Genomic DNA, 57,671 nt, shown 5'->3' with positions numbered 1-57,671 from the left:
CGGTTTCAAAGCCAAGGTCCAGAAGTTCGGTACATTCCTAAGTGGAATGGTCATGCCGAACATTGGAGCATTCATCGCATGGGGACTTATTACTGCATTATTCATCGCTACCGGTTGGCTTCCGAACGAGGAATTTTCAAAGATGGTCGGGCCGATGCTTGTATATCTTCTGCCGATACTTATAGCTTATACAGGTGGTAAGATCGTATATGGTGAGAGAGGCGGAGTTGTCGGTGCAGCTTCAGCGATAGGTGTCATCGTAGGATCGTCGATACCGATGCTTCTTGGAGCGATGATGATGGGTCCTTTCGGCGGATTCCTTATCAAGAAGATCGACCAGATGTTTGAAGGCAAGGTAAAAGCCGGATTCGAAATGCTCATCAACAACTTCTCTGCAGGCATACTTGCAACGCTTCTGGCACTACTCGGATACGTAGTCGTAGGACCAGCTGTTGAGGCGCTCAGCAATTTCCTCGCATCAGGCGTTGACCTTATAATGAGCATGGGAGTGCTTCCTCTTGTCAACATATTTATCGAACCAGCGAAGGTGCTGTTCCTTAACAATGCCATCAACCATGGAATACTCGGGCCTCTTGGTGTAGAGCAGGTAGCGCAGAATGGAAAGTCCATACTGTTCATGCTTGAGTCGAATCCAGGACCGGGACTTGGAGTACTGCTTGCTTACATGCTTTTTGGAAGAGGCGTAGCAAAAGCTTCTGCATCAAGTGCAGCAATCATCCACTTCCTTGGCGGAATACACGAGATATACTTCCCGTACATACTCATGAAACCAATACTTCTGCTTGCGGTAATCGCCGGCGGAATGTCAGGAACACTCATATTCACCATATTTGGAGCTGGACTTGTCGCTACACCATCACCAGGATCGATCTTCGCATATGCGGCTATGACTCCTAAGGGCAACTTCGTTGGAGTATTCCTTGGAGTAGCGGTAGCAGCGGCTGTATCCTTCGTAGTGGCTTCAATCCTTCTTAAGGGATCAAAGCAGAAGGAAGAAGACCTTGAAACTGCAGTTTCAAAGATGGAAGACATGAAGGGAAAGAAGAGCAGCGTTTCAGGACTTATAGGGGGAGCTGCAAAATCATACAAGGATGTCAAGAAGATAGTATTTGCCTGCGACGCAGGAATGGGATCATCAGCCATGGGAGCTTCCATACTCAAGAAGAAGGTAAAGGAAGCAGGATTTGATATTATCGTAACCAATACATCAATAACAAACCTTCCTGATGATGTTGACCTTGTAGTGACACACAAGGACCTCACAGAAAGGGCGGCACAGAAGTCTCCGAAGGCGATACACGTATCGGTGGACAACTTCCTCGGAAGCCCAAGATATGATGAAATCGTTGAAGAGCTGAAGAAATCAAAGTAATATTATAAGTAACGTACATAAATGAATAGGGGAGGTGCTGTGATTGTATATAACAAGCCGTGAAAGGTCCATGTCAGGGATCCTTCTGGAATCACAGCACCTCTTTGTTTCAATACAGAGTCTGGCAAAAAAGCTTGATGTTTCAACGAGGACCATCCAGCGAGAAGTGAAGATGCTGGAAGATACTCTGGCAAAATTCGGGCTTGCTCTCGAGAAGAAGGCAAGTGAGGGCATAAGGCTCACAGGAAGCGAAGAAGGTTTGAAGAGACTTAAGGATGAGATAAGGGCCTATTCCGATTATGAGTTGGGGAGAAGCGAAAGAAGCCTTTTCATATTCCATGAGCTGCTTGAATCCGGAGACCCGCTGAAGACAATGACTCTGTCAAAGGGATTTTCAGTGTCAAGCAAGACACTTCAGCATGACCTCGAACGTTTCGAGGAGGAGATCAGGAACACAAGACTGTCACTTATCAGGAAAAGGGGCTATGGGGTAGAACTGGAAGGCCGCGAAAAGGACAAGAGGATGGCCTTCATAAATATGGCAATGAGTCGAATGGAGCATATGCAGGTCTTTTCTTCCAAGGAAGGGGAATTCCTTTCGCTAGACCCGAAGGAAAAGCTTCTCGGGATATTCGATCCGGGACTTCTCAGGCGAATCGAGGTCATAGTGCTTGAAAAGACAGGGGATCTGCCTTACAGGCTTACTGACCTCTCACTTCTTGAAGTCATGCTTCATACCTACATGTCTGTTGAAAGGGTTAAGGGTGGGAACCCTGTGGACAGGAAGAAGCATGGCGATGGACCTGAAGAGACTGCAGCTTCATTGGTATTCAAGAGCCTTCAGAAAGAGCTTGGCATGAACTTTCCTGAAGATGAGGCATATCTTCTGGCTTCGGTCTTAAGAAGCGCAAAGAGGATCAGTGAAACCGACATAGAGAATGTAATTGGGCTCACGAGCCTTGCAAGCGTGCTGATCGAAGATGTCACAAGGACAACCGGTTATTTCTTCAGCAAGGACAAGAAGTTCCTTGACGCACTCGTATCTCATCTTGAACCTCTTTTCAACAGGATAGCGGAAGGTGTCTTCGTTCCTAATCCTATCAAGAGGGAGATCAAGGAGGACTACTCGGTCCTGTTCGGCACCATTGGTACCGTACTCAAGGAGAAGTTCCCGGAGCTTGAATTCAGCGAGGATGAGATAGGATTCCTGACACTTCACTTCGCATCAGCCATAACGGAATTCAAGGAAGTCCCAAAGGTCGCTACTCTTGTTGTCTGTACCAGCGGACTTGCCACATCAAGGATGCTTACGAAGAAGCTCCTCATGAAATTCCCGCAGCTTACCATAATTGAGCAGGGTTCCATAAGGGAGCTGCACAAGATGGATCCGAAGGATTTCGACCTGATAATCTCAACAGTTGGGATCCATGATGCAGGGTTTGAGTACATTCTTGTTAATCCCATGCTTTCATCGGAGGATGAGCTTAAGCTGGAAAAGGTGATCAACCGTAAGCTCCTGTCATCCACGAGGAAACGGGATGAAGGAGTGAAGGAATCAAAGCTGTCTGAACAGGGGCTCCTTAAGACAATAGAGATAGTAGGAGATGCAGGGCAGGCTGTCAAGGAGATACTCGAAGGATTCGCGATAAGTGAGACAGACGGAAGTGACATCAGTTCCGTTCTGCGTGGTATAGAAGGCGACCTCATGATTCTGCTTGGCACAGATACTGCAAATGAGTCCATATCAATGCTGCTGGAAAAGGAAAATGCAACTGGAAGCGGTATTCCGGAATCAGACATCACGCTCCTTCATGGCAGGAACAGCCGTCTTGACAGGATGATATTCAGGATTTACAGGAACAAGGCTAAGGTAAAGGTCAAGGGGATGGATTCGAAAATGATGGAGTCCGGAACCTTCCTGCTGCTCCTTACACCTGAGTTGCTTACAGGACCAAGACTTGAAATGGTAAGTGCGTTAAGTGTTTCACTGCTTGAGAAGGACATCAGGAAAACATACGAAGAAGCTGACCGAAGCAGGATGCTCGCCATGGTTGAAAAGACACTTGAAGCGGCGTATTCTGATATCATAAAGAGAATATGGAGGTAGAATATGAGCGGTATATTAAGAGAAGAAGGGATCCTGTTGAATCAGGAAATCGCAACCAAGGACCAGGCCATAAGGATGGCCGGTGAACTTCTGGTAAAGAACGGCTACGTAAAGGAAGAATACATCGAAGAGATGCTCAAGAGGGAAGAAATCAGCACAACCTACATCGGCAACGACATAGCGATCCCTCATGGAACGGAGAATGCCAAGAATGAAGTTCTGGAATCCGGCATCAGCATAATCCAGGTACCAAACGGCGTGGATTTCAATGGAGAAAAAGCGAGGGTGATATTTGGAATCGCTGGCAAGGACAACACTCATCTAGAGATACTGTCAAATATCGCCATACTCTGCTCAGATATGGAGAATGTGGAGAAGATAGTTGCAGCAAAGTCAAAGGATGAGATACTGGCACTCCTGGGAGGGATAGAATGATGAAAGCGCTTCATTTTGGTGCAGGAAACATTGGAAGGGGATTCATCGGCCTTATCCTGAGGCAGAACGGATATGAGCTTACATTCGCTGATATCAGCGACACCCTGATTGATGAGATCAAGGCAAAGAAGGAATATGATGTCATCATCGCTGACCCTACAGGAAGGGTGATCCATGTGGATGGAGTCGATGCGGTGCACAATGTCAAGGAAGCTGACAGGCTCAAGTCACTCGTGGAGGAAGCGGACCTCATAACCACAGCCGTAGGCCCGTCAATTGTCCCGATAGTTGCGAAAACCATAGCTGAAGGAATAAAGGAAAGGCTTTCGAGACAGGATGTAAAACCTCTGAACATAATCGCCTGTGAAAATGCGATCGGTGCTACAGATACGCTGAAGGAAGCCCTTTATGGCTACCTGAGTGAGCTAGAGACGGGTATTGCAGAGGTTGCGATTGGATTCCCCAACTCGGCGGTTGACAGGATAGTACCTGCACAGAACAACGCAAACCTTCTTGATGTCAAGGTTGAACCGTTCTTTGAATGGGTCATAGAAGAGAAGAAGCTGAGAGGAGCTCATCCTAAGATAGAGGGAGTCCATTATGTGGATGACCTGATTCCCTACATTGAGAGGAAGCTGTTCACTGTCAACACCGGCCATGCTGCAACAGCATACCTTGGTGCGCAGAAGGGATTCACGACGGTGTTTGATGCCATAGGAGACCCTGAAATAGAGGCTTCAGTAAGAGCGGTGCTCGATGAGACGTCTCAGTACATAACAGGCTATTACGGATTTGACAAGGAAGAGCATGCAAAATATGTAGATACAATAATTGGAAGGTTTAAGAATCCTGACATCTCTGACGACCTGGAGAGGGTCGGGAGGTCTCCTTTAAGGAAGATATCCAAGTATGACAGGTTCGTGAATCCTGCACTTAGACTGCTCGACATGGGAATCGAACCAAAGAGCATAGCGAAGGCCATAGCGGCCGCGCTTAGATTCAGGGCTGAGAGCGACAGGGAAAGCCTGGAGCTGAATAACTTCGTGAAGGAAAACGGAGTAAGGGAAGCGCTCATCAAATACAGCTCGCTTGCGCCGGATTCTAAACTCATAGACCTTGTAGAAGAAGCATACAACGCATAATGAGGATGCCGCAGCTATAAGCTGCGGCATTAATTTTCAGAACAGGTCCTTTCCGACAGCTTCAAGCAGCAGCTCATAAATATCCCTGTGTGTCTTCTTGATTGCAATTGGCTTCAGGTTACTGTTGAGGAATGCGTGGCTTGTGGAGCCTATGGTCCGTATATCTCCAGTAATCTTGTCTGTAACAGTATATTCCATGGTCATCCTCACCGGTGTCAGGCTTATAAGCTTCGGGGTAATGTATACGGTGTCCCCATACCTTACCATGGACTTGTACTCAGCTGAAGCTGACAGGACTGGAATGATCAGCCCCTGGTCCTCCATATCCCTGTAAGGCATTCCAAGTTTACCAAGAAGGTCCACCCTTGCTTCCTCGAACCACCTTATGTAGTTCGAGTGGTGTATGACTCCCATCATGTCTGTCTCGTAGTACTGGGCTGCATGTTCGTATCTTATAAGCTTATCCATAGTTCCATCCTCCGGGGCTTTATTCATATTGCACATGAATACATTGTAGCTGATAAGGGATAATAATAAAACAGTCAGCTTATCAGGTCAAATCATGATGAAATGGGAAGGGATATGGTGATATAATGTTCATAATTGAGAAGAATGCCCTCTAAGGGCTTGAAAAGGCGGGAATTGACATGATCAGATTCAACAATGACTACAGCGAAGGTGCGCATCCATCTGTACTTGATAGACTGGTTGACACCAATATGGTCCAGACGCCAGGGTATGGTGAGGATGAGTATTGCCTAATGGCTGCAGATATCATAAAGGTGCTGTGCGGGACAGAGGATATAGATGTCCATTTCCTTGTCGGCGGCACACAGACCAACCTGACTCTTATCTCAGCTGCGCTAAGACCACACCAGTGCGCGGTATCAGCCGCTTCAGGGCATATCAGCACCCACGAGTCAGGCGCAATAGAATCAACGGGACATAAGGTAATGGAGCTTCCGTCTACTGATGGCAAGATTACGGCAGAGGCAGTCAGGAAGGTTCATCTTGCCCATGTCAACGACGTTACCCATGAGCATATCGCTCAGCCAAAGCTTGTCTACATCTCAAACCCTACTGAGCTTGGTACTGTTTACAGTAAAAAGGAGCTTCAGGAGCTGAGCGAGGTCTGCAGAGAATGTGGACTATATCTCTATTTGGATGGTGCAAGGCTGGGCTATGGACTCACCTGTGAAGGGAACGACCTTGACCTTAAGACAATAACGGAATGCTGCGATGCTTTCTATATCGGTGGGACCAAGGTTGGCGCTTTGTTTGGCGAAGCCCTTGTAATTAAGGATAAACGTATCAGGGAAGATTTCAGGTACATCATCAAGCAGAAGGGCGGACTCCTTGCAAAGGGAAGGCTCCTTGGTGTACAGTTCCTTGCCCTGTTCGAGGATGGACTCTATTTCGGGATATCTGCCCATGCCAACAGGATGGCGGCGATAATAAAGGAAGCACTTAAGGAAGCCGGCTGCGGTTTCCTCATAGATACTCCGACAAACCAGCAGTTTCCGATACTACCTGATGAGGTTCTTGAGAAGCTTGGTGAGAAATATGCCTACTCATTCTGGCAGAAGGCAGATGAAGGCCATAGCGCAGTAAGGTTCTGCACCAGCTGGGCTACAAGGGAAGAGGATGCAAGAAGCCTGTCAGATGACATTAGTGACATGATGAGAATATGGAATGCAAAGAACGCCTGAAATTTCAGGCGTTCTCTCACTCTAGATCATGAAACTGATCAATAAGCGATTTTCCGATGTTAAGTCTTTATTTAGTCCGGTTAATCAAACATGGAGGGTCAACCACACTACAACGATCATGTTCAAGTTGAAATGAGACCAATATGGCATATTCAAATGATATCTATTGAAGCTTAGAGAACATTACCCTGAGAACTGACGGGATGATTTTCTGTTGTGATATATTAATGATAGAAGCGAGAGATATCATAAATGACTTTCTCTCGCTTCATGGAATGTATGGCAGTGCAGTTTTTCAGACTGCTTATCTTGGCTTAAGCGTTCTCTTTCTTGACCTCTTGTCTTATCCTTTCAATCTCTTCAGCGAGGAGTGGAAGGATTTCCAGTGCATCTCCAAGTATGCCGATGTTGGCGGTCTTGAAGATGGGAGCTCCGGGATCCTTGTTTATGGCTATTATGAAGTCAGATTTCTCCATACCTGCCACGTGCTGTACTGCTCCTGATATTCCGCAGGCGATGTATACCTTAGGCCTTACTGTCTTTCCTGTCTGTCCTACCTGGACATCCTTCTCCATGATTCCTGCATCGACAACGGCCCTTGATGCTCCGACTTCAGCGCCGATCTTGTCAGCAACCTCCCTGAGTATCTTGAAGTTGTCTCCGATTCCTCTTCCTCCGGATATTATGAGGTCTGCCTTTGCTATATCAACGCCTTTGTGGGGCTTTGGTATTACTTCGAGCACCTTCACAAGTTCCTTTATACCGGAGATCTCAACGTCCTTCTTTTCAACAGTGAATTCTCTTGCAGCATCGGACTTGAGTGGCTCCATGACTCCAGGTCTTATTGTAGTCATCTGTGGCCTGGTGTTCTCGCATACGATTGTGCCGAACAGGTTTCCACCGAATGCCGGTCTTGTGACATAAAGGAGGGAACTGTTCTCGTTCTCCGGGTCGAATTCAAGCTTCGTGGCATCTGCTGTAAGTCCTGTGTCGCATCTTGCTGCAAGCCTCGGGGCAAGGTCCCTTCCGAGAACCGTTGCTGGGATGAGGAGGATGTCAGGCTTTGATTCGTCAATCATCCTTGACAGGAGAGTCGTGTATATTTCAGTGCTGTAGTGGGTTATACCTTCATTCCTGAAGTTCATTACCTTCCATGCGCCGTGGTGTCCTGCCTGTTCAAGAGCTTCATCAGAAACGTTGCCTATAACTGCTCCGACGACCTTGTAGTCAAGGTTCGGCCTGCCCGATACCAGCTTGTTTGCCTCTCCGAGGAGTTCAAGGGAAGCGTCATGGATCTTGCCGTCCCTTATCTCGCAAAAGACGTATATGTCCTTGTATTCCTTAATATTCATCATATCGTCTCCTTACTTCAGTATGTACTGCTTCTCAAAGAGGAGCTCAGCAATCTTCTTCGCTGAATCTTCAGCGTTCAGTGTGAACATCTGTGATGTGGTCCCGACTTCCTTCGTGAAGGTCTTCCTGACCTTTGTAGGTGAACCCTTCAGTCCTATTATCGCAGGGTCTATTTCAATATCATTGAACGTGATCCTTTTGATCTCCTTCTTGAAGCAGTCAGAGATTCCTCTTACCCTCATGTACCTTGGCTTCGCTATGGTGCTCAACGTGGTTATAAGGACTGGAAGCTTCGCTTCGAGGACCTCATAGGTGTCCTCAAGTGATTTCTTGACAGTGATGTATCCGTCATTCACTCCGATGATATCTTCAACATAGGTTATCTGAGGGATCCCCAGCTTTTCAGCGGTCTGCGGTCCCACCTGTGCGGTGTCTCCGTCGATTGCCTGTCGTCCTGCGATGATCAGGTCATAGCTCATGTTCTTGAGAACGGCAGTAAGTGTGTTGGATGTTGCCCATGTATCAGCACCGCCGAACTTCGCGTCGGTTATGAGTACAGCATCATCAGCTCCCATCGCATATAGCTCCCTGAGCATGGATTCAGCCTGCGGAGGCCCCATGGTGACCGCTGTCACCTTTGCACCCATCTTGTCCTTGAGCCTTAATGCGGCCTCGAAGCCTGCAAGGTCGTCCGGGTTGGTTATTGTCGGCACGCCTGCCCTTATGAGTGTTCCTGTCTCCTTGTCGACCTTCATCTCTGTGGTATCTGGTACCTGCTTAAGCAAAACAATTATATTCATATTATTCACCCGTCCTATTTCAGAATGAAGGCAGAGATGACCATTCTCTGGACTTCAGAAGTGCCTTCGTATATTTCGGTAATCTTAGCATCCCTGTACATTCTCTCTATAGGATACTCTCTTGTGTAGCCATATCCGCCAAGGAGCTGGATAGCCTTGTTTGTTACCCTTGAAGCTGTCTCTGAAGCATAGAGCTTTGCCATTGCAGCTTCCTTTGAATAGGGGAGTCCCGCATCCTTGAGGAATGCCGCCCTATAGGTAAGGAGCCTTGCCGCATCAGTTTCGGTCTGAAGGTCAGCAAGTGCGAACTGTGTGTTCTGGAATGCGGATATTGGCTTTCCGAACTGCTTCCTCTGCTTGACGTACTCTACCGCCTCGTCAATCGCTCCCTGGGCAATGCCTAGAGCCTGTGCAGCTATTCCTATCCTTCCTCCGTCAAGTGTCTGCATGGCTATCTTGAAGCCCATGCCTTCCTTTCCGAGGAGATTCTCAGCAGGAACCCTGACATCCTTGAATATGAGCTCTGTTGTCGAGCTTCCCCTTATTCCAAGCTTAAGCTCCTTCTTTCCGATGCTGAAGCCTGGCATGTCCTTTTCAACTATGAAGGCTGAAATTCCCTTGGTTCCCTTTGCCTTGTCAGTCATTGCGAAGACTATGTATATGTCAGCGTAGCCACCGTTCGTTATGAATATCTTCGATCCATTCAGGATGTAGTGGTCGCCGTCAAGCACAGCCTTTGATTCCTGCATTGCTGAATCAGATCCTGCATTTGGCTCGGTAAGTCCGAAGGCTCCAAGCTTTTCTCCCGACAGGAGGGGTCTCAGGTATTTCTCCTTCTGGGCAGGTGTTCCGAAGGCGGAGATCGGGCTCGCGCCAAGGGATGTGTGTGCTGAGAGTATTACTCCTGTGGTTCCGCACACCCTGGACATCTCTTCTACGGCTATTGCGTACGAAAGGTTGTCCCCGTCGCATCCGCCGTACTCCGATGAGAATGGGATTCCAAGCATGCCTATCTCAGCCATCTTCTCGACGGTTTCAACCGGGAACCTCTCTTCCTCGTCAATGTCGTGGGCCAGAGGCTTCACTTCATTGATCGCGAAGTCCCTGAACAGTTTCTGCATCATCTTTTGCTTTTCATTAAGTAAAAAATCCATCTTATCTCTCCTATCTTGGCGGCATGAGAGTTGCACAGCCCTTTACCACGACATCGCCGTTCTGATTGTATGCGACTGTCTCGAAAGTGACCTTGTTCTTCTCTGCGTTGATTTCAGTAGCTGTGACGACGGCTTTGATCGTGTCGTGGAATCTTACCGGCTTAAGGAACTTCAGGTCCTGGGCAAGGTATATGGTTCCCGGTCCTGGAAGGTAGGTTCCGAACACTGTCGAGAAATAGGATGCGGTAAGCATGCCATGCACTATCCTGCCTTTGAATATGGTCTCCTTGGCGTATTCTTCGTTGAAATGTGCCGGGTTGAGGTCTCCGGATATTCCTCCGAACATAGCCACGTCAGCTTCTGTTACTGTCCTCTGATATGAGGCGGTGTCACCGACCTTGATTTCGTTCACTGTCAAACCTTTCATTTCTTCCCTCCATAATTTGATAAGACGCTCCACTAAACATGAATGATCTTTCATATTGAGTTCATTATATCCAGAGTTATTCAGTTTTGCAATAGAAAATTGTTAAATATTTATTTATTCAAAAAAGAGTGATTTGATGCTGGAAAATTTATGGAATTATAGTTGATTCATAAGCGGACTCACTGCAAGGTCCGCCAGCTTAAGAATATGAAAATAGCGCAAAAGACATAAATGCAAAATTATCGTTAAAATATTAGTGGATAGGCAATGAATAGAGGTGTATTCCAATGAAAATTCAAGGAATCATAAAAACATGAAGGTAATATCATGTTTTGACGGGTTTGCTTGATTTCATGTTCCTCGCATCCAGTTCTTGCGGAATAAGATCCTTGAAGGTTTAGGTTTCTGTCATAAAAGCTTTACATTGTTAAAATATTGACTGAATTGTAATGGGGCTGCATTTTCCATTCGATTGGCCGCCAATAAAATGGTAGACTATAACAAAGAAGCAAAAAGTAAGCTGGCTGAAGTTCTGGAGGTGACTTGATGAAGGAAAATGTGGGAATCGTGGGTACCGGGATCTATGTTCCTGAGGGAATCGTGACAGCTAAGGGAATAGCTGAGGCTACCAAGGGTGGATGGACCGAGGCTGCTGTCATTGAGAAGCTTGGAATCAGGAGGAAATACGTGCCCGGCGACGGACCTGAGGATGGCACACAGGAAATGGGGGCCCTTGCAGCCCTGGATTGCCTTAAGAATACGGGGACTGACCCCATGGGCATAGATATCATCATTTCAATCGGTGAAGAATGGAAGGAGTATCCGCTGACAACGACTGCACTTTACATACAGGAAAGGATAGGGGCATGGAATGCCTGGGGAGTGGATATCCAGAACAGGTGCTGCACCGCGGTGACTGCAATGAAGATCGCTCATGACATGCTGATTGCAGATGATGAAGCTAAGACGGTGCTCATTGCTGGAGGTTACAGGAACGGTGATTTCATTGATTACACGGACAACGATGTTTCGATGATGTTCGACCTTTCAGCGGGGGGAGGAGCAATCCTTCTCAAAAAGGGTCTTGGCAGGAACCTGTTGCTCGGATCCCACATCATATCTGACGGCAGCCTTTCAAGGAGTGTGGGGGTTGAAATAGGTGGTACTGAGAAACCAGTCACAATAGGAAATTTGGAGGAATCAAGGAAAAGCCTCAGGGTGCTTGAACCAATAAAGATGAAGTCAAGGCTGAAGGAAGCTTCTATGAGTAACTGGCTAAAGTGCATCGATGAGTCATTGAGGAAGTCATCCCTTACAAGGGCGGACATCGGATACCTTGCCATACTCCATATCAAAAGGTCAGAGCACCTGAATATGCTAAGGGAGCTTGGAATGTGTGAAGGCCAGACCACTTACCTTGAGGACTACGGGCATATGGGTCAGATAGACCAGATTCTGTCACTCCATATGGCGCTTGAGTCAGGCAAGGTAAAGGAGGGCACGGTAGTTGCCATGGTCGCTGCCGGGATAGGATACGCCTGGGCTGCCAATATAATAAGGTGGGGTAAGGATAAGCTGTCTGAGTGATTTCAGAGTCAAAGGAATGGAAAAACTTTGACAGGGAACCGATGCATCAATAGAATGTATGTAGGGACGACTTTGACCTGACAGAATGATGAAAATCTTGATTTGGAATGAGGTATGGCTTTGAGTGATGTTATAAAGAAACCGAAGACAAAACGTGGTCAGGCAACTATGGACAGGATACTTGAATCCGCTGAGAACCTTTTTTATGAGAAGGGGTATCACAACACATCGATCACTGACATTACCAGCGAAGCCGATGTTGCGCTGGGGACCTTCTACATATACTTCAAGGATAAGTTCAGCCTATACAGGTATCTGCTTCTCGGGTACAACCACGACATCAGGAAGGCGATCGCCTCAAACATTGTCGAGGGCGATTCGAGGATGGAGATGGAACGCAAGGGACTCAAGTCATATCTGGAATTCGTAAGGGCCAACAAGCATGCCTACAATATCATCTGGGAATCCCTATATATCGATAAGGGGCTGTTCATGGACTACTACGAGGAGTTCGGAAGAAGGTACGGGAAGGGCCTTGATGAGGCCAAGGCAAATGGCGAAGCGAGAGACCTTGACACATCAGTGATGTCGTATGTGCTGATGGGGGTATCCACATTCCTGGGGCTCAAATATGTCATGTTCCAGGATGAGGAGGAAGTCGATCTGGATGCGGTAGTTGACCAGGTAATGTCTATACTTGAGAAGGGTCTTTTCATAAGAAAGAAATAATAGGTTAGGAATTGGTTTTTATTGGCGCTTCCATAGGAAGTGCTTTTTTTACAGGTTTGTGGAAATATTTTCCTTAAAGTGATGAATTTTTGGAGAAAAATTGTTAACATCTGTCTATAAGCCTTTTTTTGATATCCTTTTGGGGTATAATCAAGGTGGATTTATCGTAAAAACAGGAGGAATGGAATATGCAGGCAGATATCGGCATACTTGGCTTCAGGGTAATGGGAGAAAATCTCGCAAGGAACATGGAGTCAAAAGGATACAGGGTTGCCATCTACAACAGGACATCAAGTGTAATATCAGATTTCATGGAGGGTCTTGGCAAGGGCAGGAATTTTGTTCCTGCAATGTCAGTCGAGGAGTTCGTGAACTCACTTTCAAAACCTAGGAAGATCATGCTGATGATCAAGGCTGGTTCGACTGTGGACTCAACTATAGAGCAGCTCATTCCTTTCGTGGATGAGGGAGACATAATAATAGATGGAGGTAACTCCAACTTCGAGGACTCCGAGAGAAGGTACAAGTATCTCTATGAGAAGGGGATATACTTCGTTGGTTCAGGAGTGTCGGGTGGAGAGCTCGGAGCCCTTTACGGCCCGTCGCTGATGCCTGGAGGTGCCAAGGAAGCCTGGGAAAGCATAAGGGATATCTTCAGGGCAGTATCAGCAAAGGCAGGCGAGAATGATGAGCCCTGCACTGCATGGATAGGATTTGGAGGAGCCGGGCATTATGTCAAGACAATTCATAATGGCATAGAATATGGAGACATGCAGCTTATTACTGAAGTATATGCGATAATGAGGGATGTCCTGAAGCTCACCTACAACGAGATGGGCGACATATTCGAGAAGTGGAACGACGGGGTGCTGAAGAGCTACCTGGTTGAGATAACAAGGGACATACTGAGGACCAGGGACACCGACGGCGAGCCGCTTGTTGAAAAGATCCTTGACACTGCGATGCAGAAGGGTACGGGAAAGTGGGCTGTGATATCTGCACTGGACGAGGGAGAACCGCTATCCCTTATAACTGAAGCGGTATACGCGAGGGTGCTCTCTTCGATGAAGGACCAGAGGGTAGTGGCATCAAGGATGGTTCCATACATTGAGAAGTCTTTTGAAGGTGACAAGGCTGAAATAGTGGAGAACCTTGGCAAGGCGCTTTATGCTGCCAAGATAATATCCTATGCACAGGGCTTTTCACTTCTTGCGAGCGCATCAGAATCCAGGAAGTGGGACCTGAACCTTGGAGAGATCGCTACCATCTGGAGAGGTGGCTGCATAATAAGGTCGGCATTCCTTGATGACATAAGGAAGGCATATGACAACAACCCGGAACTTTCAAACCTGATGATGGACAGCTTCTTCAACGAGACGCTTAATGATGCTTCCAAAGGCCTGAGGGATGCTGTCATACTTGGAGTCAGGAACGGGATCTCGCTTCCTGCGATGAGCTCGGCACTCTCATATTATGACGGCTACCACACTGACAGGCTGCCGGCTAACCTTCTTCAGGCACAGAGGGATTATTTTGGAGCGCACATGTTCGAGAGGCTTGACAGAAACAGGGGAGAATTCTTCCACTATGACTGGTCGGGAGAAGGCGGAGACACACACGCCAGCGTATATTCAGTATAGGCAGATAGCAAAGGGGATGTCGCATTATGGGCGGCATCCTTCTTTTTGTCCCTTAAAATGGTAGAATATAGGTATTCTTCAAAAACGGGGCTGATAAAGTGGAGCTTTACCAATATGTCAAAGAAAATCTTAAAAAGAAGAGAAAGACAGAGCTGCACAATCTTTGCAGGGAACTCGGTGTGGAGTTCAAAGCCAGGTGGACCAAGACATCTCTGGCAGATTCGTTATCAGATATATTGTCAGAGCAGGAAGAGCTTGCATACATACTTCCAAGGGATGCATACCTTGCCTTGTCTGGGAGAACTGAACGGGGTCCTGATGTTTCAGGTATCCTTGACCATTTCGGGTTGGAGGGAAGGTATCTGAATGTCTATCCTGACCTTTCAAAAAAGTCAGCTCTTAAGCTTGTGAAGCGGCTCGATATCATAGAGAGGATCATCAAGGGTCAGGTGAGGGTGTGCGGATTGATACCGGTTAGTGAAATCACGGGTCTTGTAAGCTATTCGCAGAGGAATGCCAAAGGTAAGGAATGGAGGAATCTTTATTCTGATGAAGAGAGGCTGGAAGCGGAGACGAGGCGGCTTCTTGTCAGGAGGTTTGGACTTGTGCGGGTTGACCTGGAGCGTATGGGTAAGGCGATCTGCAGACCGGATGTGGCAGAACCTGCAAAGGTTGCCTATGCCCAGGAGATATCAAGGGTTGAGGGATACAAGAAGCTGACAGCTGATGAACTTCTGGATACAAAGCTGCAGATGGATATCAATGAGCGGGAGAAGCTTCAGGATATCCTTGTGCTGCTCGGGACCTATGCCAGCAAGGCTCAGGTAGAGAGGATGAAGGAAGAGCTCCATAATGCCCGTGACATGGTTGCGTCAGGACACAGCGAGCTTGATATCGTGAGAGGGTTGGCTGAGCTTGTTCCGTTCCCGGGTTCTGATGAGCTTGTTGCCTTCATAGGTGCGACCACCATCTGGTGCGGATCTATCCGGAGGTGGGAGCTTAAGGGTCACACTAGGGATGAAATTGAAGAAAGAATATCAGATTCAGGCGACTGACAGTCGCCTGAATCTGTTTGAGGGGGGCGATTACTGATCAAAAAAACATGACAAACATTTCATTAATTGAAACGTTCATTTCATATGAAACATATATTTCAATTTGAAATGAAGTTTGCAATGTGATGAAATGGAAGTTAACCCGGTGAAATCCGGACATTTTTGATTGAGTGCAATCGAAATCTATTTTGTCCAGTATTTAACACGGTTTTTACGTTTTCGTAAAAAAGTTTTAACTTGAAAACGATTTTGGCACGGCTCTTGCTTTATTATGTGGTGCGTAAACGATGCAACACATCGAAGTAACCGGTTGACAGTATCTGACTATTGTCAAAAGAATAACCAGATGTGGTGTAGTGAAGGGGGATAATAATGAAATTCAAGAAGTACAATGACCTGATAGTCGGACTTTCGATGCTTGCATTCGGACTGTTCTATCTTATTATGACTATGCAGATCCCAAGAAAAGGCAAGCTGATCGATGCGACTTTCTTCCCATACATACTAAGCACGATAATGCTCATTGTGGGATTGCTTCAGACAGTGAGAGGTGCAGCCTCGGCAAAGAGATTTGATGCTGCGTCATACGAGGAACCTAAGGCTGGTCAGAAGGGTGACATGAAGACGGTACTCATCACAGTAGGTCTGATACTCGTATATGTAGTTCTGCTGAAACCTCTTGGATTCATAATATCGTCATCATTGTACCTATTCGCTCAGATACTGGTACTTGTACCGGTCAGAATAAAGAAGAACTACTTGCTGTATGCACTGGTAGCTGTGATAACATCAGCAATAATTTATGTATCATTCAGGTTTGGTCTGGATCTTATGCTTCCAGCCGGACTGTTGGGATAGGGGGGGCTAAAGAATGGAATTATTCGCACAGGGTCTGGTTGCCATAATGCAGCCTGGCACACTTATCCTCATGATAGCTGGTACAGCGATCGGAATACTCTTCGGAGCACTTCCGGGACTTACCGCAACAATGGCTGTCGCACTGTTTCTTCCGGTCACATATGGCATGAAACCGGCAATGGGACTGGCTGTCCTGATAGCACTATGGATCGGTGCAACATCAGGAGGACTTATTGCGGCAATTCTGCTTAAGATACCAGGAACTCCATCATCCGTCGCAACATGCTTCGACGGCCATCCCATGCAGGAGAAAGGTGAAGGAGCCAAGGCGCTTGGAGTTGGAATAGTGTTTTCATTCCTTGGAACCATGTTCAGTCTTATAGCGCTAGTATTCATAGCACCTCCGCTTGCGAAGGTTGCATTAAGCTTCGGACCGGTTGAATACTTCGCGATAGCGATATTCTCCCTCATGCTTATAGTATCCCTGTCTACAGACTCGATGCTGAAGGGTATCTTCTCCGGTCTTGTGGGATTCGTATTCGCTACTGTAGGAATAGCTCCGGTTGATGCGGTGCTAAGATACACATTCGGTACTGTGGAGCTTACTTCAGGCTTCAACACCCTATGCGTACTCATAGGACTCTTCGCGATATCAGAAGTCATAAAGACTGCAGAATCTTCGAAGCTCGAAGGCAAGGCGGAGATAGCACAGGTAACAAGGATCAAGGGCTTCGGCTTCACGATGAAGGAATTCATGAGCCAGAAGTGGAACTTCCTCATATCAGCACTGATCGGTACGGGAATAGGAATACTGCCTGGAATAGGCGGAGGAACATCCAATCTTGTAGCTTACATGGTAGTCAAGAAGTCTTCAAAGTATCCTGAGAAGTTCGGTACAGGAATCATTGACGGAATCGTAGCTTCTGAGGTATCGAACAACGCTTCTATAGGCGGAGCCCTCATACCACTGATGACTCTGGGTATCCCTGGAGATGCTGTAACAGCACTCCTTCTAGGCGGATTCATGATCCATGGAATAGCTCCGGGACCGATGCTCTTCGTAAATTACGGTCCACTGGTATATACGGTATTCGCAGCTGTTTTTGTATCGACTCTCCTGATGCTTGTGCTTGAATTCGCTGGAATAAGGATATTCGTCAAGCTGCTCAGCATTCCGAACTACATCCTTCTGCCCATAGTGTTCGTACTCTGTGTAGTAGGTGCATTCGGACTTTCATCCAGGATATTCGATGTATGGTCGATACTGCTGTTCGGTGCGGTGGGGTATTACTTCGTGAAGTTCAAGATCCCTCAGGCTCCATTCATCATCGGATTCGTACTCGGGCCAATGGCTGAGACGAACTTCAGAAGAGGCCTGATGATGACTGACGACAGCTTCCTGGGATTCTTTGAAAGCCCTATAGCTGCAGTATTCATGGGACTTACCTTAGTGATAATGCTGTGGACGATATACGGAGAAGTAAGGAAAAAGCAGTCGATCCTTAGAAGCGGCGACTAGGACAGAAGACGAGGGGTGGATATATGAACATCAAAGGAACTCCAGTAGTAACTGAAATGATGGTAGTCCCGGTTGCGGGATTCGACAGCATGACCATGACATTAAGCGGTGCACATGCCCCGATGTTCACAAGGAACATCGTTATCATGAAAGACAGCGCGGGAAACACAGGCCTAGGAGAAGTCCATGGCGGAGATGACATTACCAAAGCTCTTGAAAGCTACAAGCCCCTTATCATAGGGAAACAGATAGGGGATTACAGGAACATTGTCCAGGCTGTAAAGCGAGGAGGATATCTAGCCGGAGGAAACGATGGCGAAGGGCTCCAGGGACTTGACCTCAAGAACCTGAAATTCGTTGTGAGGGCTGAGACAGCAATAGAGTCTGCACTTCTTGACCTCCTTGGAAAGTTCATGGGACTTCCTGTGTGCTCTCTCCTGGGTGATGGAAGACAAAGGGAAGACATTACGATACTTGGGTATCTCTTCTACGTATCTGACAGGACCAAGGTCAATCTGCCATATATAGATGAATCATCGAGCGCTGACCCATGGTTCAGGATAAGAAGGAATGTTGCGCTGACTCCTGAAGCAATAGTAGAGCAGGCATATGCAACAAAGGAAAGGTATGGCTTCAAGGACTTCAAGCTGAAGGCAGGAGTACTTGAGGGAGAAGAGGAAATGAAGGCGATAAGGGCCCTGAAGAAGGAGTTCCCCGATGCAAGGATAAACATCGACCCGAACGGGGCATGGTCGCTAAACGAGGCGATAAGGCTCACGAAGGACATGCATGGGATACTTACATATGTCGAGGATCCATGCGGACCTGAGAAGGGCTTCTCCAGCAGGGAGATAATGTCAGAGTACAAGATGGCGACCGGTCATAAGGTTGCTACAAACATGATAGCGACAGACTGGAGACAGCTTCATCACTCTGTGGTAAGCAAAGCTGTTGACATAGTCCTTGCAGACCCGCATTTCTGGACCATGAGCGGCTCAATCAGGGCAGGACAGGTTCTTAATGACTGGGGAATGACCTGGGGCAGCCACTCTAACAACCACTTCGACATATCGCTCGCGATATTCGCCCAGACCGCTGCAGCAGCGCCAGGAGACATCACTGCCATGGACACGCACTGGATATGGCAGGATGGACAGGAGCTGTGCGGAGAGTCAATAGCGATAAAGGACGGAAAGATCAAGGTCACCGACAAACCTGGCCTTGGAATCGAGATAGACATGGACAGGGTTCTGAAGGCCAATGAGCTCTATAACAAGATGGATAGCCATGACAGGGATGACGCGATGGCCATGCAGCACCTCATTCCGAACTGGAAGTTCGACAGCAAGAAACCCTGCCTCGTGAGATAGGCACTAAAACTGGTTCCAATTACAAAGGGATATATACTACAAAAAAAGGGAGAGAAAAGAATGAAATTCAAAGCGATTTCCATCATTTCAGCAATGGTCCTTACTGTAGGAGTACTTGCAGGCTGCGGAGCCAAGACTCCGGCAACACCTACGACTGCACCATCAGGCACTTCAGCACCGACTGAGACTGCTTGGCCAACTAAGACCGTAGAGGTTCTGGTTACAGCTTCAGCAGGCGGAGACACTGACTTCAATGCAAGGACATTTGCGAAGTATTTCGAGAAGATAACTGGACAGACAATGATAATAACGAACATGGGCGGCGGCGGCGGTTCGGTTGCAACTTCACAGGTCAAGAATTCTGCAAAAGATGGAAACACTATCCTCTTTACACACACCGGACCTATGATAGTGAACGAAGTCGCAGGACTCGTCGACTATGGCTATGACGCATTTGATGTAGCTGCAATACCTGCAGTTGACAAGGGTGTAATACTTGTTGCAAGCAAGAAGTCTGGACTTACAGATGCGGCTGACCTTGTTGCCAAGGCGAAAGCTACGCCAGGCAAGATAATATTTGGAACAGAGCTTGGAGGATACTCACACCTTCAGGGACTCATGCTCATGGACCAGGCTGGAATCGACATGAAGGTAGTTGACGTAGGTTCAGCAGCTGAAAAGGTAACTAACCTCCTTGGCGGAAGAATTGATGTAGCAGCGATCTCATACGGAACGATCCAGGATTACCTCAAGACTGGCGACATGGTTGCACTCGGACAGTTCTCAGCTGAGAGAAATGAATACCTTGGCGACATAAAGACCCTTACTGAGCAGGGACTTGATTTCGCGATGGAAAAGCCATACATAATCGCATTCCCTAAGGGAACTGATGCCAAGATCATTGAGAAGATGAGCAGCATTGCTAAGCAGATATCCGAGAATCCTGAGTACGCAAAGGACCTTGAGACTGGCTTCAAGCAGCCTGTAACTGTATACCAGACAGCTGATGCGATACAGCTCCTGAAGGAAACAAGGGAAGATTTCTTCAAGTTCCAGGCACTTCTTAAGAAGTAACACACTGCAATAAGCATCATAAGGTTGGGGAAATAGAGATATTTCCCCAATCTCATAAGTAAAGGATATCAAGGGGATTTAATTGATATGAATGAGTTGTATATTAAAGTCAATGACAGGGACAATGTGGCGATCATAGTCAAGGAAGGCGGAGCCAGGGCAGGGAGTACCTTCGATGGCGGCCTCGTTGCCATGGAAGACATCCCGCAGGCCCACAAGATAGCTCTTTCTGACATACCATCAGGATCTGAGGTGCTTAGGTACGGTGAGGTTATCGGACATGCCAGGGAAGATATCACGAAAGGCAGCTGGGTCAATGAGCGCAACGTGAAGATTAGGGAAGCCGTACCGGTTGAAAGCCTTACGAGCAGCTTCGACCACGAGTGGACTGCACCTGAAGTAGGACCAAGGACCTTCATGGGCTACAGGAATGCTGACGGCACCTTCGGAACAAGGAACATACTTGCCATAACAACAACAGTGCAATGCGTTGAAGGTGTAGTGAACGTGGCTGTCGACAGGATAAGGAGGGAGCTCCTCCCCAAGTATCCGAATGTGGATGATGTGGCTGCCCTGAACCATGCATATGGCTGCGGTGTGGCAATAAGCGCAAGGAACGCCGAAATTCCCATCAGGACCATACTCAACATGTCAAAGAACCCTAACTTCGGCGGAGAGCTGCTTACCGTATCCCTCGGATGCGAGAAGCTGACACCGCAGAAGCTGTTCACTGAGATAGACGACAGGAACCTTGTGGTCCTGCAGGACTGCAAAGGCTTCCAGGAAATCATGGACGAGATAATGGACAAGGCCGAGGAGAAGCTCGAAAGGCTCAACAGAAGACAGAGGGAAGAATGTCCGGTATCAGGCCTTGTGGTTGGACTGCAGTGCGGAGGGAGCGATGCTTTTTCCGGTGTGACTGCGAATCCTGCCATAGGATATGCTGCCGACATGCTGGTGGCTGCCGGAGCCAGGGTCATGTTCTCAGAGGTATCCGAGGTGAGGGATGGAGTCCATCTCCTCGCACCGAGGACTGTATCACCTGAAGTGCTTGAAAAGCTGAAGAGGGAGATGTCATGGTATGACGACTACCTTGCAGGCGGAGAAGTTGACAGGGATGCTAACCCGACACCAGGCAACAAGCAGGGCGGACTTGCAAACATCATTGAAAAATCACTGGGCTCTGTAGTGAAATCCGGCACAAGCCCGATAGTTGATGTCCTTTCGCCAGGCGAAAGGATAAGGAAGAGCGGACTTACATTCGCTGCAACCCCCGCATCGGACTTCGTCTGCGGAACGCAGCAGTTCTCATCAGGGATGACGATCCAGGTGTTCTCTACAGGAAGAGGGACTACATACAACCTGAGAGTTGCACCGGTAATCAAGGTATCCTCTAACACGGCACTTAAGAACAAATGGTTCGACCTCATTGACATCAATGCAGGAGACATTGCATCCGGTGAAAAGACACTGGAAGAGAAGGGCAGAGAGATCTTCGAGTTCATAATCGATGTGGCAGGAGGAAGGAAGAAGACCTTCAGCGACGAGTACGGCCTATACAATGCGCTGACAGTGTTCAACCCCGCTCCGATAACATAGGATATTGACCCTTGAGAAATCTCTTAACATTCGATCATACAAAGGAAAGGTGAAATTAAATGAAGATAGGATTCATAGGACTTGGAATAATGGGAAAGCCGATGAGCAAGAATCTGCTCAAGGCCGGATATGAGCTTATAGTAAATGACAGGAACACAGTTGCGGTCGCTGAGCTTGTCGCTCTCGGAGCTGAAAGTGCCGAGACGGCAAAAGAGGTTGCAGAGAAGACTGACATAATCGTCACGATGCTTCCGAATTCCCCTCACGTTAAGACAGTATGCCTTGGTGAAAATGGAATATCCAGCGGAGCGAAGGCTGGCACTATCGTCATCGACATGAGCTCGATTGCTCCACTAGCAAGCAGGGAAGTAAGCGCAGAGCTTGCAAAGTTCGGTATCGTTCTTCTTGATGCACCTGTAAGCGGCGGAGAGCCCAAGGCAATCGACGGCACCCTGTCAGTTATGGTCGGCGGAAACAAGGAAACCTTCGACAAGTGCTACGACATCATGAAGACAATGGCAGGATCCGTAGTTTATGTCGGAGAGATCGGCGCAGGCAACATAACTAAGCTTGCGAACCAGATAATAGTTGCCCTCAACATAGCGGCTATGAGCGAAGCGCTTGTACTTGCAAAGAAGGCAGGAGTTGATCCTGAGCTTGTATACAAGGCTATAAGGGGAGGTCTTGCAGGAAGCACAGTGCTCGATGCCAAGGCTCCGATGGTGCTCGACAGAAGATTCGACCCTGGATTCAGGATTGAGCTCCACATCAAGGACCTCCAAAATGCCCTTGACACATCACATGAGCTGGCAGCTTCACTTCCTCTTACCTCGCAGGTAATGGAGATGATGCTCGGCCTTAAGGCTGACGGTCATGAGAAAGAGGACCATTCCGCACTCGTCAAGTACTACGAGAAGCTAAACAATCTCGAAGTAACAAGAAACTAGGCGGAGGTAGCGAAATGACTCCAAAAGTAATAGAGATGAAGGTAATACCGGTAGCAGGCTATGACAGCATGCTGCTTAACCTCTCAGGTGCCCATGGACCATACTTCACAAGGAACCTTGTCATCCTTAAGGATGACACTGGCAATGAAGGAGTTGGAGAAGTGCCGGGTGGTGAAAAGATCAGGCAGACTCTTGAGGATTCAAGGGAGCTTGTCGTAGGGCAGTCCCTTGGAAACTACAAGAACGTCATGAATGAGATATTCGAGAAGTTCAAGGACAGGGACAAGGAAGGCAGAGGCCTTCAGACCTTCGACCTGAGGACTACGGTGCACGTTGTAACTGCAGTGGAGTCAGCCCTCCTTGACCTTCTCGGAAAGTACCTGGAGGTACCGGTAGCGGCACTTCTTGGCGACGGACAGCAGAGGGAGAAGGTAAAGGCGCTCGGTTACCTGTTCTACATAGCTGACCCCAAGAAGACAGACCTTGGCTACCTGATCGAGGATGAGTTCAAGGATGATTGGGAAGCTGTAAGAAGATTCGAAGCGATGACACCTGAAGCCATAGTAAGGCTTGCAGAGGCTGCTCAGGAAAGGTACGGATTCCAGGACTTCAAGCTAAAGGGCGGAGTTCTTGAGGGTAAAGAGGAGATCAAGGCGATAAAGGCTCTCCACGAGAGATTCCCTGAAGCAAGGATAACACTTGACCCCAACGGAGCATGGTCACTTGAGGAAGCGGTATCGCTCTGCAAGGACATGCACGGGATAATGGCATACGCTGAGGATCCATGCGGAGCCGAGGCAGGATTCTCAGGCAGGGAGGTCATGGCCGAGTTCAGGAAGAGGACAGGATTACCGACAGCTACCAACATGATCGCGACAGACTGGAGACAGATGTCACATGCGGTAGCTCTCCACAGCGTTGATATTCCTCTTGCAGACCCTCATTTTTGGACCATGTCAGGATCAGTGCGCGTAGCGCAGCTTTGCAATGAGTTCGGGTTAACCTGGGGCTCCCACTCAAACAACCATTTCGATGTATCACTCGCCATGTTCTGCCACGCGGCAGCAGCGGCGCCTGGAAACATCACTGCAATAGACACCCACTGGATATGGCAGGACGGACAGGACCTTACCAAGAACGCAATGAAGATAGCCGATGGCGAGGTAACGATTGCCAGGGACATGAAGGGTCTCGGAATAGAGCTCGACATGGAAAAGGTAATGAAGGCCCATGAGCTTTACCTTGAGAAGGGCCTGGGAGCAAGGGATGACTCGATGGCGATGCAGTACCTCATAAAGGACTGGAAGTTCGATAACAAGAAGCCTTGCCTTGTCAGGTAGGAACTGAAAGATATCAACAGGGCTAAGCCCTGGTAATTAAGGATGGAATGAAAATGGATTTTAAACCGTATGGTGTCATACCTCCTCTGGTGACACCTCTGACAAAAGAGGGTAAACTTGATGAGAAGGCATTGAGGCTGATGATCAATCACCTGATCGCAAACGGACTGCACGGTGTGTTCCCTGCAGGAACCACAGGCGAGTTCTATGGACTTACAGACGAAGAATACAGGGAACTTCTCATGATCACAGTTGACGAGGTAAAGGGCAGGGTTCCTGTCTATGCCGGAGTCAACCACATAACCACAAGGGGAGCGGTAAGGCTTGCTGAAATCGCTGATGAATGCAAGGTAGACGCCCTGTCCATACTGACCCCGATGTTCATATCCCCTACGCAGGATGACCTCATAAGGCATTATGAGACGATTGCGAAGTGTACTGAACTTCCGATAATAATGTACAACAACAAGCCGAAGACAGGAGTGGACATATTCCCGCCTACTGCGGCAAAGCTCGCTGATGTCAAGAACATCATCGGAGTCAAGGATTCCACAGGAGACATGACTAACACCGAGGAGTACCTGAGGCTTACAAAGGGCAAGGACTTCCACGTGATGATGGGCAGGGATACCCTGATATATGCTGCCCTGTGCTATGGAGCTTCAGGTGCCATTGCATCATGCTCAAACGTTGCACCAAGGCTTGCAGCCGACATTTATGACAAGTACATGGCAGGCGACAGGGAAGGTGCCCTCGAGGCACAGTTCAAGCTTGCTCCTCTCAGGATCGCCTTCAACCTGGGGACATTCCCAGCTGTCATAAAGGAAGGCCTTGCGATGCAGGGAATCGATGTAGGATGCTCCTACGAGCCTGTAGGACCGCTCAAGGAACATGAAAGAGAGAACCTCAGGAAGATCCTCAAGGAAATGGAGCTCATCTAAAGCTTGCCTTTGACATAAGCATTTTGGGACTCTATTATAGTAATCAAAGAGGGAGGTGAGGACTTGGCAAAGATAGCGTTCATGGCACCGAGGTTTGAGATGATTGAGCTTGCAGAAGGCATCGTGAAGAAGATGGATGCCGAGGTCCTCATGCAGCTCTCAAAATCAGAGAATATTGTTGAAATGACTAAGAAAGCCATGGATAATGGCTATGATGTTGTCATAGCAAGAGGTACCCAGGCATCGATAATCAAGGATTCGGGACTTGGGATCCCTTTGGTTGAGATAAGGATCACCGGTCAGGAGATTGCGATGCTCATGCATGAGGCCAAGAAGCTTCTGAACAAGGAAAGGCCGAAGCTTGCCTTCATAGGCTTCGAGAACATGTATACTGATATCATGATTTTCGGGGACATTGTTGGTGTGGAGGTAAAGACATACCTTGTGAAAAGCAGGGAAGACCTTCTGCCTGCAGTTGACAGGGCAGTCAGGGACAAATCTGATGCACTGATCGGGGGAGACATAGTGAACACCTATGCCAAAGGGCTTGGTGTACCATGTCTCTTTTTGGAATCCACTGAAGATTCCATAAGCCAGGCGTTTGAAATAGCGGAGAAGATAGTCATGGCCCTGGACATAGAGAAGAAACAGAGTGCCGAATTCAAGGCTGTGGTCGATTATTCCTTTGATGCGATAATAAAGACTGACAATAACGGGATAATAACCATTTTCAACCACAATGCAGAGGAGAGCTTCAGGACCAGGGACAAGAATGCCATAGGCAAGAAAATAACAAGCATCATTCCGGAGATAGACCAGGCAGACCTTGCAAAGGTAAAGAAGGGGCAGGAGGTGTTCGGCACCATACTGACCCACGATGAGACTGTCTATATCGCAAACTTCGCTCCGATTAACGTAGACGGAAAGCTTGAGGGAGTAATATTCTCCTTCTCTCCTGTAGAGAAGATCGAGGACATGGCAGCGGAGATCAAGAGGGAGATTTACCTGAAGGGTCATATCGCGAAATATACGTTCAAGGACATACATGGGATCTCAAACAAGATGAGGAGCCTGAAGGATATGGCCCTGAAATATTCGAAGAACAACTCAACTGTGCTCATATCAGGTGAGTCAGGGACCGGCAAGGAGCTGTTCGCACAGAGCATACACAACGAGAGCCTGAGGAAGAACAATCCGTTCGTTGCTGTCAACTGTGCGGCCCTTCCTTCAAACCTTCTTGAAAGCGAGCTCTTCGGATATGTTGAGGGTGCATTCACAGGTGCTTCAAAGGGAGGCAAGAGAGGACTTTTCCATCTTGCTGACACGGGCACCATATTCCTCGATGAGATATCCGAAATGGACCTGTATGGTCAGGTAAGGCTCCTCAGGGTGATCCAGGAAAAGAACATCATGAGGGTGGGCGACGATAAGGTCACCCCCATAGATGTAAGGATCATAGCGGCGACGAACAAGAACCTGATGGATCTCATAAGGCAGGGAAAGTTCCGGGAGGACCTCTATTACAGGCTGAACATACTCTCTCTTCATATTCCTCCGCTCAGGGAAAGAAGGGAGGATATACTTGTGCTTACCGACTTCTTCACCAGGGAATATTCAGTGGAGCTAAGCAAGAGCGTGACCTTCAGCGAAGGGGCGAGAAAGCTCATGAGCGAGTACGATTGGTACGGGAACATAAGGCAGCTGAAGAACTTTGTGGAGAAGGTAGTGACTATAAGCTCTGAAAGGGTAATATCAGAGGAGCTGGTTCGTTTCCATATAGAGGATAGTTTCCCTATTGACCAGTCGCAGAAATATGGTACAATTCAATCCAATGGTTCACCACAGGCAGAGGAGATCAGGCCATATACCGAAGCAGGAGAGTATACAAGGATCATTGCACTTCTTGACAAGCACTCCGGAAACAGGATGGCGGTGGCCAAAGAGCTTGGAATAAGCACCACTACACTGTGGCGCAAGATCAGGAAGTATAATATTTCAACAACATACGGAGGGGAGAAGATCTGATCTTCTCCTCTCTGCTTAAAGGAGGAAGCCATATGGACAACAGGTTCGGGTTCGAAGAGGAAAACAGAGGCTACACACCTAAGGAAGCTGTAGCTGAGGCAAAGAGGTGCCTTGACTGCAAGAAGCCCCTTTGCAAGACCGGATGCCCTATAGAACAGTCTATCCCTGAATTCATAAAGGAGGTAGCAAAGGGAAACTTCGGTACGGCCAGGAGGATAATTTCAGAGAGGAGCAACCTTCCTGCCATATGCGGAAGGGTTTGCCCGCACGAGCTCCAATGTGAAGGCCATTGCATTATGCATGCGAAGGGAAAGGAGATCAGGGTAGGCAAGCTCGAGAGGTTTGTGGCTGACTTTGACTATGAAGCAGGGATAATCACCGATCCTACAGTAGCGAAGACAAGAGGAAAGGTGGCTGTCATAGGATCGGGACCTGCGGGACTTACGGTTGCAGGAGACCTGGCAAGGCAGGGCTTCAATGTGGTGGTCTATGAGGCTCAGGAAGAGCCGGGGGGAGTTCTCCTGTACGGCATACCTGAGTTCAGGCTGAACAAGGAGGTAGTGAGGAGAGAAATTGCCAGGATAGCATCTCTTGGAGTCTCTTTCATTACAAACTCAACAGCCGGCGAAAGCTTCACGCTGGAGACACTCTTCAATGCTGGTTTCGATGCCGCATTCATAGGAACCGGAACGAACCTGTCCAAGGACCTGAAGCTTCCCGGACGTGAAAACAGCGGAATCGAGCAGGCCAGCTACTTCCTGAGGATGGTGGTCATGGCCGGAGAAGGCAAGGTCACTGCTGATGAGGTTCTGATCAATCCTGGCGACAGGGTGGTTGTGGTCGGAGCAGGCAATGTGGCCATGGATGCTGCCAGGTCTGCAAAGAGGCTCGGTGCAGGTAAGGTTACAGTTGCATACAGGAGAACCGAGAAAGACATGCCTGCGACAAGGGGAGAATACGAGGGAGCGATAGCTGATGGCGTCGAGTTCAGGTTCTCAGCACAGCCCAAAGCTTATTCAGGAAATGAGGGTAAGGTGACAGGACTTGTGGTTGAGACCGATGGAGCCGAATATGTCATTGATGCCGATGTCATTCTTCTTGCAATCGGGTCAAGGCCAGCAAAGAGGATAGTGTCCACTACACCTGGAATCGAAACAAGTGACAAGGGTTATGTAATCACAAGAGAAAAGCCATATGGAATGACCACCCTTGCAGGAGTATTCGCTGGCGGTGATGTGGTCCATGAGCCTGCGACTGTAGTCAGGGCGATGAAGGAAGCCAAGAAGGTTGCGGATGGTATCGCATCGTACATTGATGCCAAGAAGCTTCTCGGATTATAATCTGATGATTGTGGCCGCGCTTTCCCGCGGCCTGTTATCTTGGAGGGCCCCGATATAGAGTGAGCTCGCGGGTCCGTGAAATGGCTTGTTTGGTCATGACCATATCCCAATGCAAGGCATATAATTCAAGGTGGACTGCAGGAAAAATTCTGGGAATGTCAAAATATGGCAATCCAGATGCATAAGGTTGTATAATATCCTTATAGATTATACAGGGGAGTGATAAATTTGAAGAAAGTTGGTTTTATCGGCATAGGCATCATGGGTGAACCGATGTGCAGGAACGCCATGAAAGCTGGATTTGAAGCTGTGGTTTACAACCACCATGACAACGCGAGAGTTCAGAGGCTCGTAAGTGAAGGTGCAGTGCAGGCTTATTCTCCAAAGGAGGTTGCAGGTCTTTGCGATGTCGTTGTCACAATGCTGCCAGATTCACCTCAGGTGGAGGAAGTCGCACTTGGAGCGAACGGTATCGCAGAAGGCGGCAGGGCAGGCCTTGTTGTGATAGACATGAGCTCCATATCTCCTGTGGCAACAAAGCGTATAGCGGCGAAGCTCAAGGAGAAGGGAATCGACATGCTGGATGCCCCTGTCAGCGGAGGAGAGCCTGGAGCAGTTGCCGGAACCCTTGCAATAATGGTCGGAGGAGACCAGGGTGTATTTGACTCCTGTAATGACATTCTCAAGTCAATGGGGTCAACTGTGACGCTTGTTGGTTCGGTTGGCGCCGGACATACCACAAAGCTAGCCAACAACATGATAGTTGCGCTTAACATCGCTGCCGTATCTGAAGCAATAGCCTTTTGCGTGAAGTCAGGTGTTGATCCTGAAAAGGTCCACCAGGCAATAAGGGTTGGAAGCGCGGGCTCAAGTGTCCTTGATGCGAAGCTTCCTAAGATGGTATCAGGGGACTTCACTCCGGGGTTCAAGATGAGCCTTCATATCAAGGACCTCAAGAATGCACTTGATGCAGGCCATGATATCGGATCACCGATGCCGTTTACGGCTGAGATAATGGAGATCATGCAGTCGCTTAAGGCGGATGGTCATGACAATACGGACCATAGCGCGATTGTGAAGTATTTCGAGTACATGTCAAAGGTCAGTGTTGCGAAATCAAAGTAAAGTCCATATCACCCGGCAGATGCCGGGTGTTTTCATATATATGTTAATTCTACGTTAATTTGAGATATGTCTAATATCCATGTATTTCAAGTTATTTATGGTTTACGCATTTGTATGAACTATGTTAGAATGAAGAGTAAATGTATTAAGCTTGAAAGGAATTGAACGATGGAAGATGAAATGACGCTTGATCTGCGCGACCTTTTCTATATGGTAAGGAAAAGGATGAAGCTGATCGTTATAATAACACTTTTATGCACCCTTGGCTCTGGAATCGTAAGCTTTTTCGTGCTGAAGCCAGTGTACGAGGCACAGACCAGCATTATCGTAGGCAGGCCTCAGGGAACAGAGCAGACGGTATACTCAGATATTGTCATGTACCAGAATCTCGTGCAGACATACATCCAGATCGCAAAGTCAAAGCTTGTTGCAGATGACTCTGCCAGAAGGCTTGGAGAAGGTTTCACATCTAAGGATGTGCAGTCTGCGATAACAGTATCACCGCAGTCAGATACTCAGATAATGGTAATAAAGGCCAGGAGCGAAGACCCTTCAACAGCTGTACAGATTGCCACGGCGGTATCAGGATCATTCATCGAGACTTCAAAGGCAGTCTTTCCGACTGGTGGAGACATACAGATAATGGACAGGGCACAGGTTCCTACAACCCCTGTTAGCCCGAACAAGAAGCTGAACATAGCGATTGCCTTTCTTATCGGGCTTATGGGGTCACTGGGACTCGTGTTTGTGATAGAGTATCTCGACAATACTATAAAATCGGAAGACGACGTAGCGAGATATCTTGACCTGCCGGTCATAGGCATCATACCCAAGGAGGCTGAGGATAATGGAGACAAGAGGCGAAAGAATGCTAGACGTTCACAGCCACGTGCTTCCAGGGCTTGACGACGGAGCCAGGGACCTGGAAACTTCTTTTGAGATGATCAGAAAATGCATAAATGAAGGGACTGACGGTATGATCGTCACACCTCACTATGCTAAAGGCCGATATGAGGTCGGATATGAGACGATGCTGGAAAGCATGAACGCACTTAAGGAAGCCATAAGGAACAAGGGCCTTGAAATTGAACTCTACCCTGGCCAGGAGCTTACTCTTGACAACAGTGCGGTAGAACTCTACAAGAACGGAACGGTTCGAGGAATCAACGGGTCAAGGTACATGCTGGTGGAACTTCCTTCAGAAAGCTTGTCAGACAGCTGTCTCGACATGGTATATGAGCTGGGGATACTTGGAGTGGTACCGGTCATAGCCCATCCTGAAAGATACAGGTATGTACAGGATGACCTTAGGATCCTTAACAGGCTTATACGGGAAGGCTGCCTGTTCCAGATAAATTCCGGAAGTGTACTGGGATCATCGGGAAAGGCTGCCGAGAAGACAGCGACTGCGATGATACAGCATGGTATAGCTAATTTCCTGGGATCTGACGCGCACAACAGCACCAAGAGACCAACAGGACTGCTTGCCGCATTCGACAAGGCTTACAGGATCGATAAAAGGTTCGAGGACTATGCGCTCGATAACGCGGAGCTAATGATTGCGGATAAAGAAATCGAATCGAACTTTGAACTGCCTGTGAAGAGAAGCTTCTTCCAGGTAATAAGGGAAAATATTTAATTTGGGAACAATGGAGAAGGATATGGAAAAAACTGATATCATAACCGTAAGCAATCCGAAATCCCCGATTGCGGAAGCTTACAGGACACTTAGGACTAATATACAATTCTCTTCGTTTGACAAGAGCGTCCAGACTGTCAGCATTACAAGCTCAGGTCCTGGAGAAGGAAAGTCGACGATTGCATCAAACCTTGCTGTAGTCACTGCCGAATCCGGGAAAAGGACTCTCCTCATTGACTGTGACCAGAGAAAGCCTATGATACACAAGATATTCAATCAGTCAAACCTTGTGGGGCTTTCAAACCTGCTTGCCGGTGAAGTGACCATTGAGAACGCAATAAAGCCGACAAACATGGAAAATCTCAGCATAATAACCGCAGGAACCAGACCCCCGAATCCATCGGAGCTTCTGGCATCTGGAAAGATGAAGCATTTCGTAGAGGACATGAAGGATAAGTATGACTTCATTGTCTTCGATACTCCTCCGGTTCTTATTGTTACAGACGCACAACTTCTCGCGGATTATACGGACGGATATCTGCTTGTCGTATCATCAGGAGCTGCCTAAAAGAATGCGGCAATGAAGGCCAAGGAGCTTCTGGAGAATGTCAATGCCAAGATACTTGGTGTTGTCCTGAACAACCTTGATGTCAGCGAGAACAGCTATTATGGATACTACTACCAGTATTACTATGCCGAGCAGCCGCTGAAGACCCAGAGAAAGAGGAAATAGAAGAGGATGGCATTCCATATGGCAAAAGGAGCACAAACAGCAAACGTAATCCATATTTTGGGCGATACCTATGTCATTGATACTGGAGACCAGTATGTGCCTTTCTACGAAATAGGGGATGGAAATATCATCCTTCTTGACTCAGGCTACAAGGAAGACAGAGGCCTGATTGAAGGAGCCTTGGAGTCCAGGGGCTACAGGGTGGCCGCAATCGCATGCACCCATGCCCATGTTGACCATGCCGGAAACAATGCATATTTCAGGGAAAAATACGGCTGTCTCATCGCCATGCCTGAGCTTGAAGCACTGCTTACGAGTAATGTGCTGAACCTTAAGCTCATGAACCAGTACCTGTCCATGACAGACATCAATGAGAGAGTCAGCCATATGGTCTGCGAGACTGACATCAGGGTACCTCTTACGGATACTGTAGTTGGCCTGTGTGGAAGAGAGTTTCGGTTTATCCCTACAGTCGGGCATACGACTTCTCATATGAGCATAGTGACACCTGATGATGTAATCTATCTTGGCGATGCGATAATAAGCACTGAAGTGCTTTCAGGGATGAAGCTTCCATACTTCTTTTCAGTCGCGGACTATATTGAGACCCTGAATGAGATACAGAACTTCAAGTTCAGCAAGTATCTTATCGCTCATAGGGGGTCAAGCGACGAAATATGGAATATCGCAAAGAAGAACATAGAAGGCTGCATGGCGAGGATCGAGATAATATATAACCTTATAGATCGCCCGATGACCATGGAGGACATCTTCAAGGCAGCTGTAAATGAGTTCTACATCAATGTGGGAACAATAAAGAAGCACCTTGTTATAGAGAGGATGTTCAAGCCTTATGCCGATTACCTTTTTGATACAGGCAGGCTGAAGAGGGTCCTTGACAATGGATTCCTGAAATATATGAGAACATGATGAACTCACGATATAAGATAGTCAGAAACCTGGCGGTTTGATCCGCCAGGTTTCTATGCTTAATTATTTAATTTGCAGCCTGCAGCCTGAATTCTGCGAATGCATCAGTAAGTGCAGGAACAACCTCATTTACGTCACCGACAATGCCATAGTCAGCCACATTGAATATTGGAGCATCAGGATTTTTGTTGACTGCTATTATTATGTCGGAATCCGACATGCCTGCCAAATGCTGGATAGCACCGGAAATTCCGCAGGCAATGTAGATTCTTGGCTTGACTGTAGTTCCGGTCTGACCGACCTGATGCGAGTGATCTATCCAGCCAGCATCGACCGCAGCTCTTGAAGCACCGACTACACCACCGAGAGTATCTGCAAGCTTCCTTAACATTGTGAAACCTTCAGGATTGCCAAGACCCTTGCCGCCTGAGACGATGACTTCAGCTTCGCCAAGTGAGACAAGGTTAAGTCTGCTCTTCACAATCTCAATGACTTTGGTCCTTATGTCAGAAGGGGTAAGTGAAATTTCAATGTTTACCACATTTGCGCTGGCTGTCTCATACCTTTTAGCACGCTCCATGACTCCGGGTCTCACTGTTGACATCTGAGGCCTGTGGTTCGGGCATATTATGGTGGCCATGAGATTTCCACCAAATGCCGGCCTTGTCTGTTTGAGCTTCTTGTCAGTAGGATCAACTTCGAGCTTGGTACAGTCCGCAGTAAGTCCTGTATTGACCCTAGCAGCTATTCTTGGTGCCAGGTCTCTTCCAACATGGGTAGCCCCGTACAGCACGATTTCGGGCTTGTATTCCCTGATGGCGTCGGTTATGACCTTTGTGTAAGCATCTGTCGTGAAATTCTCAAGCAGAGGACTTTCAGCAGAATAGACGATATCGGTACCGTATCTGGCAAGCTCATCAACTACGCTGCCCGTGTTGTTTCCAAGTACAACAGCGCAAAGGTTTGAACCTGTCTCATCTGCAATTCTTCTTCCTTCACCAAGAAGTTCAACGACAACTGGTGAAATGTGTCCGTTCCTTTGCTCAGCGAACACCCAGACATCCTTGTATTGGCTTATATCATTGACATTATTTTCCATAACTGAGCCTCCCTATATCACATTCTTTTCAGACATATCGTTAATTAAAAATGCTATCTTTTCAACCACTGAGCCTTCCAGCATTCTTCCTTTACCTTTAGGTGGAGGGGTGAATGAAGCAAAGACTCTAGTAGGTGAAGCCTTAAGCCCAACCAGTTCCTTGTCAATGGGAAGATCTTCGATACCCCAGACAGGTATAGGCTTGCTGTATGCACTGTAGATGCCATCAACGCTCATGTACCTTGGCTTATTGAGTTCCTTGACTGCAGTAAGGAGAACAGGGGTATTCACCTTGATCGTCTCATAACCATCCTCAAGCTGTCTTTGTACTGTAACCTCGTTCCCATTGACTGTGAAGCTCTGTACATATGTTACCTGTGGGATGCCAAGCTTTTCTGCTATCTGGGGGCCAACCTGGGCAGTATCCCCATCAATGGCTTGCCTCCCTGCAAAGATTATATCGAAATTGCCAATCTTATCAATCGCAGCAGAGATGGTATTGGATGTAGCCCATGTATCAGCTCCACCAAACGCCCTGTCACTTACAAGAACCGCTTCATCGGCCCCCATTGAGAGACATTCGCGGAGCATCTCCTCTGCCTGAGGAGGCCCCATCGAAAGCACTGTTATGTTGACATCCTTGGAGTTGTCCTTGAGCTTCAGGGCCTCCTCCAGTGCATTGGCATCATCTGGGTTCAATATGCTCTCTACTCCATCCCTTATAAGGGTCCCCTTTACAGGATCTATCTTGACTTCATTCGTGTTAGGTACCTGTTTTGCACAAACTATGATATTCATGATTTCCTCCTAATTCTTTACTTGTCCAGGACCATTCCTGAAATGACGAGCTTCTGGATTTCAGAAGTTCCTTCATATATGGAAACGATTCTGGCATCCCTGTATATTCTCTCGATATTGTAATCCTTCATGAACCCATATCCGCCATGGAACTGAAGGGACCTGTAGGCAATGTCGTTGCAGCATTCTCCCGCAAAATACTTGGCCATTGCTGCTTCCTTGGTATATGACTGTCCGGAATCCTTCTTGTATGCGGCATCGTATACTAGGAGCCTTGCACATTGAACCTGAGTCGCCATATCAGCGATTTCGAACTGGGTGTTCTGAAGCTTGGAAATCGGCTTGCCGAACTGGATCCTCTCCTTCGTGAACTTGACCGCTTCATCCAGGGCACCCTGTGCTATTCCGAGGCCTTGTGAAGCTACTGTAATCCTTCCCGAATCAAGTGTCGCCATACAGATCTTGAAACCCTGTCCTTCCTTTCCAAGCAGGTTTTCCGCAGGTACCCTGACATTTTCGAATACGATGTCGCAAGTCTTGGAACCTCTTATACCGAGCTTGTCTTCAATTTTGCCTCTGGAGAAACCCTCCCAGGAGGACTCTACTATGAATGCACTGATTCCGCTTACTCCCTTAGCCTTAGTGTCAGTCTTTGCGAATACAGTGATGAAATCACAGATGGGGCCATTTGTTATGAAACATTTTCTTCCGTTTAGTATATAGTGGTCTCCATCCTTCACAGCAGTGGTTGTAATTGACGCAGTATCAGAGCCGGCTCCAGGTTCTGTTATGCCAAAGGCACCGATCATAGTACCCTCAGCCATACCCCTCAGGTACTTCTGCTTCTGCGACTCATTTCCAAAAAGCATCAGCGGTGACCCTGAAAGGGAGTTTGGCATTATCTGGGTAACCGAGGCTGCGCATTTCCTTGCGATTTCTTCGGTCACGATTGCAGCGGAACGGTAATCCCCACCGCAGCCGCCATATTTAACCGGAATGGTTATAGCGTGGAACTTGCACTTAAGTATCTTCTGCCTTAGCTCTTCAGGATACTCACCAGTCTGGTCGATTTCCTGTGCAAATGGAGCTATCTCTTTTTCGGCAAAGTCCCTCGCAAGTTTCCTTATCATTTCATGCTTCTTTTCAAACATAAGTCTTCCTCCTTAAAATCAATCTACTTGCTCAGAATCTTATATAGCAAATATCATGCCAGCGTTAAAAGGTGGTCAATTTGTTAATATTCTAACTAGATATTGTGGAATTGAGCCAATTTACGTATATCATCTATACAAAATACGGCATTGGTACTCACTTAACTTGTTTCCAATGTATACATTCGGAGTTGGAGATTGATGAATCGAGATGATTTCTTTTATTAAATGGGTAAGATATTGGTATTCTCAACATATTTACGCCGAATTTCAAAAAAATAGCTATCTGAATTTCAACCTGGGAACGAGGTATCTCCAGTTTGAAATGACAAATAGCTAACAAAGTTGGTTAATAAAAAAGGCTCACTAGATCCAGGTCATTGACATCGCTCCGACAACAAGAGGGATTGTCACAAGGGCAACCAGAGTTCCAACGAAGGTTACCTTTACGGCGTATTGCTCATCCCCGCCTTTGACCTTTGCAAATATTGGAAATGAAGGCATGGTGGGCAGTGCCATTATTATCGCAAGTGTCTTTGCGACGACTGGATCAAGGAAATTCCTTCCTACCATATATACTAGAATCGGAAACAGAAAGAGCCTCACCAACGTATGGAAGTACAGCGAAACCTGCTTATGTGCACCCTTGAAATCTACGACTGTGAGCATCGCTCCCAGATACACTATGGAACAGTATTTTGTTGTACTCCCAAGCCCGGATATGACATCGAACACAAGCCCTGAAGGCTTTATATTGAGCATGAGCAGTGTAACTGAAGCCACAAGGGTTACGTTGAGCGGAGTTATCAGACCTCTTAAGACATCGTTGACAGGCTGGTTCTTGTCCTGATTCATGAAGTTAATTCCAACCGTCCAGTTAAGCATGACGTCGAATATCATGAATACCGAAAGTATGAGCAGACCGTCATTTCCATAAAGTGCAGCAACCATGGGAAGTCCGATGTAGCCCAGATTGCCCATTGCAGTGGCTGAGAGATGCGTATCTGCTGTTCTCCCTTTGAGTCCGCTTATGCGTGCGACGAATTTGCCGACTCCAAAATTAATGAGTATGAGTGCGATAGATGCAACTACCGCAGGAATGCTGCCAAGTACGGCACTTCTGCCTCCTAGGTTGGTGATGGTCCTGAATATAAGGGCAGGAAGTGCGATATAAATAGTGAACTTGCCTACACCCTCATACCAGGGGACCGTCATTATCTTAAGTTTTATTGATATATAACCTATCGCCATGAGCAGCATTATGATTGAAACCTGCTCAAGGACTATCAACGCTTCATTCATCTGGTTCACCTCTCAAATTAAAGTTAGTTATGGAATTTTAAGTTACAATTTCATTATATTCAGATACAATCCTGTCTATGAGAACCTTGCATGTGGGGATGTCGTTTATCAGACCTATGACCTGTCCTATTGGAATGAATATATTTTCAATATCTCCCTCAAGGTAGCTTTTTTTGGCATCGAATCCTTTAAGGTATTTCAGAAGTTCTTCAGGAGTGGCCTGTTGCCTTTCCTTTTCAAGTATCTCTTTTGTAAGGTCGTTCTTCAGACATCTGAAGGCGTTTCTGATTGTCTTGAAGACTACGGCTGTATCCGTGGATCTTGAATCAACTATCCTTTCTTTTATCTTCCTGTGGAAGAGTGACTCCTCTGTAACTGCAAAAGCTGATCCCATAAGCACTCCATCAGCCCCCATCATCATCACCGATGCCATTCCCTTGCCGGTAGCGATACCACCTGCCGCAATGACTGGGACTTTGACACTTGCAATAGTCTCAGGAAGGTTTACAAAAAGACATACCTCCTCCATGCCGGGGTGTCCGCCGGCAGAGTATCCGACAAGTATGATCGCATCAGCACCTGCCTCGACTGCCTTTATTGCATGACGGGCAGTGACAACCTTATGCAGAACCTTGACTCCACCTGACTTGAGCCTCCCTATCAGTTCTGAAGGGTCATTGCCAGCAGTCTCGACTACAGGGATTTTTTCTTCGATGACAACATCTATGAAATTGCGGCTCAGGTCGTTCTTTGACTCCTTTAACAGTGATATGTTAACACCAAAAGGCTTGTCAGTAAGCGTCCGTGTCCTTTTAATCTCTTTCCTGAGCATTTCCGTGTCGGTCATATGCCCTGATGCAATAAAGCCGAGCCCCCCTGCATTGCTTATTGAGGAAACAAGTTTAGCATCTGAAAGTCCATACATACCACCGCATAATATCGGGTACTCAATACCAAGCATCTGTGTCAATTTGGTTTTCATCAATATCAACCCCTTGAAAACACTGTTATCACCTTAAATTAATAGTGTTTAAAATCACTTCCTGGGAAGCGATTTTAAACACACATCTAAGCTACAATCTGGATTAGTAGAACATCATCGCAAGCGCAACAATCAGTCCTGTTGATACAAGCGGGATGATGCACATTATTACGAATACATACCAGTAACTCTGCTTGTGGTTTGTTCCCATAAGCATGAACATGGTATTGACTGCCCCGTTGTGGGGAAGTGAGTCAAGTCCTCCGCATGCGACTGCAGACAGTCTGTGGAAGACATTGGCGTTCAGTCCCATATCAAGATAGGTCTGGCCAAGTGCCTTCATGAATATCTCAAGTCCGCCGGCAGCTGAACCGGTAATACCTGCAACTATGTTTATTGCGACAGCTGCAGACAGATATGGACTGAGATCGAGTCCCATTGCGAAATCAACGAAGTTCTGGAAAGCTGGTGACTTTGAAACGACAGTTCCGAATCCTACTAGTGCGGCAGTGTTAAGCAGTGGAATTACTGCTGACCTGAAGCCTTCGTTAAGGGTGAGCATCTTGTCCTTGAGTCTGCTCCAGTTGAGAATATATGTAAGTGCTGCTCCTGTTACTAGACATACACTGACGCCATTGTTCTTAACGGCGAACTTTCCTGAAATTGTCACAATAAGCATGATGGTCACAAGCAGAGGCAGAAAAGCAACTAGCGTGGAGGGAAGTGGCCTGCTCTGGTCTACGTTAAGGAACTTATCATCTGTGGCGTGGTTAAGCTCAAAGGTTTCACCCTTAGCCTGCGATTTCTTGAGCTCCCAGTTCAGGAAGCTGATACCAGCTACGAACATGAATACTCCTATTCCAATACCTAGGACTGGTGCTGCCATCGGTGTGGTTCCGAGGTACTGGGTCGGTATAAGATTGGGAAGCGATGGAAGTCCGGGCAGTGCTGTCATCGCGAAGGTTCCGTTTCCAAGCACGAATGAGCCGACCATGAACCTTTTTGGTATGTTGGCATCCCTGTATATGCCAAGTACTAGAGGTATGACAGTAAAAGTCTGAACAAACAGGCTTACTCCACCATAGCTGAGGATTGCTGCTGTTATGCAGGTAATCATCATGACGTTCTTGGCACCCATCTTTTCCATCAGGAAGTTGCCTATCGCCTTGGCTGATCCGCTGTCGCCCATGACCTGCCCAAGAAGAGCGCCTGTACTTAGAAGAAAGAAGTATGAACTTACAAACCCGACGGTTCCAGGAAGGAATGCTGTACCAAGCTGTCCGAAGATGTCTCCACCTGTGGATACGATTACGACGAGTGCACACAAGATCGATGCGGGAATTACTCCGACCCCCTTGTAGACTATAAGCATTAATAATACCAGTGACGCGATTACTCCAATGACTCCTACCATGATTGCCTCCTTCAAAATTAAGTTTAGAGATGATATCCTGTTTGCTTCTTGCCTGATGTCCGATGAATCCCTCCCCATACGTTTTTGTGGTACGAACATTACCTTGACATTGGTAAAGCAATTAGTGTGCCAAAAAAACGTTGATCTTGAGTTTAACATTCGGGCTATCTTTGAAGGAAAGAATCATAAAGCTGAATTATCGCCAAATATCTGGTTAAGTTCATTATTTCCACGTAGTAATAGAAAAGGATACTCCACTTGGGATCAACATGGACATATAGCCTGCAAATCTCTAGAATCCAATAGATTTATGGACTTTTAGCGAACAAAGATCATTCAAGCCATGTATTAATTTTTTTTGAACAATTATCTGAAGTATCAGATTGTTGCGGATCATAAAGGAATATTCGGCAATACTGAATAAACTATATACAGAATTATCCTTTAAATCAACTTAAAATGTATACAAAAGATACAGAAAGGGTGCTGGTGAAGATTAACATTTTTTGGCAATCTAATTAAGGCACCAGAATTCCATGGTATGTATGAAATTTCGGATTTTTTTCGCCTTTTCAGCAGGCGTTGCGATTTGGCATGCAAATTGCTTTACAAATAGTCAGAGCTATCATGTAGCATCAGCTAATGTAGTTGAATAAAACATAGCAAGGAGGAAAATATCATGGATTTAGAAACAACAGCTTTACCTATGCCAAGCCTTGACCTTACCGGTAAGGTGGCTATCGTGACAGGAGGAACCATGGGTCTTGGATACGGAATGGTGATGACTCTGGCACATTTCGGAGCGAGTGTCGTGCTGTGCAGCAGACATCAGGAGGATTGCGACAGGGTTGCACAGGAAGTCGAAAATGCCGGAGGTAAGGCTCTTGGCATCAAAGCGGACGTAAGGATCAAGGATGAAATCGAAGAAGTGGTGAGAAAGGCTGTAGAGAAGTTCGGAAGAGTCGACATAATGGTTAACAATGCCGGAATGGGTATAACCAAAAGGGTTGTTGAAATGTCGGAAGATGAGTTTGATACTGTGTTTGATACCAATGTAAAGGGCTTGTTCTTTGGTGCTGCTGCAGCTGCAAGGGAAATGATCAAGCAGGGAACAGGAGGAAGGATCATCAATATTTCATCAGCTGGCGGACTTGTAGGGACTAAGAATATTGCAGCCTATTGCTCGTCTAAGGCTGCCGTCGTAAGCCTCTCAAAGACAATGGCAATGGAATGGGGACCCTATGGAATAACAGCTAACACAATCTGTCCGGGATACGTCCCGACATCGATCAACAGGGCAGCACTTGAGATTCCAAAGGTGAAGGAACAGATTGTTAAGAGAACTGCACTCAGAAGACTCGGAACTATAGAAGAAATAGCAGCTGTAACACTGTTCCTTGCATCAGATGCATCCAGCATAATAACAGGTGCATATATCGCAGCTGACATGGGAACTACCTGCAACTAGAATTGATTTCAATTGCAAATGGGCCGTCGCAAGACGGCCCATAAACATGCGCTGATATATTCAAAAATGGAATTGCAGTGCAATATTCAATTTCTGCGGGCCTTCTTGGAAGACAGGTCTGGTTCAGGAAGCTCACATTTGTTCACCTTATTGTTGAAGTTCCTCGGGAAGTCGTCCATCTGGACTAATATTGAAGGCACCATATAGGCTGGCAGCAATGTTTTAAGGAAATCAAGGAAATCAGTGGTTTGAACCTTTTTTTCCGCAATGAAGTAGCCGCATAACACATTCGTACCGCCATCATCCTGGAATGCCTTCACTGATGTTTCAAGTACGTCTGGATATTTAAGCATGGCATTCTCAACCTCAGTAGCCTCTACACGGAATCCTCTGATTTTCATCATCCAGTCTTTTCGGCCGATATATTCCATATTACCGTCAGGCAGCATACGTACAATATCACCTGACTTGTAGATCCTTTCAAAACCAGGCTCTTCTGAAAACCTGTTGCGGATGAACTGCTGTGCAGTCTTAGCCTGGTTGTTGAGGTATCCCAATGAAACCTGGGGTCCGGCAATACATATCTCACCAGGGCTTCCTTCCGGTACAAGGTTTTCATCCTCATCAAGAATGTAGCATTTGAGAGTATCCTTGACCTTGCCTATAGGGTATGTCCTGGCTTCATACTCAATATGGAAAGTTGTCGAATAGTTGCATGTTTCAGAGGAGGAATAGACATTGATAATATCATAGTGCCGCTTCTTTAGGTTGCGTGTCGGTTCGCTTCCTACTACAAGAGTCTTTAATGTAGTGTTGTCTTCATCAATCTGAATGAATTTTGAAGCCATGTGAGGTGGCAGAAATGTGAATGTAATCTTGTGGCTTTTATAGTGTTCTGCAAGGGCTCTGATATTCTTGCGGATATCTGTTGGAATAATATCCACAGTTCCACCAAGTGCCAGAATTGTGAATATGTCATTAAGCACTGCAACAAAGGACAGGCTCGCAAACAAGCCGCATACATCATTCGTCCCCATGTTGAGGAATTTGTGGCTCTTGGCGAGCTCAGCCACGTTCCTGTGGCTGATCATTACACCTTTTGGATTTCCTGTAGAACCGGAGGTGAATATGACGACAGCAAGGTCATCATCACTAAACTGAGTTTTAGGATCCTGAGGCGTACATTCAAGGTCTTCAAAGAATGTCTCAGTTATCGTGAGAGGGGACTTGCATTCACTCTGCATGTATTCGATTCGCTGCTCCGGATAGCTTGGGTCTATGAATACATATGCGCAGTGGGACTTCCAGACTCCGATCATTGCTGCTATGGCATTCATGGAACGTTCCATCATTATGCTGATTATGCTTCCACTCTCAATGCCAAGGCCAATGATTCTCCAGGATACCTGGTCAGACAACAGGTCAAGCTCGATATAGGTCATCGACTTGTCACCGTGAACAAGTGCTGTCTTGTCTGGATAGGACTTTGAAGCAGATCTGAACATTTCGCAGAAATTGCTCAAGGTTGAAATATCCAGATCAGTTTCATTAGAAATAGGATAACCGCTTTTCATTGTATGATCTCCCCCTAATACCTGCCTTCAATATTGCCAAATTCAGCTGACTGAACGGCTTATTCAATTACTAATAAGCAAAAAGCATGCCATTGATGGTTATTATGATCAGTTGCATATTGACGGATCAATATGAGGCGATTCGAATACCTTCCATCATTTAGAGACTGCCCTTAATATGGCAATAACACTATTTTACCCGCAATTCAGCAGGATAAAAACTCGGTAGTGCACATTTATTCCAGTTTATCCAATCTTAACGGTGATTCCTGATGATGAATTTGAAAAACTGAATTCACTGGATATCATGAGTTAATCATATGCGGTGCTGATGAGTATTTTCGATTGCACTTGTATTTTACTCAAGTTTAATAAGAAGAAATATCCAGGTGAATTGTAGGTTCTAAATGAAAGAAGTGGGAGGGTCCTTGTACATGGCAGTGTCAAGAACAGACTACTCCGTAAGTGTTGAATATGAAGATATGATTGTGTGGTCTGAATCGTCTGACATAATTTTTTCATATCAATATTTATACGAAAATATAAAGTGTGTTTCAAAAAAACTGTGCTATAATGCACTCAAAGACCACAGGGGGGATGGCAATCAAATGAATGGCAAATACAATACCATAACCATGGATTTCATAAACAAGTGGGACAACAATTTCCTTCTGGACATACTCGATGACATATCTGATATTGTAATGATCAATGACCTAGAAACAAGGATCGTGTACGTGAACAAGGCATATGAAAAGATTTTGGGAGTTCCGCAGAAAAAGGCGATAGGGAAAAAACTGAGTGATATCGAGCCGAACGCCACTGCAATAAAGGTAATGAACCGCGGAATAGCCTCCCATTATATAGTGGAAGAACTCAAGTCGGTTGGGATATCAGCTGTCGGGGTATCATTTCCAATTTTCAAGGAAGGGATTCTGATGGGGGCAGTCTCAATATTCAATGACCTGACTCAACTGAACGCACTATCTGAAGAGCTTCACAGGACACAGGAAATCTCGAAATATTATCAGGACCAGTTGGAGAAGAGAAAGCTCTCACCTTCATTCTCAGAATACGTATGTACGAATGAAAAGACCAGGGAAGTCCTTTTCCTTGCCAGCAAAGTTGCCAAGACAGACAGCACCATACTTATAAGGGGGGAGAGCGGGGTAGGCAAGGAAGTGCTGGCCAGGGCAATATGCAGGGAAAGCAAAAGAAGCGGGATGCCGTTCATTAAGGTGAATTGCGCATCGATACCGGAGAACCTGCTTGAAAGCGAGCTTTTCGGATATGACGAAGGTGCGTTTACTGGTGCGAGAAAGGGCGGCAAGATGGGTAAATTCGAACTTGCAAAAGGAGGAACGATCTTTCTCGATGAAATAGGGGATATGACCTTCAACATGCAGGCGAAGATCCTCAGAGTGATCCAGGAGAAGGAATTCGAAAGGGTCGGGGGCACGAAGACGCTGCCGCTTGACGTAAGGATAATTACAGCTACGAACAGGGACCTGGAGTCCATGATTGCAGATGGGACCTTCAGAAGCGACCTTTACTACAGGCTTAATGTCATTCCTTTAAATCTCCCTTCACTTCGTGAAAGGAAGGATGACATCATACCTCTTTCAAGGACGATACTTGAAAACCTTAATAAAGGTTGCGGAGAGAGTGTGACGATCTCTCCTGAGGTAGCTATACTGTTCCAGAAATATGACTGGCCCGGAAATATAAGGGAGCTTGGAAATGTACTTGAGCATGGGAATATTGTTCGTACCGGCGACAGGATAGAGATCAAGGACCTCCCGAAATATCTGCTTCCCTACAAGCTCGATATCGGAAATGAGTCATTCGAGACATTTGACCTTAAAACAAATGTAGAAATACTTGAGAAGGGACTGATCAAGGAGTCTCTGAAGAGGAACAGCTTTAACAAGAGCAAGGCAATGGATGAGCTGGGAATTTCAAGAAGGAACTTCTATGAGAAACTGGCGAGGTATGACCTTGTTGATTTCTGTGATGAAAATTCCAAGACTGTAAAATAATTCTAGCTATCGAATAATATTATGCAAGCTGGCCGCCTTTTAGGCGGTTTTTCTTTTCAGTTTTTATAGCTGTATACTTTGTATACTGATGTCAGGAGGCACTGTTTTATTAATGTATAGAATGGATACGCATTTAGCGCGTTATCCATTCTTTTTGCTTTTTCATATCTTCCAATCAAAATAATAGGATGATTATTGTGTAAAAAAGAGGGGTATACCACTTGATTCTTGTCAAAATTGATTGTTTTGAACAAATATTGACTTTTTTTTCAAATCGTCAATATGTTGGCACGCTGTTTGCTTAAAGGAGTGTGTAAACAATTAATTATCATTAGGAGGTAAAAAAATGCCAGTAGGAACTTTTGAACAGTATTATGACAGGTTGGTGGCAATGAAGCCGAACATTTATGTTGGCGGAGAGGTAATCGGAAGGTCTGATCCAAGGCTCGCAGGTGGAATATATGTCATGAGACAGACATTCGACTGCGCACACGATGACAGATACAAGGAGTATTGCACAGCAACATCACACATTACAGGAGAAACCATAAACAGGTTCACACATGTTCACCAGACAAGGGATGACCTGTTCAACAAGCAGAAGATGACAAAGCTTCTGTCCCACAGGGTCGGCGGCTGTATCCAGAGATGCATGGGCATAGATGCCATCAACGCTCTCTCGGTTGTTACTTATGAGATGGATACGGCACTTGGAACAAAGTACAACGAGAACTTCCTTAAGTTTCTGGCTTACGTGCAGGAAAATGACATAGTAGCTAACTGTGCACAGACAGATGTAAAGGGTGACAGACTTCTGAGACCATCGGAGCAGCCGGATCCTGACATGTATCTGAGGGTAGTCGAGACAAGGCCTGATGGAATAATAGTAAGAGGCGCAAAATCGTGTAACTCAGCTGCACCATATGTTGATGAGATAATCGTAACTCCAACAAGGTTCATGGGACCTGCAGACGCTGCATATGCTGTATCCTTTGCAATACCTGCCGATTGGGAAGGAGTCAAGATTGCGGCACTTCCAGGAGTGAGGCACAAGAGGGAGTACATTGATGCTCCAATCGCAAAGGTAGGAGACATGGAGTCACTGACTATTTTCGACGACGTGTTCATACCAAACGACAGGATATTCATGAACGGACTTGCAGACCCAAGACAGACTCCATACGCAGGATTCCTTGCCCTCATGTTCGCACATTTCCACAGGCACTCATATACAGGATGCAAGCCTGCGACTTCAGAGGTAATAGCCAGTGAAGCAGCACTTGTTGCAGAGTACAACGGAATAGCCAAGGCTTCGCATGTCCAGGGCAAGCTTGCACACATCATTGGATTAGCTGAGCTTGTATATGCTGCAGGAATCGCAAGTGCAGTGAAGGCTGAAAAGTCCCCATCAGGAACCATGATACCTGACGAGATACTTACAAACGCCGGCAGAAAGCTTGCTGGAGAAGAGATATACAATGAGAACAAGATCCTTGCCGACCTTGCAGGCGGACTTATAGCGACACTTCCGCTGGAAAAGGAATTCTATTCGGAGGGAGTAGGAGAACTTCTTCATAAGTACATCATGAGAAATCCTAAGATCTCAGCCGAAAATATACACAGATGCTTCAGGATGATCGAAGACCAGATGATATCCGAGTTCGGAGGAGCAATGATAGTTGCCGGACTTCATGGAGGCGGATCTCCACAGATGGAGGAAGTTGCAATGATGTCAAGGTACGACCTGGAAGAGCTGAAGGGCATAGCAAAATATCTTGCAGGAATCGAGCCTGAAATTCCGATATACGACAGGAAATATGTGACACCAAGAAAGATACTCGAGAAATTCAAGAAGTACGACAATTAATTCATAATAATGACCTTGAGCGATATTACAAAATATCGCTCAAGACATATTGGAGGAAGATCATGGAAGGAAAGCCGGTAGGTGTAATAGGTATAGTGGGTGCTGGGACAATGGGCACAGGTATCGCCCAGGTCGTAGCAGCCATGGGCTACAAGGTAATTTTGAGAGATATAAAGCTGTCATTTGTTGAAGCCTCGGTTGGCAGGATAGGCAAACAGCTGGCAAAGTCAGTAGAAAAGGGGAAGATCACTGAAGCCCAGAAGGAAGAGACCATGGCAAGATTCGTCATGACCGAGAACCTTCAGGATTTCAAGGATGTGGATATTGTTATTGAGGCAGTCCTTGAAAATATGGACCTTAAGAAGGCGATCTTCAAAGAATTGAACGATGTCTGCAAGGCAGGCACTATCTTCGCTTCAAACACATCGTCAATGTCTATAACAGAGATAGGAAAAGAATCAGGAAGACCAGACAGATTCTGCGGTATACATTTCTTCAACCCGGCACCTGTCATGAGGCTGGTAGAGGTTATTTCAGGCTTGAGGACTTCTGATGAGACCATTGCCAAGGCGCTGGAGTTTACTCTTTCACTTGGAAAGACACCTGTTGAAGTCAAGAAGGATTCTCCGGGATTCATAGTCAACAGGCTTCTCATACCGTTCATGAACGAAGCTGCAAGGCTTTATGCAGAGGGTGTTGCTTCAGTTGAGGATATTGACACTGCCGTAAAGCTTGGTCTTAACCATCCTATGGGACCATTCCAGCTGCTTGATTTCGGAGGGATTGACCTTAGTGTGACAATTTCAAATTACTTCAGTGACGAATTCAATGACAATGGGTATGCACCACAGCCTGTACTCAAGCAGATGGTGAGGGCAGGGAAGACTGGAATGAAGAGCGGAGAAGGATTCTACAAGTATTAGGGTTTTGGAGGTGTTTTTATGTACAAGGAATTTGAAAATATAATCCTGGAAACCAAGGGCAGCATCTCCACAATAACAATCAACAGACCTCATGTAATGAATGCCCTATGCAAAGGGCTGCATAACGACATTGTTGAGGCGTTGGACATTATAAGGAAGGATCAATCGATAAGGGTGCTGATCCTGACCGGAGGAAAGAAAGCATTCGTTGCAGGGGCTGACATCAAGGAGATGATGGAGGCTGATTCGTTCGAAGCTGAACGCACAGCCTCTCAGGCCCACTTCACCAACGACTTCATTGAAGCACTTCCAATACCGGTAATAGCAGCGATATGCGGACCTGCCCTCGGAGGAGGCTGCGAAATCGCCATGGCCTGTGATTTCAGGATTGCTGGTGAGAAAGCCATGTTCGGACTTCCCGAAACAGGACTTGGAGTAATTCCCGGCGCAGGAGGGACACAAAGGCTCGTGACCCTTGTTGGACCGGTGAAGGCAAAGGAAATGGTTATGGCTGGCAAGGTCATACGCGGTAAGGAAGCATTTGACACAGGACTTGTCACAATGTGTGTTTCTGATGATGAAGTGATGAATGAAGCCACAAGACTTGCAGAGAAGCTGTGCGAGAAGCCTGCAGCAGCACTTCAGTATGCTAAGGCAGCAATAAATCATGCGGTTGAAAATGGCATAAGCACAGGTAAAAAGTATGAGAAGTCATTGTTTTCGCTTTGTTTTGAAACCGAAGACCAGAAAGAGGGGATGAAAGCTTTCGTTGAGAAGCGTCCGCCCCTGTTCAACCATAAGAGATGACACTATAAGATATGAAAGGAAACGGATGCTCATGAAAGTAATAAAATCCAGTGAGATTTGCAGCCTGATAAAAGATGGGGATATGGTCTTCTACCCGGGGATAACTCTTGGAGGTTTTGCAGAGGAATCAGTAATCGAGATAGAGAAAAGCTTTCTGGCCACAGGACACCCGAGAGATCTGACAGTGTACTGGCAGTCTGGAGTAGGAAACAGAGGAGACAGAGGCTTCGCCCATATGGCGTATGAGGGCCTTCTTAAAAGAGGCGTTGGCGGACACCTCAAGGGGTGCGGACCTGCAGTTGAAAGACTTGCAGGCGAGAACAAGGCTGAGATTTACAATTTTCCGCAGGGTGTGATGGCTACGATGCCAAGGTACATAGCCGCAAAAAAGCCTGGGGTCATCACAAAGGTAGGTCTGGGAACCATGATGGACCCGAGACAGGGCGGTGGTGCAATGAACCAGAAGGCAAGGGATGCAGAGGATCTTGTCGAGATAATCAATATCCATGGTGAAGAATGGCTTCTATACAAACTGCCCAAAATTGATGTAACCATAATCAGAGGAACATATGCTGATGAAAAAGGAAATATTTCAATAAAGAAAGAAGGCTACCAGCTAGGTCAGCTTGCACTGGCAGAGGCAGCTAAGGCATGCGGCGGTATAGTGATATGCCAGGTTGAGAAGATAATAAGCTCAGGAGCAATACCTCCAAAGGAGGTCAAGGTTCCAGGGATCATGGTCGACTACGTTTATGTAGCTAAGCCGGAATATCACTGGCAGACTGCACAGACAGTATATAATCCGGTGTATGCGGGTGAATATAAGGTTCCGCTCGACAGCATACCGCTTGAGAAGCTGAGTCCGAGGAAAGTTATCGCAAGAAGAGCTGCCATGGAGCTTTCACCATACAGCGTGGTAAATCTTGGTGTTGGTATTCCAGAAGCTGTCTCATCCGTAGCCACTGAAGAGAATGTTTTGCATCTCTTGACACTTACAACGGAAGCAGGCGGAATCGGCGGTGTCCCAGCCAACAAGCATGATTTCGGCTGTTGCTGGAATGCGGACGCAACGCTTGAGATGGCTGACCAGTTCGACTTTTACGATGGCGGAGGACTTGATTTCGGATGCCTTGGGGCACTTCAGATAGACGAGAAGGGAAATGTCAACTCGAGCATGCTGAATGGCGGCGGTATAGGTGTCGGAGGTTTCATGAATGTTGCAGGAGGATCCAAGAAGATAGTATTCACGACAATATTCTGCGGCGGAATGGAAGCCAGGCTCGGTGATGGAAAGCTTGAGATAACCAGGGAAGGCGACATAAAGAAGTTCACAAATGCTCTTGAACAGATATCCTTCAATGGGGAACTTGCGATAAAGGACAAAAAGGAAGTAATGTTCGTGACTGAAAGGGCTGTGTTTGAGCTTACTGAAGCTGGTGTTGAGCTAAAGGAAGTTGCACCGGGAATCTCAATAGAGGAAGATATATTGGACCAGATGGACTTCATGCCGATAATCAAGGATGTCAAGCTTATGCCTGCTGGGATCTTCAATGAGAAGTGGGGCGGCCTGGCTGAGGTGATGGAGAGGAAAATGAAGGGATAGGGGAGGAATTATGGATAATGTATCACTGGCCAGTCTTGGCCCTGTAGTCAAGAAGACTGAAGGTGCGGCAATAGTAGACCTGAAAGATGGAATAGCCGGACTGGTATTGACAGATGGAAAGGGCAAGATAAGCCACAAATCGGCAAAATGGGCAGCTGAAGCCATAAAGGAAATTGAAGATAAAGTTGAAGGCATTGTAGTGTTTCCAAATGGTGAGAATTTCTGCTGCGGGAATATCGACACTGATTGTGAAGACCCATATACAGTCGCAAAGAGCATCCAAAGTCTTTCATCAGCAATCAGGCATTACAACAAGCCTGTGGTTGCAGTCCTTAAAGGCATGGTACTTGGCGCAGGCTATGACATTGCACTGAATTGCCATGCTATCATTGCAGAGCCAACTGGGGTATCTGCCGGGTATGATTTTCGTGAAAACAATTATCCGCCGATGGGTGGAGGACTGACCGCACAGATAATAGAGGCATACTCGAGAGGCGAAGACATACCTGGCATTGACCTCGTTCCAGTAATGAAAAAGCTGCAGGGGAGCATATGCTTCCCGAAGAAGACAGAAACTACCGCAGAAATGGTAAGCCAGGGAATACTGCCCAAAGGTATTAAAATAGCATCACCGGGTGAGGATGTCCTTAACAAGGGAAAGATCAAGGCAAAGAACATGAACCTTGAAGGGTACGACCCGATTCCTCAGAAGAAGATTTCTGTGCTGGGAAAAACCGGAAGTGCAGCTCTTAAGATAATGGCAGTAAACATGTATATGGGTGGGTTCATGAGCGATTCGGCATATGATATTGCGGTTGCAGTCGGGAATGTAATAGGTGGCGGTGCGGTACCGAAAGGAACCGAGGTGACTGAAGCCCAGCTCCTGGAGCTTGAGGCGAGAGGTTACCAGGAGGCTTGCCTGTCGAAGGACAGGACGGGTGAGGTGGCAAGATGAGAGAAGTAGTTATTGTAAGCTATGCAAGGTCTGCGGTAGGTAAAGCACCTAAAGGACTGTTGAAGTACACAAGACCTGAAGAACTTGCAGGACAGGTGATCAAGGGACTTCTTGCCCGTACGCCCGGTCTTTCACCTGAACTGGTTGAAGAGGTTGTAATGGGTAATGCTTTCCCGGAAGCTGAACAAGGAGTAAATATCGGAAGGATAGCGGCATCGCTGGCTGGGCTTCCTGACAGCACTGCAGCCCAGACTGTAAACAGGTTCTGCGCATCCGGGGTGCAGTCAATCGCCACGGCGCATAATGCAATTCTTGCGGGAAACATAGACATAGCCATAGCTGGTGGTGTTGAAAGCATGAGCACGATTCCGGGTGGCGGGAACATGAACTTTCCTAATCCTAAGCTTCTTGCAGTTCAGGCAGGCCATTACCTGTCAATGGGAGTGACTGCTGAAAATGTAGCTTCAAAGTACAATGTGAGCAGAGAGAAGCAGGACCTTATGGCTGCAAGGAGTCACAACAGGGCTGAGGCTGCTCAGAAGAGCGGACTGTTCAGGGAAGAGATAATTGACATTGAAGCAGTAAGGCCTCTTGCTGACGGCACCGGTGAAGAGAAGTTCATATTCAACCAGGATGAAGGAATACGCTACGGTTCAAAGTTCGAGGACCTTTCGAAGCTGAGGCCTGTATTCAAGGCAAATGGATCTGTGACAGCCGGGAATTCATCACAGACAAGCGATGGTGCAGGTTTCGTCATGCTAATGGAAAAAAGGACCGCCATAAGTCTGGGACTGAAACCATTGGCGAGGATCAGAGCATTTTCTGCAGTTGGAGTGTCGCCTGACATAATGGGAGTAGGGCCTATGTATGCCATACCTAAGGCGTTGAAACAGGCAGGAATGACACTAAAGGACATCGGTCTCATAGAACTCAATGAAGCTTTCGCATCTCAGGCTATAGCGTGCATAGAGGCTTTGGGCATCAATGAGGAGATTACCAATGTCAACGGCGGTGCGATAGCTTTGGGTCACCCGTTGGGCGGAAGCGGTGCCGTACTTACTTCAAAACTTTTCAGCGAGATGAAAAGAAGAAATGAAAGTGTTGGAATGGTAAGCATGTGTGTCGGCGGTGGAATGGGTGCAGCGATTATCTATGAAATGATATAAGTGAGGTAGGATTATGGGAAATCTTGAGGAAAAGGTTAAGAATGTCATTGAGAGTGAAATCAACGTCAAGCTCCTTGAGCATGATGGGTGGGTAGAACTTGTAAGAATCGAGGGCGATGTGGCAAATGTGAGATTCAGGGGAGCCTGCAGCAGTTGCGGATCGACACAAGATACATTGGATACAGTCCTCAAGCCAAGCCTGACTGCCATTGATGGAATACGTGATGTCAGGATGATCTCCGATGTAAGCGAGGAGCTGCTGATGTTTGCAAGGAGTCTCATGACTCATAGAGGTTAGCTGAATTTTGTCTCTGCCTAATGGCAGGGACTTTTTTTAAGGGCGGCAATTCTGCCGCCCTTTGATGCTTACGATGTTTATTGCAGGCTGTTCTCCGGAAGGTTCAGACCCTGCTCGATAAGGTCAAGTATGACAGACCTTTCCCTGAGTCCATTACCTATAAGCTCGGCCAGTCCCTGGATGATGAGGGTCACCATCAGCTCAGGATGCCGTATGTTCAGTGCTCCCGATGAGGTTCCTTCAGCCATGAGGGCATTGATGACGTCGGTGGTGGTGTTTGTAAGCCTTGCCTTTATTATGTCATAGAGCTGGCTGCTGTAGACGAGGCTTGTGACTTTGCCAGTCCCTTCGTCGAGTATCCCGAATGAAGCAAGGAACATGTCAACTACCATTGTGATCCTTTGATTGAAGCCCATATCCTTCCTCTCAAGTGACGAGTTGATGCTCCTTTCAATCGAGTCCATGATATGGTCGGCGACAGCGGCTATGATTTCGTCCTTTGATTTGAAGTAGTAGTAGAAGAGCCCCTGTGCAACACCAACGGTTTTGACAATCTGGCTGACAGGTGTGTTGTCTATCCCCTGTGCTATGAAAAGCTCCCTTGCAGTCTCAACTATTTCCTGTCTGCGTTCTTCCCTGGGCTTTGATATTCTCAAGGTGCACCTCCTAATCAACTGACTTCAGTGATTCGACCATGTTGATCTTCTTCAGCCTGAAGTACATTACAAAATTCACTATGAACGAGAATCCCATCGTGAGTACCACCGCATAGATGTAGCTTGGCCAGAGTATCTCTCTGCCGAACATTATATAGTCAAGCTCTACTGTGGCTATGATGTATATGTGGAGCAGGTAGCCGAGAACAAGTCCCAGCAGGCTTCCGATGAAGCTCAGGATAATGTTCTCGCGGAATACGTATGTTGAAACCTCCTTGTCCCTGAAGCCCAGCACCTTGATTGTCGCAATCTCCCTCATCCTTTCAGTTATGTTGATGTTCGTGAGGTTGAAGAGGACAACAAACGCCAGGGCTCCTGATGCGATGATCAGAACGAGGACTACCAGGTTGAAGGAGCCAAGTGACTTGGTGAAATCAAGTATTGATCCGGAGAGGAATACCGTTGCAAGCACATTCTTGTTTTCAAGGAGTTTTTCGCTCAGGGCAGCCTCCTTTTCCTTTGTAGATTCCTCCAGGTTGAACAGTATGGAGTTGTGCAGGGGTTCCTTTGAGAACACCTGAGAGTAGTATCCCTTGGAAATATAAATGTAGTGGAGCATGTAGTTTTCAGTGATTCCAGATACCTTGATGATGTATTTCTCCTTGTCAGGATTTTCTAGGGTGATCCTGTCACCCGGACCGACACCAAGAAGCATTGACAGCTTTTCGGAGATTACCGCCCCATCATCAGTAAGCTCAATCGGTGACCTTGTTCCCCTGTCCCTCAGGACTACGTAACTTGAAAGGCTTTCAGTATCATCAGGCGCAATAAGTGTAACCTCGTGTGACTTGCCTATGACATCAGATGATGCAGTCAGGCTCTCAGTGACGGCAAACATCTCATCTGTTACAGAAGGGTCTGTCCTGAGCATACCTATTACTTCGTCAGATGCAGGACCTGCATCGGCATCAAGGACTACCATTGCATCGTAGACCTGAAGTTCCTTGAAATGTGTCCCCATCATTGACAGGATGGAGTCTCTGAGACCGAAGCCTGTAAGCAGCAGCGCAGTGCATCCTGATATGCCTATTACGGTCATGAGGAACCTCTTTTTGTATCGGAAAAGGTTCCTTATCGTGACCTTCTTCATGAAGCTCATCCTGTCCCAGATGAACGGAATCCTTTCAAGGAGCACCTTCTTTCCGGGAGGCGGGGCTTTCGGAAGCATGAGCTGCGAAGGGCTTTCCTTAAGTGACTTTGCGGTTGCTGAGTACGCCGCAACAAGTGTCACGACAGTAGCAATGAAATACGAGATAAGGGCATAATCCCAATGGAATGGAGTGACAGGCGATGGAAGCAGGTACAGTATCTTGTAGGCTTCGATGATGATTGTCGGGAAAAGCGTGAATCCTATGGCGAAGCCTATGAGTGAACCAAGGGTGCTTGCAGCCAGGGCGTAGGTCGTATACTTTGCAGATATTGTGTTCTTTGCATAACCAAGTGCCTTTAGCGTACCTATCTGGGTCCTTTCCTCTTCCACCATCCTGGTCATTGTTGTCAGGCATACGAGAGATGCCACTAAAAAGAAGAACAGCGGGAATACCTTCGCCACATTCCCGATCCTCAGCGAATCATCCTCGAAATTTGTATATCCGGGATTGTCGTCCCTGGTGAAAACATACCATTCACCCTTGATGTCCTTGAGCTTGTCTTCGGCATCCCTGAGCTCGTTCTCTGCGTCAATGAACTCCGAGTCAGCCTTTGCAATGCCTTCCTCATATGCTGCGAGACCTTCCCTGTAGTCTGCCCAGCCCTGGTCAAGCTTTGCCCGGCCTGCATCAAGCTCTGCATTCAGTGTCTTCTCGCTTGCATCAAGGGCCTTTTCCGCCTGGTCAAGGGACTTGTCATTCTTTTCAAGGGTGCTTCTTGCAGCTGCCAGCTGCTTCTTTCCTTCCTCTATTTCTCTGCCTGCAGCTTCAATCTGTCCGGTCATGTCAGCTGCCAGCCGTACCATATCATCATATCTGGTCCTGTTTTCTTCAATGAAGGCGGAAAGCCTGGCAAGCTCATCCTCGCTGAGCGACCCTGTCTCATTGAACTTCCTGATGAGAACATTTATCTCCTCTATGTCTTCCCTGATGCCCTCCGGATCATCAAGCTCATCAAGTGGGGGCAGGTTGTACTCCATAGCAAGATCATCATATTCATCGCCGTATTCACCCTGATACTGTGCAATAAGTTCACGCAGAACCGACAGGTCTTCCGAATCAGCAAGACCCTCGGTTGGGATCTCAGGAACCACCGGGACCTCACCTTCACCTGTTTGGATGTATTCAAGCATCCTGTCATATGCATCCTCGGCTGGTTGAAGCCCAAGGTCCATTTCATCAATCAGCCTCTTCGACTCAGCGAGAAGCAGTAGAGGAATCCTGAGCTCTTCCTCCGCAGCGGTTATCTTTGCGAGGTTCTTGTCGTATTCTGCCCATCCGGCGGAAATCTGTCTTCTTCCGGCAGCAATCTGGGCTCTGCCGTCAGCTATCTGCTTCCTGTATTTCGCGTCATTGGCCTTAAGCTCAGTTTCACCTGCCTCCAGCTGGTCTCTGGCATCATTCAGCTTTACCAGGGCATCATCAAGTTCAACATATGCCTTCTTCTTTTCGTCGTTCAGTTCAGCCCAGCCATCTGCTATCTTTGTCCTTAGCTCGTCCAGCTCCTGGGCTATCCTTTCCTTTCCGAGCGCAGTGAAGTCTGACTTCAATGCTGATACCTTCTCATCGTACTCTTCCGAGTAAGTGCTGATTTCCTTGAGACCTGTTCCGGTCACATAAACCTCTGTTATTCGTTCGAAAGTGAAGGCATCCTTCGGTACCAGCATGTAGAACCGTATGTTCCCGTCACCTATGGTTGTCTGGCCCCTCGACTGGTCGATGTACATCGGCGACCGCATCTTTCCTACTATTGTGTAGGTATCTTCTATAAGGCTGTCCTCAAGTTCTTCTCCCGAAGGGGCTTCCATTGTCACTTGGGAGCCCAGGCTGAAGGATGACGGTACGTTCGGGGAATCCTCTATCAGGACTTCATTTGAGGCAGCAGGATATCTTCCCTCAGTGAGGATAACTCTGTTCATCGAGCTTTCGACCGCTTCCGATCCGATATCGTAAGCATAAAGCCGGACAGTGCTCTTGTCTTCACCTGAAATCGCAAAGATATCCTTGGTATGGGATTCCCTTACATCCTTGACCCCTTCGGTCCCCCTGATCATCTCAAGGTCCGACTCCCGGAAGCCCATCGGCGACAGAAGACGAAGGTCCATGAGGTTCATCTCGTCAAAATACTTGTCACTTGTAAGCCTCATGTCAGGGCTTGTCGCATTGATCCCGGCATAGAAGCCTACTCCTATGGATATGATGGCTGTTATCGAAAGAAACCTGGGAAGGGTTCGCCTTATGGCCCTTACCAGGTCTGTGAGGAGGGATCTGTTGAACATTACCATTCTATCCTTTCGACGGGCAGCGGATTGCTGTTGACCTCAACCGACAATACCTTGCCGCTCTTCATGCGGATGACCCTGTCAGCCATTGCGGTGATTGCGGCATTATGTGTAATGACCACGACAGTCATGCCGGTCTTCCTGCAGGTATCCTGGAGAAGCTTCAGGATCTGCTTGCCTGTCTGGTCATCAAGTGCTCCTGTAGGCTCATCGCATAGCAGAAGCTTTGGGTTCTTGGCCAGAGCCCTCGCTATGGAGACCCTCTGCTGTTCACCGCCTGAGAGCTGTGACGGGAAGTTGTACATCCTGTCCTCAAGACCGACCAGCTTAAGAACCTCTTTGGCATCAAGCGGATTCCTGCTTATCTCTGCAGCGAGCTCTACATTTTCCTTTGCAGTCAGATTCTGTATCAGGTTGTAGAACTGGAATACGAAGCCTATGTCGTAGCGCCTGTAATCTGTAAGCATCCTGGAGTTGTAGCCATGTATTTCGCTGCCGTCGACAGTGATCCTGCCGGTATCGGACATGTCCATGCCTCCGAGAATGTTGAGGATGGTGCTCTTTCCTGCTCCGCTCTGGCCGACGACCACCGCGAATTCACCCTTCTCTATGCTGAAGCTGACCATGTCGGCTGCAACTATGCTTATTTCACCCATCTTGTAGCTTTTTGTGACTTCACTTAAAGCTATATAACTCATATGATCATCCCTTGCTTTCGTTCTTAAGTCAATTCTAGTACACTACTGACTGACAGTCAATCAGTTAACGGATTATTAAGGTATTCTGTTAGAGCCGCGAAATTTTGACATAGAGTAGCCATGCTTGCCTGTCCGTAAATTGACGGATATACTGGCAGAGAGGAAGAATTGAATAGAAAGGAAAGAACCCCTCCCTGAATTCCGCCTACGAAACTGAATCAGAGAAGGGTTCCCACTAAAATTAATTAGCATGGTTATTTTATCAGAATTCAGGCTAGATAGGAAGGGGGAATCTCTCTTCGTAAGGAGCCATGAGGTGAATTCTTGTCCTGTTTGCGGAGGGTCACTTAGGGTTATCGGTTCCAGGGGGAGAAGCTACGTTAAGACTAACGGCAATACAGTCAGGTTAG

47 protein-coding genes and 1 pseudogene (1 of these 48 running past the window's edge) are annotated in these 57,671 nt (G+C 47.1%); 33 read left to right on the top strand and 15 right to left on the bottom strand.

Going from position 1 to position 57,671, the window contains the following annotated elements:
- The 4 genes in view from T472_RS05550 to T472_RS05535 are tightly spaced (at most 43 nt apart) and all read left to right on the top strand, a layout consistent with a single transcriptional unit that may run on beyond the window.
- On the top strand, positions 1–1,393 hold the 3' portion of the coding sequence (locus T472_RS05550) for a PTS mannitol transporter subunit IIBC (protein WP_023383398.1). Its footprint begins 17 nt before the window's first position; the window shows 1,393 of its 1,410 coding nt (coding positions 18–1,410); its start codon lies off the left edge, out of view; its stop codon occupies positions 1,391–1,393.
- 43 nt (positions 1,394–1,436) lie between these two features.
- Entirely contained in the window at positions 1,437–3,500 is a 2,064-nt protein-coding gene (locus T472_RS05545) for a BglG family transcription antiterminator (protein ID WP_023383399.1), read from the top strand.
- A gap of 3 nt (positions 3,501–3,503) precedes the next feature.
- Complete coding sequence (locus tag T472_RS05540) at positions 3,504–3,935, top strand: PTS mannitol transporter subunit IIA (RefSeq protein WP_023383400.1); 432 nt, start codon at positions 3,504–3,506, stop codon at positions 3,933–3,935.
- Entirely contained in the window at positions 3,932–5,077 is a 1,146-nt protein-coding gene (locus T472_RS05535) for a mannitol-1-phosphate 5-dehydrogenase (RefSeq protein WP_023383401.1), read from the top strand. The genes T472_RS05540 and T472_RS05535 overlap by 4 nt, the downstream gene beginning before the upstream one ends.
- A gap of 36 nt (positions 5,078–5,113) precedes the next feature.
- On the opposite strand, the gene T472_RS05530 is transcribed toward T472_RS05535, so the two are convergent.
- The gene (locus T472_RS05530; protein WP_023383402.1) at positions 5,114–5,545 is read right to left on the bottom strand and encodes an acyl-CoA thioesterase; all 432 of its coding nucleotides are present in this window, start codon (positions 5,543–5,545) and stop codon (positions 5,114–5,116) included.
- A gap of 179 nt (positions 5,546–5,724) precedes the next feature.
- Between T472_RS05530 and T472_RS05525 the strand changes: the two genes are divergently transcribed.
- Positions 5,725–6,786, top strand: a complete 1,062-nt coding sequence (locus tag T472_RS05525; protein WP_023383403.1) for a threonine aldolase family protein — start codon at positions 5,725–5,727, stop codon at positions 6,784–6,786.
- 314 nt (positions 6,787–7,100) lie between these two features.
- On the opposite strand, the gene T472_RS05520 is transcribed toward T472_RS05525, so the two are convergent.
- From T472_RS05520 to T472_RS05505, 4 genes are read right to left on the bottom strand one after another with little or no spacing between them, the layout of a single operon-like run.
- On the bottom strand, positions 7,101–8,138 hold the full coding sequence (locus tag T472_RS05520; RefSeq protein ID WP_023386316.1) for an electron transfer flavoprotein subunit alpha/FixB family protein: 1,038 nt from the start codon (positions 8,136–8,138) through the stop codon (positions 7,101–7,103).
- Between the two features lie 12 nt (positions 8,139–8,150).
- The gene (locus T472_RS05515) at positions 8,151–8,939 is read right to left on the bottom strand and encodes an electron transfer flavoprotein subunit beta/FixA family protein (protein ID WP_023386314.1); all 789 of its coding nucleotides are present in this window, start codon (positions 8,937–8,939) and stop codon (positions 8,151–8,153) included.
- A gap of 14 nt (positions 8,940–8,953) precedes the next feature.
- Positions 8,954–10,093 (bottom strand): acyl-CoA dehydrogenase, encoded by a 1,140-nt coding sequence (locus T472_RS05510; protein ID WP_023386312.1) that lies wholly within the window; start codon positions 10,091–10,093, stop codon positions 8,954–8,956.
- A gap of 10 nt (positions 10,094–10,103) precedes the next feature.
- Positions 10,104–10,520, bottom strand: coding sequence for a MaoC family dehydratase (locus T472_RS05505; protein WP_023386309.1), 417 nt, complete (start codon positions 10,518–10,520; stop codon positions 10,104–10,106).
- Between the two features lie 546 nt (positions 10,521–11,066).
- On the opposite strand from T472_RS05505, the gene T472_RS05500 reads away from it, so the two are divergent.
- From T472_RS05500 to T472_RS05410, 19 genes and pseudogenes are all read left to right on the top strand, one after another.
- Positions 11,067–12,107, top strand: coding sequence for a 3-oxoacyl-ACP synthase (locus T472_RS05500; protein ID WP_023386307.1), 1,041 nt, complete (start codon positions 11,067–11,069; stop codon positions 12,105–12,107).
- Positions 12,108–12,227: 120 nt separating this feature from the next.
- Positions 12,228–12,836, top strand: a complete 609-nt coding sequence (locus T472_RS05495) for a TetR/AcrR family transcriptional regulator (protein WP_023386304.1) — start codon at positions 12,228–12,230, stop codon at positions 12,834–12,836.
- A gap of 188 nt (positions 12,837–13,024) precedes the next feature.
- Positions 13,025–14,476 carry a decarboxylating NADP(+)-dependent phosphogluconate dehydrogenase gene (gene gnd / locus T472_RS05490; RefSeq protein ID WP_023386302.1) on the top strand — a complete coding sequence of 484 codons (1,452 nt, stop codon included), beginning with the start codon at positions 13,025–13,027 and terminating at the stop codon, positions 14,474–14,476.
- Between the two features lie 98 nt (positions 14,477–14,574).
- Positions 14,575–15,531 carry a hypothetical protein gene (locus T472_RS05485; protein ID WP_023386300.1) on the top strand — a complete coding sequence of 319 codons (957 nt, stop codon included), beginning with the start codon at positions 14,575–14,577 and terminating at the stop codon, positions 15,529–15,531.
- A gap of 372 nt (positions 15,532–15,903) precedes the next feature.
- Positions 15,904–16,389 carry a tripartite tricarboxylate transporter TctB family protein gene (locus tag T472_RS05480; RefSeq protein ID WP_023386298.1) on the top strand — a complete coding sequence of 162 codons (486 nt, stop codon included), beginning with the start codon at positions 15,904–15,906 and terminating at the stop codon, positions 16,387–16,389.
- Between the two features lie 13 nt (positions 16,390–16,402).
- The gene (locus tag T472_RS05475; RefSeq protein WP_023386295.1) at positions 16,403–17,908 is read left to right on the top strand and encodes a tripartite tricarboxylate transporter permease; all 1,506 of its coding nucleotides are present in this window, start codon (positions 16,403–16,405) and stop codon (positions 17,906–17,908) included.
- A 23-nt stretch (positions 17,909–17,931) separates the two neighbouring features.
- Positions 17,932–19,278 (top strand): enolase C-terminal domain-like protein, encoded by a 1,347-nt coding sequence (locus T472_RS05470; RefSeq protein WP_023386293.1) that lies wholly within the window; start codon positions 17,932–17,934, stop codon positions 19,276–19,278.
- Positions 19,279–19,338: 60 nt separating this feature from the next.
- Complete coding sequence (locus T472_RS05465; RefSeq protein WP_023386291.1) at positions 19,339–20,352, top strand: tripartite tricarboxylate transporter substrate binding protein; 1,014 nt, start codon at positions 19,339–19,341, stop codon at positions 20,350–20,352.
- 87 nt (positions 20,353–20,439) lie between these two features.
- On the top strand, positions 20,440–21,951 hold the full coding sequence (garD, locus tag T472_RS05460; RefSeq protein ID WP_023386290.1) for a galactarate dehydratase: 1,512 nt from the start codon (positions 20,440–20,442) through the stop codon (positions 21,949–21,951).
- A gap of 59 nt (positions 21,952–22,010) precedes the next feature.
- Entirely contained in the window at positions 22,011–22,898 is an 888-nt protein-coding gene (garR, locus tag T472_RS05455) for a 2-hydroxy-3-oxopropionate reductase (protein WP_040906777.1), read from the top strand.
- Positions 22,899–22,912: 14 nt separating this feature from the next.
- Positions 22,913–24,238, top strand: a complete 1,326-nt coding sequence (locus tag T472_RS05450) for an enolase C-terminal domain-like protein (protein WP_040906775.1) — start codon at positions 22,913–22,915, stop codon at positions 24,236–24,238.
- A gap of 53 nt (positions 24,239–24,291) precedes the next feature.
- Positions 24,292–25,179: a 4-hydroxy-tetrahydrodipicolinate synthase gene (dapA, locus tag T472_RS05445; RefSeq protein WP_023386288.1), complete on the top strand. Its 888-nt coding sequence runs from the start codon at positions 24,292–24,294 to the stop codon at positions 25,177–25,179.
- A gap of 63 nt (positions 25,180–25,242) precedes the next feature.
- Positions 25,243–27,204, top strand: coding sequence for a sigma 54-interacting transcriptional regulator (locus tag T472_RS05440; RefSeq protein WP_023386285.1), 1,962 nt, complete (start codon positions 25,243–25,245; stop codon positions 27,202–27,204).
- A gap of 32 nt (positions 27,205–27,236) precedes the next feature.
- Positions 27,237–28,544: an NAD(P)-dependent oxidoreductase gene (locus T472_RS05435; protein WP_023386283.1), complete on the top strand. Its 1,308-nt coding sequence runs from the start codon at positions 27,237–27,239 to the stop codon at positions 28,542–28,544.
- Between the two features lie 228 nt (positions 28,545–28,772).
- Positions 28,773–29,669 carry a 2-hydroxy-3-oxopropionate reductase gene (gene garR / locus T472_RS05430; protein WP_023386281.1) on the top strand — a complete coding sequence of 299 codons (897 nt, stop codon included), beginning with the start codon at positions 28,773–28,775 and terminating at the stop codon, positions 29,667–29,669.
- 168 nt (positions 29,670–29,837) lie between these two features.
- Positions 29,838–30,575: a YveK family protein gene (locus T472_RS05425; RefSeq protein ID WP_023386279.1), complete on the top strand. Its 738-nt coding sequence runs from the start codon at positions 29,838–29,840 to the stop codon at positions 30,573–30,575.
- Positions 30,517–31,308, top strand: a complete 792-nt coding sequence (locus T472_RS05420) for a tyrosine-protein phosphatase (protein ID WP_023386277.1) — start codon at positions 30,517–30,519, stop codon at positions 31,306–31,308. The genes T472_RS05425 and T472_RS05420 overlap by 59 nt, the downstream gene beginning before the upstream one ends.
- Positions 31,309–31,330: 22 nt before the next feature.
- Positions 31,331–32,041: pseudogene (locus tag T472_RS05415) on the top strand (CpsD/CapB family tyrosine-protein kinase).
- Positions 32,042–32,059: 18 nt separating this feature from the next.
- On the top strand, positions 32,060–32,971 hold the full coding sequence (locus tag T472_RS05410) for an MBL fold metallo-hydrolase (protein ID WP_040906791.1): 912 nt from the start codon (positions 32,060–32,062) through the stop codon (positions 32,969–32,971).
- Positions 32,972–33,038: 67 nt separating this feature from the next.
- Here T472_RS05410 and T472_RS05405 read toward each other — a convergent pair whose 3' ends face one another.
- The 6 genes from T472_RS05405 to T472_RS05380 all read right to left on the bottom strand — a co-directional run bounded on the left by T472_RS05405 (position 33,039) and on the right by T472_RS05380 (position 39,717).
- The gene (locus T472_RS05405) at positions 33,039–34,070 is read right to left on the bottom strand and encodes an electron transfer flavoprotein subunit alpha/FixB family protein (RefSeq protein WP_023386274.1); all 1,032 of its coding nucleotides are present in this window, start codon (positions 34,068–34,070) and stop codon (positions 33,039–33,041) included.
- Between the two features lie 12 nt (positions 34,071–34,082).
- Positions 34,083–34,868 (bottom strand): electron transfer flavoprotein subunit beta, encoded by a 786-nt coding sequence (etfB, locus tag T472_RS05400; RefSeq protein WP_023386272.1) that lies wholly within the window; start codon positions 34,866–34,868, stop codon positions 34,083–34,085.
- A gap of 17 nt (positions 34,869–34,885) precedes the next feature.
- The gene (locus T472_RS05395; protein ID WP_023386270.1) at positions 34,886–36,019 is read right to left on the bottom strand and encodes an acyl-CoA dehydrogenase family protein; all 1,134 of its coding nucleotides are present in this window, start codon (positions 36,017–36,019) and stop codon (positions 34,886–34,888) included.
- A gap of 366 nt (positions 36,020–36,385) precedes the next feature.
- Positions 36,386–37,321, bottom strand: a complete 936-nt coding sequence (locus T472_RS05390; protein WP_023386268.1) for an AEC family transporter — start codon at positions 37,319–37,321, stop codon at positions 36,386–36,388.
- A 37-nt stretch (positions 37,322–37,358) separates the two neighbouring features.
- The gene (locus T472_RS05385) at positions 37,359–38,303 is read right to left on the bottom strand and encodes an NAD(P)H-dependent flavin oxidoreductase (protein WP_023386266.1); all 945 of its coding nucleotides are present in this window, start codon (positions 38,301–38,303) and stop codon (positions 37,359–37,361) included.
- Between the two features lie 103 nt (positions 38,304–38,406).
- A complete protein-coding gene (locus T472_RS05380) occupies positions 38,407–39,717 on the bottom strand; it encodes a GntP family permease (RefSeq protein WP_023386264.1) in 1,311 nt (436 codons plus the stop codon).
- A gap of 679 nt (positions 39,718–40,396) precedes the next feature.
- Between T472_RS05380 and T472_RS05375 the strand changes: the two genes are divergently transcribed.
- Complete coding sequence (locus T472_RS05375) at positions 40,397–41,185, top strand: SDR family NAD(P)-dependent oxidoreductase (protein ID WP_023386261.1); 789 nt, start codon at positions 40,397–40,399, stop codon at positions 41,183–41,185.
- Between the two features lie 86 nt (positions 41,186–41,271).
- Here the strand turns inward: T472_RS05375 and T472_RS05370 are convergent, their stop codons facing one another.
- Positions 41,272–42,690: an amino acid adenylation domain-containing protein gene (locus T472_RS05370; protein ID WP_207643949.1), complete on the bottom strand. Its 1,419-nt coding sequence runs from the start codon at positions 42,688–42,690 to the stop codon at positions 41,272–41,274.
- A gap of 677 nt (positions 42,691–43,367) precedes the next feature.
- Here T472_RS05370 and T472_RS05365 point away from each other — a divergent pair.
- From T472_RS05365 to T472_RS05330, 8 genes are all read left to right on the top strand, one after another.
- Entirely contained in the window at positions 43,368–44,798 is a 1,431-nt protein-coding gene (locus tag T472_RS05365) for a sigma-54 interaction domain-containing protein (protein WP_040906787.1), read from the top strand.
- 346 nt (positions 44,799–45,144) lie between these two features.
- Complete coding sequence (locus tag T472_RS05360) at positions 45,145–46,665, top strand: 4-hydroxyphenylacetate 3-hydroxylase family protein (RefSeq protein ID WP_023387823.1); 1,521 nt, start codon at positions 45,145–45,147, stop codon at positions 46,663–46,665.
- 62 nt (positions 46,666–46,727) lie between these two features.
- Positions 46,728–47,588, top strand: a complete 861-nt coding sequence (locus T472_RS05355; RefSeq protein WP_023387824.1) for a 3-hydroxyacyl-CoA dehydrogenase family protein — start codon at positions 46,728–46,730, stop codon at positions 47,586–47,588.
- A gap of 18 nt (positions 47,589–47,606) precedes the next feature.
- A complete protein-coding gene (locus T472_RS05350) occupies positions 47,607–48,395 on the top strand; it encodes an enoyl-CoA hydratase/isomerase family protein (protein ID WP_023387825.1) in 789 nt (262 codons plus the stop codon).
- A gap of 31 nt (positions 48,396–48,426) precedes the next feature.
- Positions 48,427–49,998, top strand: coding sequence for an acyl CoA:acetate/3-ketoacid CoA transferase (locus tag T472_RS05345; protein ID WP_040906771.1), 1,572 nt, complete (start codon positions 48,427–48,429; stop codon positions 49,996–49,998).
- Positions 49,999–50,008: 10 nt separating this feature from the next.
- Positions 50,009–50,953, top strand: coding sequence for an enoyl-CoA hydratase-related protein (locus tag T472_RS05340; RefSeq protein ID WP_023387827.1), 945 nt, complete (start codon positions 50,009–50,011; stop codon positions 50,951–50,953).
- Positions 50,950–52,119, top strand: a complete 1,170-nt coding sequence (locus T472_RS05335; RefSeq protein WP_023387828.1) for a thiolase family protein — start codon at positions 50,950–50,952, stop codon at positions 52,117–52,119. The genes T472_RS05340 and T472_RS05335 overlap by 4 nt, the downstream gene beginning before the upstream one ends.
- A gap of 13 nt (positions 52,120–52,132) precedes the next feature.
- Positions 52,133–52,417, top strand: a complete 285-nt coding sequence (locus tag T472_RS05330; RefSeq protein WP_023387829.1) for a NifU family protein — start codon at positions 52,133–52,135, stop codon at positions 52,415–52,417.
- 77 nt (positions 52,418–52,494) lie between these two features.
- On the opposite strand, the gene T472_RS05325 is transcribed toward T472_RS05330, so the two are convergent.
- The 3 genes from T472_RS05325 to T472_RS05315 are packed head-to-tail and all read right to left on the bottom strand — an operon-like array spanning position 52,495 to position 57,261.
- Entirely contained in the window at positions 52,495–53,073 is a 579-nt protein-coding gene (locus T472_RS05325; RefSeq protein WP_023387830.1) for a TetR/AcrR family transcriptional regulator, read from the bottom strand.
- 10 nt (positions 53,074–53,083) lie between these two features.
- The gene (locus tag T472_RS05320; RefSeq protein WP_023387831.1) at positions 53,084–56,560 is read right to left on the bottom strand and encodes an ABC transporter permease; all 3,477 of its coding nucleotides are present in this window, start codon (positions 56,558–56,560) and stop codon (positions 53,084–53,086) included.
- On the bottom strand, positions 56,560–57,261 hold the full coding sequence (locus T472_RS05315) for an ABC transporter ATP-binding protein (protein ID WP_023387832.1): 702 nt from the start codon (positions 57,259–57,261) through the stop codon (positions 56,560–56,562). Before T472_RS05315 ends, T472_RS05320 begins: the two co-directional genes overlap by 1 nt.
- Between the last annotated feature and the right edge of the window lie 410 nt (positions 57,262–57,671).

The organism is Youngiibacter fragilis 232.1, from assembly GCF_000495435.3.
GTDB classification, from domain to species: Bacteria; Bacillota; Clostridia; order Clostridiales; family Clostridiaceae; genus Youngiibacter; species Youngiibacter fragilis.
This window is presented reverse-complemented; position numbering and strand designations above follow the sequence as displayed.

Bases quoted from the DNA above. Each gene is read 5' to 3' on its own strand.
- T472_RS05395 (WP_023386270.1), bottom strand. From the start codon at position 36,019: ATGTTTGAAAAGAAGCATGAAATGATAAGGAAACTTGCGAGGGACTTT.
- T472_RS05465 (WP_023386291.1), top strand. From the start codon at position 19,339: ATGAAATTCAAAGCGATTTCCATCATTTCAGCAATGGTCCTTACTGTA.
- T472_RS05365 (WP_040906787.1), top strand. From the start codon at position 43,368: ATGAATGGCAAATACAATACCATAACCATGGATTTCATAAACAAGTGG.
- T472_RS05515 (WP_023386314.1), bottom strand. From the start codon at position 8,939: ATGAATATAATTGTTTTGCTTAAGCAGGTACCAGATACCACAGAGATG.
- T472_RS05340 (WP_023387827.1), top strand. From the start codon at position 50,009: ATGGATAATGTATCACTGGCCAGTCTTGGCCCTGTAGTCAAGAAGACT.
- T472_RS05500 (WP_023386307.1), top strand. From the start codon at position 11,067: ATGAAGGAAAATGTGGGAATCGTGGGTACCGGGATCTATGTTCCTGAG.
- T472_RS05315 (WP_023387832.1), bottom strand. From the start codon at position 57,261: ATGAGTTATATAGCTTTAAGTGAAGTCACAAAAAGCTACAAGATGGGT.
- T472_RS05410 (WP_040906791.1), top strand. From the start codon at position 32,060: ATGGCAAAAGGAGCACAAACAGCAAACGTAATCCATATTTTGGGCGAT.
- T472_RS05425 (WP_023386279.1), top strand. From the start codon at position 29,838: ATGGAAGATGAAATGACGCTTGATCTGCGCGACCTTTTCTATATGGTA.
- T472_RS05360 (WP_023387823.1), top strand. From the start codon at position 45,145: ATGCCAGTAGGAACTTTTGAACAGTATTATGACAGGTTGGTGGCAATG.
- T472_RS05370 (WP_207643949.1), bottom strand. From the start codon at position 42,690: ATGTTCAGATCTGCTTCAAAGTCCTATCCAGACAAGACAGCACTTGTT.
- T472_RS05380 (WP_023386264.1), bottom strand. From the start codon at position 39,717: ATGGTAGGAGTCATTGGAGTAATCGCGTCACTGGTATTATTAATGCTT.
- T472_RS05530 (WP_023383402.1), bottom strand. From the start codon at position 5,545: ATGGATAAGCTTATAAGATACGAACATGCAGCCCAGTACTACGAGACA.
- etfB (WP_023386272.1), bottom strand. From the start codon at position 34,868: ATGAATATCATAGTTTGTGCAAAACAGGTACCTAACACGAATGAAGTC.
- T472_RS05320 (WP_023387831.1), bottom strand. From the start codon at position 56,560: ATGTTCAACAGATCCCTCCTCACAGACCTGGTAAGGGCCATAAGGCGA.
- T472_RS05405 (WP_023386274.1), bottom strand. From the start codon at position 34,070: ATGGAAAATAATGTCAATGATATAAGCCAATACAAGGATGTCTGGGTG.
- T472_RS05345 (WP_040906771.1), top strand. From the start codon at position 48,427: ATGAAAGTAATAAAATCCAGTGAGATTTGCAGCCTGATAAAAGATGGG.
- T472_RS05535 (WP_023383401.1), top strand. From the start codon at position 3,932: ATGATGAAAGCGCTTCATTTTGGTGCAGGAAACATTGGAAGGGGATTC.
- T472_RS05330 (WP_023387829.1), top strand. From the start codon at position 52,133: ATGGGAAATCTTGAGGAAAAGGTTAAGAATGTCATTGAGAGTGAAATC.
- T472_RS05475 (WP_023386295.1), top strand. From the start codon at position 16,403: ATGGAATTATTCGCACAGGGTCTGGTTGCCATAATGCAGCCTGGCACA.
- T472_RS05335 (WP_023387828.1), top strand. From the start codon at position 50,950: ATGAGAGAAGTAGTTATTGTAAGCTATGCAAGGTCTGCGGTAGGTAAA.
- garD (WP_023386290.1), top strand. From the start codon at position 20,440: ATGAATGAGTTGTATATTAAAGTCAATGACAGGGACAATGTGGCGATC.
- T472_RS05505 (WP_023386309.1), bottom strand. From the start codon at position 10,520: ATGAAAGGTTTGACAGTGAACGAAATCAAGGTCGGTGACACCGCCTCA.
- T472_RS05390 (WP_023386268.1), bottom strand. From the start codon at position 37,321: ATGAATGAAGCGTTGATAGTCCTTGAGCAGGTTTCAATCATAATGCTG.
- T472_RS05350 (WP_023387825.1), top strand. From the start codon at position 47,607: ATGTACAAGGAATTTGAAAATATAATCCTGGAAACCAAGGGCAGCATC.
- T472_RS05520 (WP_023386316.1), bottom strand. From the start codon at position 8,138: ATGAATATTAAGGAATACAAGGACATATACGTCTTTTGCGAGATAAGG.
- T472_RS05510 (WP_023386312.1), bottom strand. From the start codon at position 10,093: ATGGATTTTTTACTTAATGAAAAGCAAAAGATGATGCAGAAACTGTTC.
- gnd (WP_023386302.1), top strand. From the start codon at position 13,025: ATGCAGGCAGATATCGGCATACTTGGCTTCAGGGTAATGGGAGAAAAT.
- T472_RS05480 (WP_023386298.1), top strand. From the start codon at position 15,904: ATGAAATTCAAGAAGTACAATGACCTGATAGTCGGACTTTCGATGCTT.
- T472_RS05385 (WP_023386266.1), bottom strand. From the start codon at position 38,303: ATGAAAACCAAATTGACACAGATGCTTGGTATTGAGTACCCGATATTA.
- T472_RS05525 (WP_023383403.1), top strand. From the start codon at position 5,725: ATGATCAGATTCAACAATGACTACAGCGAAGGTGCGCATCCATCTGTA.
- T472_RS05450 (WP_040906775.1), top strand. From the start codon at position 22,913: ATGACTCCAAAAGTAATAGAGATGAAGGTAATACCGGTAGCAGGCTAT.
- T472_RS05420 (WP_023386277.1), top strand. From the start codon at position 30,517: ATGGAGACAAGAGGCGAAAGAATGCTAGACGTTCACAGCCACGTGCTT.
- T472_RS05435 (WP_023386283.1), top strand. From the start codon at position 27,237: ATGGACAACAGGTTCGGGTTCGAAGAGGAAAACAGAGGCTACACACCT.
- T472_RS05470 (WP_023386293.1), top strand. From the start codon at position 17,932: ATGAACATCAAAGGAACTCCAGTAGTAACTGAAATGATGGTAGTCCCG.
- T472_RS05355 (WP_023387824.1), top strand. From the start codon at position 46,728: ATGGAAGGAAAGCCGGTAGGTGTAATAGGTATAGTGGGTGCTGGGACA.
- T472_RS05540 (WP_023383400.1), top strand. From the start codon at position 3,504: ATGAGCGGTATATTAAGAGAAGAAGGGATCCTGTTGAATCAGGAAATC.
- garR (WP_040906777.1), top strand. From the start codon at position 22,011: ATGAAGATAGGATTCATAGGACTTGGAATAATGGGAAAGCCGATGAGC.
- dapA (WP_023386288.1), top strand. From the start codon at position 24,292: ATGGATTTTAAACCGTATGGTGTCATACCTCCTCTGGTGACACCTCTG.
- T472_RS05375 (WP_023386261.1), top strand. From the start codon at position 40,397: ATGGATTTAGAAACAACAGCTTTACCTATGCCAAGCCTTGACCTTACC.